General features: G+C 55.5%; 48 protein-coding genes (1 of these 48 running past the window's edge). 5 read left to right on the top strand and 43 right to left on the bottom strand.

From position 1 onward, the window contains the following. The 3 genes from clpB to rluD form a co-directional block, all read right to left on the bottom strand. Positions 1-523, bottom strand: partial view of an ATP-dependent chaperone ClpB gene (gene clpB, locus QT230_RS10970; RefSeq protein ID WP_308321789.1) — the beginning only. 2,075 nt of this gene lie to the left of the window's left edge; 523 of the gene's 2,598 nt are visible here — the first part of the coding sequence; its start codon is at positions 521-523; the stop codon falls past the left edge of the window. A gap of 167 nt (positions 524-690) precedes the next feature. Next, entirely contained in the window at positions 691-1,446 is a 756-nt protein-coding gene (gene pgeF, locus QT230_RS10965) for a peptidoglycan editing factor PgeF (protein ID WP_308321787.1), read from the bottom strand. After that, a complete protein-coding gene (gene rluD, locus QT230_RS10960) occupies positions 1,443-2,402 on the bottom strand; it encodes a 23S rRNA pseudouridine(1911/1915/1917) synthase RluD (protein WP_308321785.1) in 960 nt (319 codons plus the stop codon). The genes pgeF and rluD overlap by 4 nt, the downstream gene beginning before the upstream one ends. Positions 2,403-2,637: 235 nt before the next feature. Between rluD and QT230_RS10955 the strand changes: the two genes are divergently transcribed. After that, on the top strand, positions 2,638-3,453 hold the full coding sequence (locus QT230_RS10955; protein ID WP_308321783.1) for an outer membrane protein assembly factor BamD: 816 nt from the start codon (positions 2,638-2,640) through the stop codon (positions 3,451-3,453). 82 nt (positions 3,454-3,535) lie between these two features. On the opposite strand, the gene QT230_RS10950 is transcribed toward QT230_RS10955, so the two are convergent. Next, entirely contained in the window at positions 3,536-5,170 is a 1,635-nt protein-coding gene (locus tag QT230_RS10950; protein ID WP_308321805.1) for an NAD+ synthase, read from the bottom strand. Between the two features lie 134 nt (positions 5,171-5,304). Between QT230_RS10950 and QT230_RS10945 the strand changes: the two genes are divergently transcribed. Continuing rightward, entirely contained in the window at positions 5,305-5,577 is a 273-nt protein-coding gene (locus tag QT230_RS10945) for a PP0621 family protein (RefSeq protein ID WP_308321781.1), read from the top strand. Here the strand turns inward: QT230_RS10945 and thiO are convergent. After that, the gene (gene thiO / locus QT230_RS10940; RefSeq protein ID WP_308321779.1) at positions 5,574-6,689 is read right to left on the bottom strand and encodes a glycine oxidase ThiO; all 1,116 of its coding nucleotides are present in this window, start codon (positions 6,687-6,689) and stop codon (positions 5,574-5,576) included. The two genes, QT230_RS10945 and thiO, sit on opposite strands and share 4 nt — an antisense overlap. Positions 6,690-6,837: 148 nt before the next feature. Between thiO and QT230_RS10935 the strand changes: the two genes are divergently transcribed. Beyond that, positions 6,838-7,359 carry a GspH/FimT family pseudopilin gene (locus QT230_RS10935; protein ID WP_308321777.1) on the top strand — a complete coding sequence of 174 codons (522 nt, stop codon included), beginning with the start codon at positions 6,838-6,840 and terminating at the stop codon, positions 7,357-7,359. Positions 7,360-7,405: 46 nt separating this feature from the next. Here QT230_RS10935 and trxB read toward each other — a convergent pair whose 3' ends face one another. After that, a complete protein-coding gene (trxB, locus tag QT230_RS10930) occupies positions 7,406-8,359 on the bottom strand; it encodes a thioredoxin-disulfide reductase (RefSeq protein ID WP_308321775.1) in 954 nt (317 codons plus the stop codon). Positions 8,360-8,653: 294 nt separating this feature from the next. On the opposite strand from trxB, the gene acnA reads away from it, so the two are divergent. Then, the gene (acnA, locus tag QT230_RS10925) at positions 8,654-11,386 is read left to right on the top strand and encodes an aconitate hydratase AcnA (RefSeq protein ID WP_308321773.1); all 2,733 of its coding nucleotides are present in this window, start codon (positions 8,654-8,656) and stop codon (positions 11,384-11,386) included. Between the two features lie 64 nt (positions 11,387-11,450). Here the strand turns inward: acnA and QT230_RS10920 are convergent, their stop codons facing one another. The 22 genes from QT230_RS10920 to tssB form a co-directional block, all read right to left on the bottom strand. After that, positions 11,451-13,130 (bottom strand): NAD-dependent malic enzyme, encoded by a 1,680-nt coding sequence (locus QT230_RS10920; RefSeq protein ID WP_308321771.1) that lies wholly within the window; start codon positions 13,128-13,130, stop codon positions 11,451-11,453. Positions 13,131-13,322: 192 nt separating this feature from the next. After that, positions 13,323-14,534 carry a YeeE/YedE family protein gene (locus QT230_RS10915; RefSeq protein WP_308321769.1) on the bottom strand — a complete coding sequence of 404 codons (1,212 nt, stop codon included), beginning with the start codon at positions 14,532-14,534 and terminating at the stop codon, positions 13,323-13,325. 187 nt (positions 14,535-14,721) lie between these two features. Next, positions 14,722-15,855 carry a hypothetical protein gene (locus QT230_RS10910; protein ID WP_308321767.1) on the bottom strand — a complete coding sequence of 378 codons (1,134 nt, stop codon included), beginning with the start codon at positions 15,853-15,855 and terminating at the stop codon, positions 14,722-14,724. A gap of 14 nt (positions 15,856-15,869) precedes the next feature. Next, positions 15,870-19,346, bottom strand: a complete 3,477-nt coding sequence (locus QT230_RS10905; protein WP_308321765.1) for a toxin VasX — start codon at positions 19,344-19,346, stop codon at positions 15,870-15,872. A gap of 12 nt (positions 19,347-19,358) precedes the next feature. Beyond that, entirely contained in the window at positions 19,359-20,264 is a 906-nt protein-coding gene (locus QT230_RS10900) for a DUF4123 domain-containing protein (protein ID WP_308321764.1), read from the bottom strand. Continuing rightward, on the bottom strand, positions 20,261-22,300 hold the full coding sequence (locus tag QT230_RS10895; RefSeq protein WP_308321763.1) for a type VI secretion system tip protein TssI/VgrG: 2,040 nt from the start codon (positions 22,298-22,300) through the stop codon (positions 20,261-20,263). The genes QT230_RS10900 and QT230_RS10895 overlap by 4 nt, the downstream gene beginning before the upstream one ends. Position 22,301: 1 nt before the next feature. Further along, the gene (locus QT230_RS10890) at positions 22,302-22,598 is read right to left on the bottom strand and encodes a type VI secretion system PAAR protein (protein ID WP_374694457.1); all 297 of its coding nucleotides are present in this window, start codon (positions 22,596-22,598) and stop codon (positions 22,302-22,304) included. 40 nt (positions 22,599-22,638) lie between these two features. Next, positions 22,639-23,226, bottom strand: a complete 588-nt coding sequence (locus QT230_RS10885; protein ID WP_308321761.1) for a GNAT family N-acetyltransferase — start codon at positions 23,224-23,226, stop codon at positions 22,639-22,641. Next, positions 23,210-26,860 (bottom strand): type VI secretion system membrane subunit TssM, encoded by a 3,651-nt coding sequence (gene tssM, locus QT230_RS10880; protein ID WP_308321760.1) that lies wholly within the window; start codon positions 26,858-26,860, stop codon positions 23,210-23,212. Before tssM ends, QT230_RS10885 begins: the two co-directional genes overlap by 17 nt. A gap of 34 nt (positions 26,861-26,894) precedes the next feature. Then, on the bottom strand, positions 26,895-28,376 hold the full coding sequence (gene tssA, locus QT230_RS10875; RefSeq protein ID WP_308321759.1) for a type VI secretion system protein TssA: 1,482 nt from the start codon (positions 28,374-28,376) through the stop codon (positions 26,895-26,897). A gap of 11 nt (positions 28,377-28,387) precedes the next feature. After that, positions 28,388-29,041 carry a type VI secretion system-associated protein VasI gene (gene vasI / locus QT230_RS10870; protein ID WP_308321758.1) on the bottom strand — a complete coding sequence of 218 codons (654 nt, stop codon included), beginning with the start codon at positions 29,039-29,041 and terminating at the stop codon, positions 28,388-28,390. After that, on the bottom strand, positions 29,038-30,636 hold the full coding sequence (locus QT230_RS10865) for a sigma-54 dependent transcriptional regulator (RefSeq protein ID WP_308321756.1): 1,599 nt from the start codon (positions 30,634-30,636) through the stop codon (positions 29,038-29,040). The genes vasI and QT230_RS10865 overlap by 4 nt, the downstream gene beginning before the upstream one ends. A gap of 4 nt (positions 30,637-30,640) precedes the next feature. Further along, positions 30,641-33,262: a type VI secretion system ATPase TssH gene (gene tssH / locus QT230_RS10860; protein WP_308321755.1), complete on the bottom strand. Its 2,622-nt coding sequence runs from the start codon at positions 33,260-33,262 to the stop codon at positions 30,641-30,643. 8 nt (positions 33,263-33,270) lie between these two features. Further along, the gene (gene icmH / locus QT230_RS10855) at positions 33,271-34,113 is read right to left on the bottom strand and encodes a type IVB secretion system protein IcmH/DotU (RefSeq protein WP_308321754.1); all 843 of its coding nucleotides are present in this window, start codon (positions 34,111-34,113) and stop codon (positions 33,271-33,273) included. A gap of 3 nt (positions 34,114-34,116) precedes the next feature. Continuing rightward, positions 34,117-35,451 (bottom strand): type VI secretion system baseplate subunit TssK, encoded by a 1,335-nt coding sequence (tssK, locus tag QT230_RS10850; protein ID WP_308321753.1) that lies wholly within the window; start codon positions 35,449-35,451, stop codon positions 34,117-34,119. Then, positions 35,451-36,005 carry a type VI secretion system lipoprotein TssJ gene (gene tssJ, locus QT230_RS10845; RefSeq protein ID WP_308321752.1) on the bottom strand — a complete coding sequence of 185 codons (555 nt, stop codon included), beginning with the start codon at positions 36,003-36,005 and terminating at the stop codon, positions 35,451-35,453. Before tssJ ends, tssK begins: the two co-directional genes overlap by 1 nt. Next, on the bottom strand, positions 36,002-37,438 hold the full coding sequence (gene tagH / locus QT230_RS10840) for a type VI secretion system-associated FHA domain protein TagH (protein WP_308321751.1): 1,437 nt from the start codon (positions 37,436-37,438) through the stop codon (positions 36,002-36,004). The genes tssJ and tagH overlap by 4 nt, the downstream gene beginning before the upstream one ends. Positions 37,439-37,441: 3 nt before the next feature. Beyond that, positions 37,442-38,464 (bottom strand): type VI secretion system baseplate subunit TssG, encoded by a 1,023-nt coding sequence (gene tssG, locus QT230_RS10835; RefSeq protein WP_308321750.1) that lies wholly within the window; start codon positions 38,462-38,464, stop codon positions 37,442-37,444. Then, positions 38,428-40,191, bottom strand: coding sequence for a type VI secretion system baseplate subunit TssF (gene tssF / locus QT230_RS10830; protein ID WP_308321749.1), 1,764 nt, complete (start codon positions 40,189-40,191; stop codon positions 38,428-38,430). Before tssF ends, tssG begins: the two co-directional genes overlap by 37 nt. Before the next feature lie 18 nt (positions 40,192-40,209). Beyond that, positions 40,210-40,656 (bottom strand): type VI secretion system baseplate subunit TssE, encoded by a 447-nt coding sequence (gene tssE / locus QT230_RS10825; RefSeq protein ID WP_308321748.1) that lies wholly within the window; start codon positions 40,654-40,656, stop codon positions 40,210-40,212. Between the two features lie 12 nt (positions 40,657-40,668). Beyond that, entirely contained in the window at positions 40,669-42,150 is a 1,482-nt protein-coding gene (tssC, locus tag QT230_RS10820) for a type VI secretion system contractile sheath large subunit (protein WP_308321747.1), read from the bottom strand. 59 nt (positions 42,151-42,209) lie between these two features. Then, positions 42,210-42,710, bottom strand: coding sequence for a type VI secretion system contractile sheath small subunit (gene tssB, locus QT230_RS10815; RefSeq protein ID WP_308321746.1), 501 nt, complete (start codon positions 42,708-42,710; stop codon positions 42,210-42,212). A gap of 644 nt (positions 42,711-43,354) precedes the next feature. Here tssB and QT230_RS10810 point away from each other — a divergent pair. Continuing rightward, a complete protein-coding gene (locus QT230_RS10810; protein WP_035580474.1) occupies positions 43,355-43,873 on the top strand; it encodes an Hcp family type VI secretion system effector in 519 nt (172 codons plus the stop codon). Between the two features lie 123 nt (positions 43,874-43,996). On the opposite strand, the gene QT230_RS10805 is transcribed toward QT230_RS10810, so the two are convergent. The 15 genes from QT230_RS10805 to QT230_RS10735 all read right to left on the bottom strand — a co-directional run bounded on the left by QT230_RS10805 (position 43,997) and on the right by QT230_RS10735 (position 57,469). After that, positions 43,997-45,019, bottom strand: coding sequence for a tryptophan--tRNA ligase (locus QT230_RS10805; protein ID WP_308321744.1), 1,023 nt, complete (start codon positions 45,017-45,019; stop codon positions 43,997-43,999). A gap of 102 nt (positions 45,020-45,121) precedes the next feature. Beyond that, a complete protein-coding gene (locus QT230_RS10800; protein WP_308321743.1) occupies positions 45,122-45,550 on the bottom strand; it encodes a PilX N-terminal domain-containing pilus assembly protein in 429 nt (142 codons plus the stop codon). Next, entirely contained in the window at positions 45,547-46,032 is a 486-nt protein-coding gene (locus QT230_RS10795; RefSeq protein ID WP_308321741.1) for a prepilin-type N-terminal cleavage/methylation domain-containing protein, read from the bottom strand. Before QT230_RS10795 ends, QT230_RS10800 begins: the two co-directional genes overlap by 4 nt. Positions 46,033-46,034: 2 nt before the next feature. Then, positions 46,035-46,466, bottom strand: coding sequence for a type IV pilus modification protein PilV (gene pilV / locus QT230_RS10790; protein ID WP_308321739.1), 432 nt, complete (start codon positions 46,464-46,466; stop codon positions 46,035-46,037). Continuing rightward, positions 46,453-46,848 carry a type IV pilin protein gene (locus QT230_RS10785; RefSeq protein WP_308321738.1) on the bottom strand — a complete coding sequence of 132 codons (396 nt, stop codon included), beginning with the start codon at positions 46,846-46,848 and terminating at the stop codon, positions 46,453-46,455. Before QT230_RS10785 ends, pilV begins: the two co-directional genes overlap by 14 nt. 80 nt (positions 46,849-46,928) lie before the next feature. Beyond that, on the bottom strand, positions 46,929-47,906 hold the full coding sequence (gene ispH, locus QT230_RS10780) for a 4-hydroxy-3-methylbut-2-enyl diphosphate reductase (RefSeq protein ID WP_308321737.1): 978 nt from the start codon (positions 47,904-47,906) through the stop codon (positions 46,929-46,931). Between the two features lie 37 nt (positions 47,907-47,943). Further along, a complete protein-coding gene (gene fkpB / locus QT230_RS10775; protein ID WP_064235148.1) occupies positions 47,944-48,390 on the bottom strand; it encodes an FKBP-type peptidyl-prolyl cis-trans isomerase in 447 nt (148 codons plus the stop codon). 33 nt (positions 48,391-48,423) lie between these two features. Next, a complete protein-coding gene (lspA, locus tag QT230_RS10770; RefSeq protein WP_308321735.1) occupies positions 48,424-48,972 on the bottom strand; it encodes a signal peptidase II in 549 nt (182 codons plus the stop codon). Beyond that, positions 48,965-51,811: an isoleucine--tRNA ligase gene (gene ileS / locus QT230_RS10765; RefSeq protein ID WP_308321734.1), complete on the bottom strand. Its 2,847-nt coding sequence runs from the start codon at positions 51,809-51,811 to the stop codon at positions 48,965-48,967. The genes lspA and ileS overlap by 8 nt, the downstream gene beginning before the upstream one ends. A gap of 7 nt (positions 51,812-51,818) precedes the next feature. Further along, complete coding sequence (gene ribF, locus QT230_RS10760; protein WP_308321733.1) at positions 51,819-52,856, bottom strand: bifunctional riboflavin kinase/FAD synthetase; 1,038 nt, start codon at positions 52,854-52,856, stop codon at positions 51,819-51,821. 83 nt (positions 52,857-52,939) lie between these two features. Continuing rightward, positions 52,940-54,523: a murein biosynthesis integral membrane protein MurJ gene (gene murJ / locus QT230_RS10755; protein WP_308321732.1), complete on the bottom strand. Its 1,584-nt coding sequence runs from the start codon at positions 54,521-54,523 to the stop codon at positions 52,940-52,942. Between the two features lie 96 nt (positions 54,524-54,619). After that, positions 54,620-54,886 (bottom strand): 30S ribosomal protein S20, encoded by a 267-nt coding sequence (gene rpsT, locus QT230_RS10750; RefSeq protein ID WP_022521977.1) that lies wholly within the window; start codon positions 54,884-54,886, stop codon positions 54,620-54,622. A 323-nt stretch (positions 54,887-55,209) separates the two neighbouring features. Beyond that, a complete protein-coding gene (locus QT230_RS10745; RefSeq protein ID WP_308321729.1) occupies positions 55,210-55,965 on the bottom strand; it encodes an amino acid ABC transporter ATP-binding protein in 756 nt (251 codons plus the stop codon). Further along, positions 55,962-56,630, bottom strand: a complete 669-nt coding sequence (locus QT230_RS10740; RefSeq protein ID WP_308321728.1) for an amino acid ABC transporter permease — start codon at positions 56,628-56,630, stop codon at positions 55,962-55,964. Before QT230_RS10740 ends, QT230_RS10745 begins: the two co-directional genes overlap by 4 nt. A 68-nt stretch (positions 56,631-56,698) precedes the next feature. Further along, on the bottom strand, positions 56,699-57,469 hold the full coding sequence (locus tag QT230_RS10735; protein WP_308321727.1) for an amino acid ABC transporter substrate-binding protein: 771 nt from the start codon (positions 57,467-57,469) through the stop codon (positions 56,699-56,701). Between the last annotated feature and the right edge of the window lie 202 nt (positions 57,470-57,671).

The raw sequence follows: 57,671 nt of genomic DNA, 5'->3' as shown, positions 1-57,671 counted from the left end.
CGTCCAGCGCGCGCTGGGTGAGATCCATGGTGTATTTATTCAGCGCTTCGCGCTGATCTTCGGCGTTGGCATCGTCCACCGCTGCGCCGCCGCGCAAGCTGTCGATGGCCGCCTCAAGGGATTTGCGATTAATCCCCGCTTCTTTAAACAGTTTAGTAATGGCGCTATTCATTTCTAACGCCGCCAGCAATACCAGTTCGCTAGCGATAAACTGGTCGCCGCGCTTTTGTGCTTCTCGATCGGTTAAGTTGAAAAGCTTGATGAAATCACGCGAAGGCTGAACTTCGCCGTCGAACTGCCCCACCTTCGGCAAGTTATCCAATTGCTGCAACAAGCCATCACGCAGGCGCGTTGGGCTGCCCTCAGCTTTTTCAATCAAGGCTTTGATGCCCGTGTCTTTGGTGTCGAGCAGGGCGAGCAGCAAGTGCGCTGGGTCTAGCTGATTATGGCCGCGACCCACGGCAAGCGACTGCGCCTCGGCAATCGCACTCTGGAGCTTGGCGGTAAATTTATCAAAACGCATGGAGTTCCTCCTGGGGTAGCCGTGCGTTTGGACGCACCGCGTGTCCCGATAACGTGTCATTAGACGTGCTAAATCACTCTTAGCTTGACAAGTTAAATGGCGTCAGTTCGACGCTTTTCAAGAGGTGGCGGCGTAAACCGCTGGCTTAAAGGACGCTTTTATTAACGTTAATTGATCCAGATCACGCTGGCCATACGCCCGGTTTTCCCGCCATCACGGCGATAGGAGTAAAAACGCGATTCACAGGCGGTGCAGAAGTGGCCGCCACTGATATGGTTAACACCCAAGGCCTCTAAGCGAAACCGTGCTAAGCGATACAGATCGGCCATGTAATGGCCTAAACGGTAGGGGCTATGATCAAAGGCCTCGGCGGTTTCAGGGTGCACCGCCACAAAGGCGCCGTAAACCTCCGGGCCAACCTCAAACTGGGCGTTAGAAATAGCGGGCCCTAACCACACCAAAATATCATCCGGGGCAGTGTTCATAGCAGCGATGGTCGCTTCCAGCACGCCACCCGCCAAACCGCGCCATCCGGCATGGGCAACGGCCACCTGAGTACCAGCACGGTTGCAAAACATGACCGGCAGGCAGTCGGCGGTAAGCACTACGCAGGCGTACTCATTGGACGTGGCAATAGACGCATCCGCGTCGGCCGCATCAGGCTGATAACCCTGTTGTACTCGCGCGCCATGGGTTTGGTTAAGCCACAACAGAGGCCGCTCATCACCGAGCTCTTTTTGCAAAAGTCGACGGCACAGTGCGACATGGTCAGCATTATCGCCGACATGTAAAGCGGTATTAAAAGCGGCGAAATCACCCTGACTCGGTCCCGATTCACGAGTGGTGACAAAGGCGCGTACGTTAGCCGGCGCAGGCCAGTCAGGCACTAAAAGCGTGGGCTGTAAATTAATGGCGTCGCTCATCGCATCGTCTCATTATCTTCGCGCAGGTAGTCCAGCAACATTAACAAATCATCAGGCAGGTCTGCCTGAAAGGTTAATGTTTCACCACTGATCGGGTGCTTGAAAATCAATTTTCGCGCATGTAAAGCCTGGCGTGGAAATTCTCGCAGGATCTCCTTCAGCGGCTCAGCGGCGCCCGGCGGCAGCTTGGCGCGACCACCGTACATGGGATCACCAATTAAAGGGAGTCGAGCATGCGCCATATGCACACGAATTTGGTGAGTGCGCCCCGTTTCCAACTTACAGCGCACATGGGTATGGGCGCGGAACCGCTCTACAACACGAAAGTGGGTAATGGCAGGCTTGCCTGAAGCAGTCACCGCCTGGCGCTTGCGGTCTTTGGGATGACGGCCAATCGGTGCGTCAATGGTACTGCCTGAGACAGGCTTACCAATGACGACCGCGTCGTACTGACGTGACACGCTGCGTGCCTGCATCTGCTCGACCAGCGCGGTTTGCGCAGGCAGCGTTTTAGCGACCATCATCAAACCGGTGGTGTCTTTATCTAAGCGGTGCACAATGCCCGCTCGGGGCACTTCGGCAATGGCCGGGTGATGATGCAGCAGTGCATTCAGCAGCGTGCCATCCGGATTACCCGCAGCGGGATGAACCACCATGCCGGCGGCTTTATTAATCACCATCAGCGTGTCATCTTCATAAACGATATCCAGCGCAATATCCTGCGCCTCAAAACGGGTATCGTCTTCAATGGTGGCCTGAAGCGCCAACACTTCGTGGCCATGCAGCTTGGCTTTCGGCTTGGCTTGGGCACCATCGACCGTTAGTTCACCGGCGTTAATCCACGCTTTTAGGCGTTCACGGGAGTAATCGCTGAACAACTCAGCCGCCACTTGGTCTAAACGAGCGCCAGCCAGCGTGGCAGGAACGCGCTGCGTGTCTTCAACTATACGAGACATGAAAAACCTATTAGAGACATGAACCCCCCTTTAAAGCACAAAAAGCCCAAGCAAGGTGAAAAAATCAGCCCCGGCATGGAAAAATAAGCATTGGCAACACCTGACGAAACGTCGCTAGGCCTGCGTTTTGTGCCGAGGTGTTTTATAGTGGGCGGACTGAGACCTATTCTACCATTTCTACTTATGGCCATCGCCGCTTTTTGGTGATTGAGGCTTGTTTGCAATGAGGATGATGATGCGCGTTTTTTCAGCTGCCAACCGCTTTGGTGTTCTAGCCCTTAGCCTCGCCCTCTTAGCGGGCTGTGCAAGTAACGACACCAGCGAAGAAGAGGAAGATGAATTTGCTGGGGTGCAGGAGCGTGAGCTCTATGAACTGGCCCGCACAGCTCTAGACAGCAACCGCTATCCGATTGCGATCGAGCGCTTAGAAGCGCTTGATACTCGCTATCCGTTTGGCGCGCACGCAGAGCAGGCCCAGCTTGAGCTGATCTATGCCTACTACGAAAACAGCAATTGGGAAGAAGCCCGCGCGGCGGCCAGCCGCTTTATCCGCCTGCACCCCGACCACCCTCAAGTTGACTACGCCTACTATCTGCGTGGTCTTTCCGCTTGGCAGGCGGGCCGTTTCAGTCTGGAGCGTTTGCGTCTGATCGATATATCCAAGCGCGATCTGGGTGCCTCGCGAGATGCCTATAACGATTTCCGCGAGTTGATTCAACGCTATCCACAAAGTGACTACGCCGCCGATGCACAGCAGCGTATTGTCTATCTGCGCGAATTGATGGCGCGCCATGAGCTACACGTGGCGGATTATTACCTGCGCCGTGGGGCTTATTTGGCGGCGGTTGAGCGTGGCCGCTGGGTGGTCGAAAACTACCCTGAATCCAGCGCTACTCGGGATGCGTTAGCCACCATGGTAGAGGGTTACCAAGGCCTAGAAATGGATGACCGCGCCAGTGAAGTGCTAGCAGTCCTGCGTGAGAACGCGCCAGACCATGAGCAGTTACAGGGCAGTCGCTTTATTCCCAAGCATTTAGGTCGTAGCGACTAAAACACTCCGGTGTTTTGTTTAGATTAAAAACCACGCGGATGCGTGGTTTTTAACATGTCTATTGAGTAGTTGCGGCCCACTGTTAGTCGCCAGGCTGCCAACCGTTGACGATCGGGTAGCGGCGGTCCCGGCCAAAACCGCGCGGTGTAACGCGCACGCCAATAGGCGCCTGGCGGCGCTTATACTCGCAGCGATCAACCAGCTTCACCACTTTATAGACGTCGGCAGCGTCAAAACCACCAGCGATGATCGTTTCAGCGCTCATGTCGCCCTCGATATAGCTCAATAGGATAGCGTCGAGGGTGTCGTAATCAGGCAAAGAGTCGCTATCTTGCTGATCCGGCGCCAACTCAGCACTGGGTGGGCGCTCAATCACCCGCTCAGGAATGGCGGGTGATTGCGTGTTACGCCAGCGCGCTAGGCGGTATACCCAGGTTTTATAGACGTCTTTAATGGCATTAAAACCGCCCACCATATCGCCATACAGCGTGGCATAGCCCACCGCCATTTCGCTCTTGTTACCGGTCGTCAGCACCATCAGGCCTTTTTTATTCGAGATTGCCATCAGCAGCACACCGCGACAGCGCGACTGCAGATTCTCTTCAGTAGTATCCCGCTCGGTCCCGGCAAAGCTCTCCGCCAGTGTGCCCATAAAGGCATCGACCATGGGCTCAATCGGCATGATGTCGTAGTGAACACCCAGCAGTTTTGCCTGCTCGGCGGCGTCCTGTTTGGAGATATCCGCCGTGTAGTGGTAGGGCATCATCACCGCCTGCACCCGCTGAGGGCCCAACGCATCCACCGCAATGGCAAGCGAAAGTGCGGAGTCGATACCGCCGGAAAGCCCCAGCACCACGCCGTCAAAACCACTCTTATTAACGTAATCGCGCAGGCCGGTCACCAACGCGCAGTAGAGGCTCTCTTCTGGTGCCACTTCGGGGTCAATCTCGCCGGGCTGGGGTTCCCAGGTAGTCGCGCTGGTTTGCAAAAACTGAACTGGCATCAGGCCCGCCTGCCAATACGGCGCCAGCACCTGTATCTGTCCGTAGGCGTTAACGCAGCAGGAGCCGCCGTCAAACACCAGTTCGTCCTGACCACCGATGGTATTCACATACACGATGGGTAGCTGCGTGTCCCGGGCGTGTGTCTCCAGCAAACGCAGCCGCTCCGCGGGCTTATCCTGGTGATAGGGTGACGCATGTAAGGTGATCAGCATCTCAGCGCCCGCGTCTGCGGCGGCCTTAACCGGTGCGCCGTCCCACAGGTCTTCGCAGATGACGATGCCCAGTTTGGCGCCTTTGTGCTCATAGACGAGCGTCTCGGTGCCGGGCGTAAAGTAGCGCTGCTCATCAAACACTTGGTAGTTAGGCAGCGCCTGCTTGGCGTATTCGGCTTCCCACTGGCCGTTATAGAGTACGCCCGCCAAGTTATAGCAGCGGCCTTCGCGGACGCCGGGGTAGCCAATAATCACCAGCACATCGCGGGCAACTTTCGATGCCATCAGAGCGCGGGCTTCGCGCAGGCGGGTTTCCATTGAGGGGCGCAGCAGCAGATCTTCCGGTGGGTAGCCCGACAAAAAAAGCTCAGGAAAGACCACAATATCCGCCCCATGCTCAATCCGCGCTTCACGCACGGCTTCAATCGCGCGTGCGGCATTGCCGGGAATATCCCCGACCAGAGGATCAAGTTGGGCCATTACCAGCGTTAAGTCTTGCATGGGCGTCAAAATCTCTTGAGAATCTTTAAATAGGGTTACACCGTCATACATGCATTGTCCCGCAAGGGCCGCCAACTGGCAAAGGCCGTGCGGCACTCACACCGTCTAAATCCCTACTTCGGGGGCCAAAAAGGATGAACCTCTTGATCATTCGGCTGATTATCTTCGCCGTTCTATTTTATGCCGGTTTAAAGCTTTACGGCATCTACCGGCAACGCAAGCTTGAGCATGACGAAAAAAGTAAAACAATCAACCGCCATGAGGGCGGCAAAATGGTGCGCTGCCGCTGGTGCGATGTGCATGTACCTGAAGATGAAGCGCTGCGCGACCAAGAACAGTGGTTCTGCTCTGGCGCCCATCGCGACCGTTTTCTGCAAGAGCAGCAGGATAAAGACGGAACGCCTTAAGCCTGTGTGAGTCGCTCTGGGTTCGGTTGATAAGGTGCTGGGGCAATCAGCGGTTCACGCCCCAACAGTTGATCTACCAGTAAATGGGTCGACGCCGGCGCCAATACCAAGCCGTTACGATAGTGCCCGGCATTAACAAACACGTTGGGCCACTCATGAAGCGCGCCAATAAACGGAATACCTTCAGGGGAGCCTGGCCGCAGCCCGGCCCACTGATTCGCTACCGGGCACCTCTTCAAGGCTGGCAAAATGGCTTCTGCACTCTGCTTTAACGAGGCCAGGGCTGCCTCGTCGGTGGTCTTATCAAACCCCGCCTCCTCTAGCGTAGAGCCAACCAGTAACAAACCATCTGCACGCGGAATAATATAGCGGCCGTCTTTTAGCACCACGCGCTGCAGTAGCCCCTTGGTCGCCTGATAAGCGATCATTTGGCCTTTAACGGGCCTTACCGGCAAGTGCACATCTAATTGCGCTAACAGCTGCGCGGCCCAAGCGCCACCACACACTACGATACGCCCCGCCTTTAGCGCCCCCTGAGACGTCATCACGCCCTCAACGCTGCCCTCTCTCTTACCAGCCTCATGAATAAAACCGCTAACATCGCACTGCTCCCGTAGCGTTACCTGAGGCATCGCGGCTAGCCGTGCCTTCAACGCCTTGGCTAAACGCGGGTTGCGCACGCTGCCAAGGGTCGGCATCCATAGCGCGCTGTCACCTGCCATCGCCACGCCGGGCTCTTTAGCGTGGACAAAGTCTGCCGCTACCCGCTCTAGCGGTTTACCCAACTGGCGCGCCCATTCCAGCGCTTTTCCGGCATCATCCACATTTAGGTAGAGCAGCCCTTTTTGACGATACTCAGGGTCAATGCCGGTCTCTTCTAACAAGCGCAGCGCTAGCGAGGGGTAAACGCCTTCCGACCAGCGGGAAAGCTGCGATATTGCGGCGTCGTAGCGCCAGGGATAGAGCGGCGAAACGATACCACCACCGGCCCATGATGCCTCTTTGCCGCACTCGCCACGTTCGACCAAGGTCACTTGTTGCCCGGCATCGGCTAATTGCAGCGCCGTCATCATGCCGATCACGCCGCCGCCAATAATTAGGAAATCGCTCACAAAATTGTCCGTTTTGGCTTACATAAAAAATAGTCGTCGTCGCCTAGAGTAACTAAATCACCAATCAATCGTGGTCACTGCGACGGACAATGAGCATAGCGTGGGCGATGACAGGGTCAAGTTAGGAGGGGCACATGAGGGCGGCTATATGGCAAGAGACACCACGCCTGAAGGCGGCTTTACGCTGTTTGAACTACTGATTACGCTGCTGCTGGTGGGGATAGTGACGTCGTTGGGGCTGCCCAATTTTCAAGCACTGGGTGAGCGAACCGCGCAAACCAGCGAAATCAATCGCTTCCAGAGCGCGTTTTCGCTCGCGCGCAGCACGGCGATTAGTCAACGTAGCGCGATTACCGTGTGTCCGGCTTCAGAACAGCGCAATGCGTGCCATAACGACTGGGGTGGCGAGCTACTGATTGTGCAAGGCGATAAGACTGAGAGCCTGGATGAGCAAGATATCCTGCGCATTGTACCGACTCAACAGAATACCCGAGTAAATTACAGCCGCGGCTGGTCGCGCATACGCTACAACTCGCTTGGCTATACCAGCGGTTACAACGGCAGTTTCGCCATTTGCTCAGGCAGTGGCGCCGAGGATTCACGGGGGAAAAAACTGGTGCTTAGCCAGTTGGGCCGTTTGCGTGTGGATGAAGCGCCTATCGATTGTTAATCATTAGGCGCTTCAACCCATCCACGGCTTTTAGGCAAACGAGAAATTACCCAGCAATACCGTCTAAATAGCGTTCAGCGTCCAGCGCTGCCATGCAACCGCTGCCCGCTGACGTAATCGCTTGGCGATAAATGTGATCCATCACATCACCGCAGGCAAACACGCCCGGCACGCTAGTCGCGGTGGCGTTGCCTTCCAAGCCAGAAGTGACTTTGATATAGCCACCGTTCATTGCTAATTGGCCTTCAAAGATGCCCGTGTTGGGGCTGTGGCCGATGGCAATAAATAGGCCTGGCGCGTGAATTTCTTTGCTTGAGCCATCCTGGGTGGATTTAACCCGTATCCCTGTCACGCCCGAGTTATCGCCGAGCACTTCTTCGACTTCCTGGAACCACTCAAGCGCAACCTTGCCTGCCTCGGCTTTCTCAAACAGCTTATCTTGGAGAATTTTTTCCGCCCGCAGCGTGTCACGGCGGTGTACCAGGGTCACTTTGGAGGCGATATTGGAAAGATAGAGCGCCTCTTCCACAGCGGTATTGCCGCCACCCACGACAATGACTTCCTGATTGCGATAAAAGAAACCATCGCAGGTGGCACAAGCAGAAACCCCTTGGCCCATAAATTGCTGCTCGGTGGGCAAGCCCAAGTAACGCGCGCTGGCACCGGTCGCCACAATCAAAGCATCGCAGGTATAAACACCGCTATCGCCCTTTAAGGTGAAGGGCTTTTCACCTAGGCTTACCTCATTGATATGGTCAAACAGCACCTCAGTATTGAAGCGCTCCGCGTGCTGTTTCATTCGCTCCATTAATTCAGGACCTTGGACCCCCTCTGCGTCACCCGGCCAATTATCCACGTCGGTTGTGGTGGTCAACTGGCCACCCGCCTGAATACCGGTAATCAGCAGCGGTTTCAGGTTTGCCCGCGCGGCATACACCGCAGCCGTATAGCCTGCAGGGCCGGAGCCAAGAATAATCAAACGCTCATGACGAGTTTCCATGACACCACCTTGTAAAGATTTGACTGATAGCTTTGTCGATAGCTGTGCAATAAGTAGCTATATAAAAAATTAGCCACAGAGTCTGCCTGAAATGGTGTCAAGTACAAGCTATTGCAAGGTTTTGCCTACGCTATTAGGCGAAGAAACCTTGAAAGCGGCCATGCAAAGACGCATGTATTCTTACTAAGGTAAGCCATATAGAACTAAGGTAAGCCATACTAGAAAGGAAGACCGTGACCGTCGCGCCTAGTGGATGTTAAGTCACTAAGTACCCAGCAATAAGAGGAGAATGGCATGAGCAAGATACCCGATACGCAAAGTACCCTAGAGGTTGGCAGTACCACGTATCACTACTACAGCCTACCCCAAGCGGCCGAGACACTCGGCAATATTGACCGGCTCCCCAAAACGCTCAAGATTCTACTCGAAAACCAGCTGCGCTTCGCCGATGACGAAAGCGTAGATCAAAAAGACATGCAGGCCCTGGTCGACTGGCAGGCCGAGGGTAAATCCAGCCGTGAAATCGGCTACCGCCCAGCACGGGTATTAATGCAGGATTTTACGGGCGTACCCGGCGTAGTGGATTTAGCCTCCATGCGCGCCGCAGTAGAAAGCCTCGGCGAAGACCCAGCCAAGATCAATCCGCTCTCCCCCGTCGATCTGGTCATCGACCACTCAGTAATGGTCGATAAGTTTGGCAACCCAGCGGCGTTTCAAGAGAACGTCGATATTGAAATGCAGCGCAACCGCGAGCGCTACGAGTTTCTACGCTGGGGTCAGCAGGCGTTTGATAACTTCAGCGTTGTGCCCCCCGGCACCGGCATTTGCCACCAGGTCAATCTGGAGTACCTGGGCAGAACGGTGTGGATCAAGGACGAAGATGGCAAGACCTTCGCCTACCCTGACACTCTCGTCGGCACCGACTCACACACCACTATGATCAACGGCCTGGGCGTACTTGGCTGGGGCGTTGGCGGTATCGAAGCCGAAGCGGCCATGCTGGGTCAGCCGGTCTCAATGCTGATCCCTGAAGTCATTGGCTTCAAGTTGACCGGTAAACTGCGCGAAGGCATTACTGCGACGGACTTAGTACTCACCGTGACCGAGATGCTGCGTAAAAAAGGCGTGGTGGGCAAGTTCGTTGAGTTCTACGGAGACGGCTTGAAAGACCTGCCGCTGGCGGATCGTGCCACCATCGCCAATATGGCCCCTGAATACGGTGCTACCTGCGGCTTCTTCCCGGTGGATGAAGAGACGCTAAACTATATGCGCCTGACCGGGCGTGAAGATGAGCAAGTCGCGCTGGTGGAAGCCTACAGCAAAGCTCAAGGGCTATGGCGCGAACCCAACGATGAGCCGATCTTCACCGACGCGCTGCAGTTGGACATGACCGAGGTGGAAGCCAGCCTGGCCGGCCCCAAACGTCCGCAGGATCGCGTGGCTCTAAAAGACATGGCGGCGGCCTTTGACAAGTTCATGCAGGAAGACGTCAACGCGGATGCCAGCGCAAAAGGAAAGCTCTCCTCTGAAGGCGGCCAAACCGCTGTGGGCGCTGAACGCAGCTTTAATCATGACACCAGCCAAGCCGTTAAACTGGATGATCAGGACTTCAGCCTTGACCCTGGCGCGGTGGTCATCGCGGCTATTACCTCGTGCACCAATACCTCCAACCCCAGCGTGATGATGGCCGCCGGGCTGCTGGCCCGTAAAGCGCGGGAAAAGGGTTTGACCACTAAGCCCTGGGTGAAGACCTCACTGGCACCGGGCTCCAAAGTGGTGACCGAGTATCTGGAAGCTGCTGAACTAAACGACGACTTGGATGCGCTGGGCTTTAACCTTGTCGGCTACGGCTGCACCACCTGTATTGGCAACTCGGGCCCGCTACCTGCCGAGATCGAGCAAGCCATCAACGATGGCGATCTAGCGGTGGCCTCGGTACTTTCCGGTAACCGTAACTTTGAGGGCCGTGTTCACCCACTGGTCAAAACCAACTGGCTCGCCTCACCGCCCTTGGTAGTCGCTTATGCCCTGGCCGGTAACGTTCAGCTCGATCTAACCAAGGAGCCCCTCGGCAAAGATAGCAACGGCGAGCCGGTCTACCTAAAAGATATCTGGCCTAGCCAAGCGGAAATCGCCAGCGCCGTTGAGCAAGTCAACACCGCGATGTTCCGTAAAGAGTACGGCGCGGTGTTCGAGGGTGACGACGTCTGGAAAGCGATCGACGTTTCAGAAAGCAAAGTGTACCAGTGGCCTGAATCCACCTACATTCAGCACCCGCCCTTCTTTGAAGGCATGGGCCGCGAGCCGGAAGCGATTGAAGACGTACACAGTGCCCGTGTGCTGGCGATGCTGGGCGACTCAGTCACCACCGACCACATTTCCCCAGCCGGTGCCATCAAGCCCGACAGCCCCGCCGGGCGCTACCTGCAAGAGCACGGCGTCAAGCCGGTCGACTTCAACTCCTACGGCTCGCGCCGGGGTAACCACGAAGTCATGATGCGCGGCACCTTTGCCAACGTGCGGATCAAAAATGAGATGCTCGATGGCGTAGTCGGCGGCGAGACACGCCACGTACCCAGCGGCGAGCAGATGGCCATTTACGATGCGGCCATGAAGTACAAAGAGGAAGGCAAACCGCTGGTCGTGATTGCCGGTAAAGAGTACGGCACCGGCTCTTCAAGGGACTGGGCGGCCAAAGGTACTCGCTTGCTTGGCGTCCGCGCGGTAATCGCCGAATCCTTCGAGCGCATCCACCGCTCTAACCTGATCGGCATGGGCGTTGTGCCGCTGCAGTTTGCCGAAGGCGAAAGCCGTCAAACGTTAGGATTAACCGGGGATGAGGAGATTTCGATTGCCGGATTAAGCGACCTAACGCCGGGTGGCACGGTCAAAGTGGTGATCAAAAATGACGATGGGGAGCGTAGCGTTGATGCCAAGTGCCGAATTGATACGGTAAACGAGCTGGCTTACTACCGTCATGGTGGTATCCTTCACTACGTGCTGCGCAAGATGATCGGCGCAGCCTAAAGGGTAAAACCTACCAATGCTTGCATGCCCCCACCTCGGTGGGGGCTTTTTTTTAGCCGAACGCTTAAAAAGCGCGGCGACGATAGGTGCGGTAATCCGGCGACCAGGATGCTTTTTCGATCATCTCGCGCAGCGTTGTTCCACTGGTTTTCAGCGCCACGCCGTTCTGCTGCGCTTGGGCGGCGACTTCAAAGGCAATTGATTTACTAATATCGCGAATACGCGACAGCGGCGGCAGCAGCGCGCCTTTACCCTCTTTTACCAACGGCGCTTCACGGGCCAGTGCGCGCGAGGCGCTCATCAACATCTCATCGGTCACCCGGTTAGCGCTGGCGGCAATCACGCCCAACCCAATACCCGGGAAGATGTAAGCATTGTTGCACTGAGCGATAGGATAAGTGCGACCGTTATGTACCACGGGCGCAAAGGGGCTGCCGGTGGCCACTAATGCCTGTCCATCGGTCCAGCGGATGACGTCTTCCGGCACCGCCTCAGCTTGGGAAGTAGGATTAGACAACGGCATGATCACCGGGTGCTCACAGCCCGCGTGCATGGTGCGTACAACTTGCTCGGTAAAGATACCGCGCTGGCCGCAAACGCCGATCAATACCGTGGGTTTTATCTGCGCAATCGTCTCTTCCAGGCCCTGACCGTTCCACTCCGCCACTAGCGAAGGGTCGTGGGCTAAGCGGCGCTGGAAATCGCGCTGCCAAGCTTGGTCGCTGGTCATCAAGCCATCGCGATCAACAACGAAAATACGCGCTCGGGCCTCGCTTTCGGTTAGGCCTTCCGCCTCCATGGCGACCACTACTTGCTCGGCAATTCCGCAGCCCGCCGAACCGCCACCGACAAATACCACGCGCTGCTGGGCAATGGTTTCTTCACGAGCCTGGCAAGCCGCCATGAGCGTACCTACGACCACAGAAGCGGTACCCTGCACGTCGTCGTTGAAGCAGCAAAGCTCATTGCGGTAGCGCTCAAGCAGTGGGACTGCATTGGCCTGGGCAAAGTCCTCAAACTGCAACAGTACGTTCGGCCAACGGCGTTTAACCGCGGCAATAAACTCGTCCATAAAGGCGTCATACTCTTCCTGCCCTACCCGCTCGTGGCGCCAGCCCATGTACATGGGATCATCCAGCAGCGCTTTGTTGTTGGTGCCCACATCAATCATGATCGGCAGCGTGTAGGCGGGGCTGATACCACCACAGGCGGTATACAGCGCCAGCTTCCCGATCGGAATCCCCATCCCCCCGATGCCCTGGTCGCCTAGACCGAGGATGCGCTCACCGTCCGTCACTACAATCACTTTAACGTTATCTTTGGTGGCGCTGCGCAGGATGTCATCCATGTGTTCGCGGTCGGGGTAACTAATAAACAGACCACGGTGGTTACGATAAATATTGGAGAATTCCTGACACGCCTGACCTACCGTCGGGGTATAGATAATCGGCAGCATCTCTTCCAGATGCTGGGAGACCAAGCGGAAGTAGAGCGTTTCGTTATCATCTTGAATGGCGCGCAGGTGGATATGCTTTTCAAGGTTGCCATGACACTGCTGATACTGGCGATAGACCCGCTCCAACTGATCCTCGATGGTTTCTACCTTTTGCGGCAGCAAGCCAATCAGATTAAACGCCAGGCGCTCCTGCTGAGTAAACGCGCTGCCTTTGTTCAATAGCGGCATTTCGAGCAGAGAAGGACCGGCGTAAGGAAGGTATAGGGGGCGTCTACTCTGGGTAGTCATAAGCACTCTCTTTTTTATGTCAATCACTGCTGCAATGCAGCAACATCGGGCGTTCGCGGCGTTTGAGCGTAATGTAACATGCTACTGCGACAAAGGTGGAAGAGAGAGGCCATGATGATAAAAAAAACGCCTCGATTTAGCAGGGCTAAACCAAAGCGTATTGCGGGTATTAACAAGCGATCTCGCGATCCCCTAGCAAGTTTTAGCGGTGGGCTTGCGCCCCTCTACACCGGCGAAGAAGAACGGCCGCAGCTTAACGCCGGCCATGTTGCCCGCAAACGCGGCCACCAGCCACACCCAACCGTGCAGGCTGCCAGAGGCAATACCGCTAAAGTAAGCACCAATGTTGCAACCGTAAGCCAAGCGCGCCCCATAACCGAGCATTAGGCCGCCGATGATTGCGGCTAAAATAGATTTCAACGGAATTCTGAAGTTAGGTGCAAAGCGCCCAGCCAAGCTTGCCGCGGCCAGCGCGCCAAGCATAATGCCCACGTTCATCACCGTAGTAATATCGCTCCATACGCTAGCTTCAAGGGCTGCCGCATTACCCGGTGCTTGCCAATAGCCCCACTGGCTGACATCACCACCCACCAGCTCAAAGCTTTTAGCGCCCCACAGCGCGAACGCCGAGGTAATTCCCCAAGGGCGGCCCGCCAGCGCCAAAGTGGCAAAGTTCAGTAGCGCCAGCGCTACGGCGCCCGCCACTAACGGCCAAGGCCCCGTCAGCCAACGCTCGTAGCCATGCTTATCGACGATCGGCGCCTGCTCTAGCTGTCCATGGCGACGCTTCTCCATCATCCAGGTAAACGCCGCAATAGCGACAAACAGCACGAGACTAATCGCTATTCCCCCGCTAACCCCGGCGACGTTGACCAGCGATACCGGTTGAAAGGCTGGCAAGCTCTGCCACCAGGCAAAATGCGCGGAGCCTATCACTGAGCCAACAATAAAGAATACCAGTGTAATCAGCATACGAGCGTTACCACCGCCCGCAGTAAACAGCGTGCCCGAGGCACAGCCGCCGCCCAACTGCATGCCCACACCGAACAGGAACGCCCCTACCAGCACAGAGATACCAATCGGCGCCACAAAGCCCGACACCTCGTTACCAAACAGAGTGCCTGCCCCTAAGGCCGGGAAAAACAGCACCACGGCAATCGCCAGCATCACCATCTGCGCACGCAGGCCACGCCCCCGTCGCTCGGTAATAAATACCCGCCACGCCGAGGTAAAACCAAACGCAGCGTGATACAACACCATGCCAAATAGCCCACCAACAATCATCAGCAGGCCAATATTGGCTTCAAACACCACCCCAATAATCAGCGCGCCCAGCACAATCGCCGCAGTGGCTATCAGCGGCACACGATAGCTCTGCGGCGCAGCAACCCTCGTTGTAGACATACATTCACCTTTAGCAGCACCAAAAGCGTCTGTTAACAAACAGGCGCTTTTGGAAGACATGGACAATAGTTATAAGCCTAACGATAGCGGTAGAGCGCGGAAAATTCTTTATTGGGCAGTTCTTATAGCTTTATAGAATATAGCTACTAAAATCCCCCTGACCGTTCCAGCCGTAGAACTCTCTACCTCAGTTCGAAAGTCGTGCTTCTTCTGCATAGACCTCGGCGAAGATGGCGGTGATCGGCCGGTTTGGCTGTTTCGCGTGGCGCTGCCTGACTTCCGCCGAGAGGCGCGTGATCTCTGCGCTGGGCTTAGCCCACTGTTCTTCGGGCAGGGGTTGCGACCACTGATCAAGACTCGCTGGTAGCGTCTTCTGACCGGCTTTTTGGATGGTGCTTATTTCCCATTCGGCAAGATGGAAAGGTATCGTCCACAGGTCGAGAATGTGCCATAGGTACCACATGGTGACCGTAAACAGGCCGATGTCGCCCTCGCGGTAGCGGCGGTGCAACCGGCTCCGGGCATTGTGGAAGGTGTGCACGCCCTCGTAGGGCGGATCACCGGGGCGATGCAGCCCGTGCGGGTCTTGGAGTTCCTCGCGGGTGTTGACCTCGTACTCCATATAAGCCCGCACCGCTTCCCAAAGCCCCAACGCCAAGGGCATGCCGGGCTGTGATAATTCCAGGAAGTGCTGCTGCCCTGTTTCAGGCTCGATAAAGCCTATCCCCAAGCCATACTGACGCTGCACACCGTATTGCGTCATACCCTGCGCCTCAGTCACCCAGGCCGCCACGCTCTCCCAGGGCACGATGATAGGCTGCTTTCCGTCGCCCGGCGCAAAAGCTACCTCGCGGCGCTGGCGGTGGAAGCGAGTCGGCACAGCCTCGCGGAACTTAAAGTGGTAGTGGGCTTTAATCACTAAGGCTAATAGTAATACCAATGTCGAGAACACTACGGCCTGAGCAAATACCTCATTAAAGAGCCCAGCAATCCCTACGTAAAATAGTGCGATATCCTTTCCTGTTATCCACATTAGCCCCCCCCCCAACATTGGGATAACAAAAACCAACATTAAAAAACCTATAAAGGGTATGCCTAACGTGAACTGCCAAGTGAAGGGCGTGGGAAGGCTGCCTCCGAAATCCAAATAGGCATCGTTCACTTCCCCAATCGCCTGGTTGAAATCCAGAGGTGCGGATTTTGTGGGCAAAGGAGACGGCGACAGGTAAATAACCTTGCCACCTGGAAAGGACTCAATATCACCAGCCCGGTGGGGCCGTAGGATATCAGGGCGCGGCGTTGGATTTTGTTTGGCCGACATAGGGGAGCCTTAAATCAAGTAAAAAGAAGGGGATCAATGTATCGCCAGGGGGCTTCCTCGCCACGAATAGCAACATCCGATGGTGTGTAGTCCCCTCCGCCGCCAGCAGGCGACACGTAAATATGATAATCATTAGCCTGATACTGGCCATCGCTGCCCAGCACTTCCAGCCGAACGGCAAAAACATTATGGGTGGGGCGCGCCGATATTGAGCTCAATGGCTCGGGCCGAGGCAGGGCAAACGCGAGTGGCGCTTTATCAGCAAGCGTCAAGCTTTCCACGATTTTATCGGTAGCCGTCACCCAGCGCTCAGGCCGATAATCTCGCCCACCATCTTCAGGTTGCACCTGGTAGCCGCCCAGGGAAAGACGCACCGGCGCTTTGCCGCCAAACGGTGCCGTGAGGTCCTGCAGGCTGATAGGTAAGACAAGTTTAAAATCGACCGATTCTGGTCCGTTTATTTGCCTCCGCCACCAGCTATCAGCTTCTTCAATACTGACATTGACTTTGGGCGCCTGGGCAATCTCTTGTAACCTCGCCTGATACCTTTCAAGCGTATCATTGCCGGCCTTAGAGGCATCCTGGCTCCAAGGCGTTGACAGTAGCCATTCGTCATGACGGCTGATGCTGTAGTGGTTATAGAGCCAGCTACCGCCTAACTCGAGTACGCTAAACAAGCCCCCAGCAAGGTTAAAACGCCAAAATACCGCTCCCAGGCGAGTGCCGGCAGCGGCCCATTCAACACCCCGGAACGCTACAGAAAAGCCTGTATGCAGGGTGTTGACTAGCCCATAAGCATTGGCGCCCAACATGCCTCCTGCACCGACCAAACTGCCCATGGCAGCACTCTGAGCACTACGGTTACCGCTACGCACAGCTTCCTGCCATGTTCCGTGGCGGTTAGAAAAACTTGAATACGCTGCAAAAGCGCCAAAGAAGTATGTAAAACCACCAAGAAAAACATGCAGCCTTCCAAGGGAGGCACTCACCCCTTGAGCACCAGGAACGTCCAAGGCAGTAGCAAGCACGTTTGACCTAGCACTGAGTGCAGTATCCATAATTCCCTGAGCAGCTAGAAATCCAGCACTGCCTGTCGCGACAGAACTCTTTAAAACAGGAGTCCAATCACGTTCTCCACCATTAAGATAATTTTCTACCAACATTTTTACGGAGCTGTTCAAGACTGAAAACTGAGCCGCAAACACCAAAAGCCCCAGCCCATCTCCAGCCAGATTTACCCTAGGCGCTGCCGCAACGCCTTGGCGTAAATTGCGAATCAGCCCGCCCACCTCGGTCTGCTGGGCTGCGGGCAGCACCAAGGTAAGGGCCGCACGTCCAGGGGCCGCACCTGCGATACGTACACTATTTTCAGGAAGTTCCTCTATCGGGCTGAGAGCTCGCGCGAGAGCGGGTTCATGCACCGTTTGTAGTTCCTGGCGAAGGCGCTTGAATTCATTAAGCAGGCGTTGAGCCTCTGGGGAGCGGTGCCCGGCGGTTGCTTTCACTTGATTGCGGCGCCTACGGGTAGTATCGAGCTCCTCACGCAGCGCCAAGACACGCTGCATAGTGCGACGGAAACTCTCTAGCTCCTGACGAGACGCCACCACAAAACTGGCCCCTGTACGCTGGGCGGCATCCAGAATCCTCGCCGGTAGAGCCTTGGGCAGTCGCCGGAACAGCTCCTCAATATCAGGCATCGAGTGACGGTCGATACTCTGATAAAACTCATCCATAACGTGGGCGATTCCCCGCGAGATAGCGGGCCCCAAGGTTTGATGGGCACTATCGGCAATAACCTGAGTATTCTCGGGCAGTGTATCAACTGCGGGTAACTGCCCCGACTCAAGGGACATCAGCTCACTGCGTAAATCATCCAGCTTGAGCAAGGTGCCGTAGCCAGCATTCGCAATGGTAGAGTACTGGCCGATGAAATCATTCTGTTCAGCAAGCGGCAGCGTATGGAACAGCGGTCTATCATAGTACGGTGCGCCCTCCAACCAATCGGCTATCCGCTCCGTTACCTCGTCGTTGCGGCAGATGTCTTTCAAGCAGCCGTACTGGGCCTTGAAGCCTACAAGTACCTGGTCGTCAACCTGGGCATCAAAATACCAGGCAGCGTTATGGAAGCGTGTATTGCATAGCATATCGGCGCGATCATCCGAGATAGCATCCAGCAAGGTATTCCAGCGCTGCAAGCGGGAGCGTTGCTTAGCGAGAAAATCATCCATAGCCTCCCGTTCAATCAGGTCATTAATGCCTCGCTCTCCAATTTTACTGCCTTTTAGCAGGGCCTTGAGTCGCTCGTTGTGCCCCTGCTTCATCGAGAGCAACGCCTCGCCATGGCGATCTAGAAAGTCGCTCCCTAGGCTATCGCCAAGACTCTCTTTGAGGTAGTAGCCATGCACTTCGCTATTTAATTGATCGACGATTGTACGCGAATTAGTGAGACTCGAATCGTCACGGATGTCGTCAAGGCGATCTTTAAGATCCTCGGGTAAGTCCGGGTCGTAGGACTGTGGCAACCTACCGGTATTACTCTCCTGATTGAGAAAATCAAGCAGCTCCTGCCGAACCTCACTTTTCCGTGGCTCCTCCATCGCGCCAACTTCGTCCAACATCGCCTGAACGGTAAGGTCATCAGACACCTGGCGCATATCATCTAACGAAGCTTCGTTCAGTTGAGAGAGCGACTCTATATAGCAGGCCAGCATGTAATCCCGCTCGGTACGCCCCTCATTCTCAGTGGCCCACTGCTCTATCCACCCCACCACGTTATCCTGAAACTGCGCCAAATCACGCATCACGCCAAGATCATCGCGGACTATCAGGCAGAGACACTCGTCGCGGTCCTCGACCTCATGCTGATCTAGCAGCTTGCCTAAACGCGTTTTGTGGTAATAGTGGTCATTTTCCCAGTGATAGGCTTCGCTTTCCTGTTCATAGCCTTCTTCTGGCACCTCTAGCGCGGCATCCTCTGCAAACTCGGCTACCCATGCTTCTGCCTGGGCGGTGGTGATCAGATGCTCACCACCGCCGGAAACAGGGTTGGCTCCTTCAAGATTAACCGCCTGCATAAAGGCATCGCGATCTTCTTCGCTTTCCTGCACCTGGGCGCGTTTGGCGTCCGTCCACTGGATCTCCGAAAAGCAGACGTAGAGCGTTCGGTCGGTTTCGTAGTCGAGCTTGCCACCTTTGATCGTGTCACCCTGGTCACGAAACTCGTACTCGGCGAGTTCCTTCGTCTCTCCGTCGAGTATGTAGAGATAGCCATTGCGCAGCAAACGAAGGCCCAGCGGCCGGGCGCTCAGGGCATAGGGCGTGGGACATCCCGGTTCGAGTTCCTCAACCAGGCCATAGCGTAGTGGCAGCAGTTGAACCTTGCCTTGAAGAAGTGGGCAGGTGGCGCCATCTTCGCTATCCCGGCAGGGGAGTTCGTGGGCGGCAAGTGCACCGTCGTCCCGGTCATCAGTGGGGCGCTCAAACGCAGACATATGACAAACTCCCTATGTCGTCTCAGAGTAAGAAGAAATGGTGAAGGCGGTTTTAAGTCGTTCAGAGGGCGACGCTTCTGCAGTCGTTAAGCAGGCGTGGAGCTCGGGAGCCTGCTCGCTTAATGCTGACCAGCTAGTGCAACGCTCGCGCGAAAAGAGCGTGCACAGCAGCCCCCACTGGCGCGGATTGGTAAAGCCATACCCACGTGCAGATTGCGTCAGCGCTGCCAGCAGGTCGTATCGTTCACGTTGCTCCACCGGTAGCAGCCACTCTGGACAGTGCTTTTCAACAAAATGCAGCAGCGTACGCAAGTCGCGACGTTTATCGCATGCTTGTAAGCGACTCACCTGCGTTTCATTGAGTAGATAGCCATTCGAGGAAATCGCGACGGGTAATTCGTCGACACTTTTGGGAGTGCTTTTAACCCATTCGCTGGCTACCGCATCTGGGTACACCAGGCCTTCAATAGGCCCCCACGGCACCATGGCCGGAGTGCTTTGGTCGGGCAAAAGCGCTGCGATCACGGCGGGGTCGGCTAAACGCAGCCACATGGCGACGCCGGAGGGGTGGCGCACTTGCAACAGTTGGCGCAGGTGATTGCCAACATCTTCAAGCGATGCCTGACTTTCAATAAGATACCCCCACTCTTTATCCGCACCTTGCGTTAAAAAGGCCTGCAAGACGGGATGGTGAGTATTCGGCAACGCGATAAGCCACGGGGATACGTCACTGACCTCTGCCAACGGAGTGCCCGCATAAATCAAATCTGCATCGAGTCGATACTCTGCCGACCATTCATAAAGCCGCCTCGCCAATTGCTCGACGCGTACGCCGTCCAGGAGTAGGTAGACCCGCTGGTCTAAAGGCCAGTGCCATGCACCGCTCTGTAAACCAGCGCTTAGAGGCCAGCTACTCATTCACTTGCCGCCTCACAGACGGGGCATAGCGCCTGTTGCTGCAAGAGTGCCGCCTGCTGCGGTGCTTTTACCGGCGTAAATTTAGGCGGAGCCTCCACCTCCACCGGCAACTGCGGTGGCTGCGCGGCCTGCCCACTGCCCGAACCCGGGCTACCCCCAGAGTTGATCTTGACCTGCGGGCCAACAATGGTGACGCCACTGGGGTCAATTTTCAGGAAGCTGCCACCGGCCTTGAGGGTGATTTCCGCACCGGCTTCGATGACGACTTTCATGCCCGCCTTGTGATGAATCTCCTGCCCGGCTTCCATTAACTGCGCTTGGCCGACCTTTTCATGGCGGGTGCCGTCGACCATCAGGTGGTCGTCACCGTCTACCTTCGTGTGGCGGTTGTTGTGCACCGTGTGGTGATCGTCGTTGTCGATCTCGCTGATGCGGTCGTTGTGCACCTTGAGATGGCTGTCGTTGCGGATCTCTTCGGTGCGGTCGTTAAGGGTGAGCAGTTCCAGGTCTTTCTGGGCGTGGAGCCAGATCTGCTCTTCGCCCGCTTCGTCTTCAAAGCGCAGTTCGTTAAAGCCGTCGGCCTTGTGGCTTTGGGTACGGATGACGGTGCGAGTTTTGTGTTCCGGCAGTGGGTACGGCGCGGTATTCACGGCGTGGTAGGTCCGCCCGGTGATCAGCGGCTGGTCGGGGTCGCCCTCTAAGAACGACAAAATTACCTCATGGCCGATCCGGGGGATAGCGATGCTGCCGTAGCCGCCGCCCGCCCAACCTTGGGCAACCCGCACCCAGCAGCTCGCCGTGTCATTGGGCTCGGCGTAGCGGTCCCAGGGGAACTGCACTTTGACCCGGCCGTGCTCGTCGCAGTGGATCTCTTCGCCTTCCGGGCCGACCACAAAGGCGACCTGGGGGCCATCGACCCGAGGTTTGGGGTTAGGGGTCGCTCGCCAGGGGGCGTCGCCGGGGATCAACGTGACCTGGTTGTGGTAGCGGGTCATCCCGTTGGCGTCACCCTGAGACTCTTTACCGACAATCATCCCATCCTCTTCCAGCGCCTGGGGTTGCTCACCGAAGTGGCTGACTTCAATGGCCTGCCAATCGCGGTTGAGGCTATCGATGTCATGATCCATCAACGTAAAACGCAGGCCGGGGGCCAGTTCGGGAAGATCGCTTTCGGCGCTGGCGGTGATGGCTTCGCGGCGTAGCTGTTCCAGGCGGATGCGGGTAAAGGGTTTGCCAGAGGCGTCCTGCTTGTAGCGGCCGGGGTAGTCGTAGTGTTCGTAGTCGGTCTGCTGGCCATGAGCGTCTACATCGCGGCCCAGGTGGTCATGCAGTTGCGCATAAGCGGGGTTTTTAAAGCTGTAGTCTTTCAGCGTGGCGGAGGCGGTGGCAACGCGGGCGGTGTGGCTCAGTTTGCGCACATGGCGGCTGGGCGCGGTGCCGCCTGCACGGCTGTGGTAAGTGCGTTCGCCGAGGTTGGTCAGTACCTGAGGATCATCGGCGAAGATCAGCCGATGGCTACCCTCTGCAAATTCATGGAAGTAAAACAGGCCTTCTTCGGCGGCCAGGCGTTCAATAAAGGCGAGGTCGGTTTCACGGTACTGTACGCAGTACTCACGCTCGGCAAGCTCGCGAGTGACCGCAAATCCCACATCGGTAATACCCCGCTCATCGCACAGGGTATTAATGATGGTGAGCGGATCGACTTTCTGGAAAATCCGCGAGTTGTGACGCAGTGATAGCCGCCATAGCGCGGGGCGCAGCACTAGAGAATAGAAGGTGCGCCGATGTCCCCGGTCGCCCCGGCCAAACTCGCAAACGATACCGTGCACCCGGCGCAGCGGTTCGCCATCCTGCCAGATCGTCAGTTCAGCCTCACGATCCAGCAGCTCTGCCGCGTTCAGGCTGCCATCTCGACTGGCCAGATTGAGCACCAGCTCAAAGGGTTCGGAAAGCGCTTCGCGATGGGTGAAGTCAATCACCGCGATATCATCAACGCCGGGAAGTGTTAGGGTGAATTGCAGGCCTGTGCTTGTCATCTCAGCCCCCCTCCCCTGAACCAGAGCCAATCACAACACCGCCGCAATCCACCGCGTGGCCCGTCAGTGCAGCCGGTTTGCCGTCGATTAAAATAGCGCTTGAACCCTGCGCGATGGCTCGCGGGTGGGGCGGATGCTTGGGTTTATCATGCGGTGCCAGGGGGTCGCCCACGCGGGCGACTGGCTTGCCGTCCATCATCACGGTGCCGCTGCCTGCAGTAACTGGCGTCGGTGGAAAGCCATCGTGGTCAGTGCCCATATCACCCACGAGTACAAATTTCTGGCCCATTGCTATCACTCCTTTATTGCGGCTGACTCATCTCACTTATTCATCCCACTTATTCATCCCACTTGGCGGGCGCTTCATAACTGGCAACATCAAAAGCGTCTACGAATTGACGACTAAAGCCTGCCGCTTCGAGGCTATCGATCGCCGAGTGGCAGGCCAGCGGAAGGCGTGTTTCCAGAGGAACACCATTGAGGCTACGACGCACTGCCATCAGCAGCCGTGTGCCGTGGCCACTGCCTTTCCATTCCTGGCCGATGTAGAAAAAACGCAGTTGCCAGGCCGCTTCATCGTCTGGTCGGCAGGCGAGCACCATGCCGAGTGGCGGCCCTTCCCCATGGCGTAGGGCCAGCAAGCGGCCCTGCCAGTGGGCTACCTGCCCCTCTTCCCGCTGCAACCACAGGCCGCGATGAACGGTGAACTCCAGCGCCCGGCGCAGGGTTTCCAGTACGCTGCTGTCGCGGAGCACCCAAGGAGAGTGCCCCTTAGCGTCGGCGCGGTAGACGGCCTCGATAAAACTATCGATATCCTCTTCGCGGGCATCATCTAATGGGCGAGAGCGTTTTGCGCCGTGTCGCCGCTGACGCACCGTGGGTTGAGGCGACCCCGGACTGAACAAGTGCTTAAGTTTGGTCAGCATTGCCACCTCGCTCCGCGTAGAGGGCCGACGGTAGCTGGAAGCCGGACGCCAGTGGCCGCGTAAAGGGATTGGGCGCGCCATTGGCAAATAGGCGATAGCGCATCGTGCCGCCGTCTACGTTGAAGCGCAGCTCCAGTTCCCGTTCGCTAATACTGGTGATATCGGCCTGCTCCAATAACCGGAACCACGCCCAGGAGCCCTCTTGGCTGACGCTGCGTGGGGAGCGATTAATCTCACTTGGCACCATAGTGATACGGCTTTCCGTACCGCCACGCAGCGCGTTTGGCCAAATCATCGAAACACGCTGACTCGCACTATGGGCGTATTCGATCAGTTGGCCATCCACGCTGATGACACTGCGCCGCTTGTCGGGACTTAGGCTCACCGGCTCAAGGGCAAACTCCACATCCAACGCGCCGTCACGGCTAAAGTAGGCACGACGGATCTGCTCGGCCTGCTGTATGGCTGTATGCAGGCTATCGCGCAGCAGTGAATTACCCTCGGCATCCACTAAGTATTCGGGAGCGCCTTCAATAAAGGGTTTTAAACTCTCTTCATAAAAGGCGTCTAACGTACCCTCTGGGGCAAAGAAGTCTTCGAAGTCGCTAAGCGCCACTTCACGGCTGGCACCGGGGGCGATCGGATAACGCCCTGCCAAGCGTTCTTGATAAGGCGCTACGACGTCGTCCAGCCAGCGGTGCTCCAAGTGGCGCGTTGCACTCACCATCATCAGTTGCCAGCTCTGATCGGCTAGGTCATGCAGCATGCTGCCTACCGGCTCGGGGGTGTTATCGGCAATTCGCTGTAGGTTAAGAATGGGGTCGTTACCGCGCAGCGAGAGCCGGTCCCGCACATTGATGAAAGCAGCACGCCCGGCGTCGCTCGACTCTTCAATCTCTAGCAAGTAGTCGCGCAACGCCGTTATCGCAGTCTTGATCTCCTCCAGCGATGAGGGATTGTCGTTACGCTCCTGGCTGAGCTGATTAAGCGGCGTGAAGGGCTGCTCAATGTTTAGCGCCAGTTGGTAACGCTGAGACTGTTGCAGCGCTTCCCGCGCCTGCTCATCATCAACGGGGAGCTCAGGGTAGAGGCTAGTATTGCGCTCAACGGCGGCCAATAGCCGATCAAGCGGACGTTGTGCTCCCACCAAGGCGTCGGCCACCACGATGGCTTGATGGATATCCGGCAGCGGGACCAGCTGGGTATCGCGCAGGGCATCACGCCAGCTGACATGGTAATCACTGACATAGTGCTCGCGCAGCGCCGTTTGCAACTGCTCCTTATCAGCCTCACTAAAGTTGATATTATCGCGCTGCCCAAGTACCCATACATCAACTAATGCCAGCTCTGTGGCCCGCTCCAGCTCTTGTAAAAAGTAGTTTTCAAAGCCATCTCGGGTAACCAAGTGGGGCAAGCGAACATGCTCGGGGTCATCATTACGCGCCATAAACACCGTATCGAACAGCGTTCCCACACTACGGCGCAGATCAAGCGGATCGCCTTGGCGGCTACCCGCCGCTTTGAGGGCGGCATAAACACGCTCATCAATCGGTTGGCGCGAAAGCTCTTCTTGCGCAGCGTTCAAACTGCCGCGCAGTGGCGCCATTGCCTGGGCGGGAAGCTGTTGCCCTTCGGCAATATGTCCCTCTATATCGCTGTGCGCCAAGGCATAGTCCAAATGGGTTAAGAGGCGCTCCTGAACCTCGCCCCGCTGGGGAAAGTAGCCTTGCCAACGCTGAGCCATAAAGCGCTCTACTCGTTCCGGTTGACGACCGTTGGCGTCCGACATCATGCGCAGCACTCGCAGCAGCGCCAGTTTCGCGTTGCTGCCCTCTTCGGCGCGGTTCATATCGTCCATGATGCCAATCATCAAGGCGGGCAGGAATTGATGCTCGAGCATGGCGAGGTAAGCACGCTCAATCTGAGCACCAATGATATGGCCCTGATATAACCCCATATCCGCAAGGTATGGCGTATGCGTGCGGTATTCGGAGAACGTTTCCAGCGCATAACGCAGCCTATCTAACGGCTCTAAAAACTCGTAGCCACTGGGGTCATCGCTTTGGAACGCCTCTGGCTGGGTCGCGAGAAAAGTTTCTGCACGCTCTTCGACGGCGGCTAGGGATACGCTGTTCTTTTGATAGAAGTGTGCCCAGCCCCCCACCAGGCCTATGCCCATAATCAAGCATGCGGCTAGGCTGATATTGCGGGCACGTCGGCGGCGCTGGGTAACCCTGGCGTTATCCCCCGCCAAGCCCGCTTCGGGATAAATGACTTTCTCGAACAGCTCTTCAGTGAAGTAGAGCGCGCTGCGAGTAGCGCGATGAGCAGGCTGAACGCTGTCATCCATGCCATAACGGCGGGCCGCGGCATCAACAAAGGGGTCTTCAGGAACGCCTTGCTGATACACGGAGGTAAAGTAAGCACCGCGAACCATCGCAGCAGTCGAGAAGCGGTCACTCGATAATGCCTCGGTCAAGAAGCCGAACAGCACATCGCGTAGCCCTGCCAACTGACGCACAAAGCGGAATACAGATTCACGCTCTTCGCGGTCACGGCATTCTGACAGCATCGTCGGCAATAGCTGATTCAAACGCGCCAGCATGGCGTCATAATCAGCTTCAAACTCGGACTCCCACTTGCCTGGGGTCTCCATCGAGGCTGGGGTAAAAGTAAACCCAAGCGGCGCACGGCGGGCCTCGCGGGAGTAGTGGCGAAAGAAGTCATCAAAGCCGTGCAGCAAATCCATTTTGCTAAATGTCACGTAAACCGGTAGCCGGGTGCCGTGGCGCTCCATAAGCTCTCGCAAGCGGCTGCGTAGCAGCGCAGCATAGCCCTTACGTACTGCTACCTGGGCATGGCTCAACCGGGCGAGATCCAGCACCAGCACCACGCCATCCAGCGGGCGCTGGGCGCGATTGCGCTCCAGCCAATCGACAAAGTGATCCCATAGCCTACTCTGCAGCGCCTGGGGCTCGCCCCCCTCCATCGCGCCTTGTGTCAGCAGTTCTCCATCAGGATCGATCAACACCGCTTTATCGCCAATCCACCAGTCAAAGCCGAGCTGTCCTTGCTTGCTGCTTTGGCCAGAGGCTTTCATCACGTGGGTAAGTGCAAAATTTTGACCCGAGCGATTGATCAGGCTGGTTTTGCCGGCGTTTTCCACCCCCATCACCAAGTACCAGGGCAGGCGGTAGCGGCTGCTATGACCGCCTCCCAAGCTATCGGTAAGTTCGCTCAAGACACTGTTGAGAGATGCTTCCTGACGCTCGACTTGCGATATAATCGGGTCTTGTTGGCGCGCGTCCTCTTGCTGTCGCTCTTCATCCAACGCCCGTAAGCGCCGTGCCAAGCGTACCCCCCATACCACGGCGATCACGGTAACCACCACCAGCGTGGCCAACAGACGATTGGTTAAAGGCGCAAGAGGCATGACACCGCGCACCTCCCAGCCGGGCCCCAGCCACCAGATCGCAACCAGTAACACTAACAGCAGGACTATCCATAGCAGTGTCGAGAGCCGCAATAGCCCTTTGGCTTTATTACCGTGAGCATTGGCCCGGTTGTGAGCTGATTGTGCCCGCGACATGCCTGGTACCCAGCGGCTTAGCTTCGATTTTAATGTTGACCACATTAGCCTTTGTCCCTCGTCCCTTTAATGATGAACACTATGAGTGTGTCTCTTTAACCGCTGCTTTGAGGCGAGATACCAACGCAGGCTCCCACTGCTCTAATGCCAGCTCGGTCACGCTCTGATGCAAGGTTTGATAGTGCTGCTGCGCGAGGCTTTCCAGCCCGGTGTCGTGTAATAGGTCAGCACTGGCTAAACGCCAATAAGCGCTTTCACGGGGTGAGCGTGCGGAGTTCAAACCTTGATCAAGCACTTTAAGCGCGCTGCCAATATCGCCACTCTCTGCCGCGTCGCGAGCCTCTTCGAGGCCCATCTGCCATGCATCGCTGCCATTACCATCTCCCCCACTGCTGCCTGATGCGCTGCTATATAGCCAACGCTGCGTTTCATCGTCGACAAACCTTGCCCCGTTGTTGAATGTCAGGGTTTCGATACCGGGCAGTCGTTCGACAAAACGCTGTGCTTCATCACGAATTGCCTCCGCACAACGTGGGTGGCCGAGCTGTTTGGCCAGGCCCGCACTAAGCCGATGGCCTTCTATCCAATAGGGGCTTACCGCCAAGCTGTTTTCAATTCGCTGCCAAAGGTCACTGTCGCCCCCCCGTGCGAGAGCTTCGCGATAATCGGCAATACGGTCGGCAGAAACAGGAGCCAGCTCGGTTTTTCCTTCTGCCCTGGCCGCTGGTAGCGCCTGTATGGCGCTCCAGACGGCGTAACGACGAAGCCGATAAGCAAGCGGCTCACCCGGTGATTGCTCGCTCAAAAAATCGGCCATTTTGAGCAGTGCCTGACGGTTAGAGCGTTCGTTGCCCGCCTCTAAACGCAGCTCTGGCGCTTTGGCCGGAGCCTGGGTATCAGCAGTTGTCGAGGCCACTTGATGAGCCTGGTGGCTTTCCACTGCTCCACTACGCTCGCCCTGCTGGGCAGGCTTCTCGCTAGCGGAAGATGAGGACGACTGAGTCGGCCGCTGAGCCGATAATTGACGGCTCAGTTCATTCAGCGCGCCTGCTGGTAGTGAGTCCTGCTCTACTCGCGCCTGTAGCTCGGTGAGCGCGGTTTGGCAGGCCTCAAACTCATCTTCTGCATTATGAAAATCAAGCCCGGCGGCGAGCTTTACACTACGCTGAGTAAATTGCAGAAATAGCCGCGGTCGCAGCTTGGCACCACGCGGGCCATTAAATGGATAGGCATGCTCCCACCAAGGCTGCTCCAGCGCGCGGGTTAGCAAACGCAGCGAAAGAGCAAAGCGCACCCCGTTACCATCATGCTGCAAGCAGTGCAGTAGATGACCTAACACCTTCAAGTCTTTTCCACGTTGGCTAAGCATTTGAATAGCCAGTGTTTCAGCGGTCTCCCAGGCAACGCTAGCGTGCTGCAACGAGCCCACTTTCATCATTTCAGCATCGAGTGCTAGGTAGTCGTTCGACTCTTCGAGCGGTTCACCCACCGGCTGGCCTTTTTCGTTACCGGCCAGTGGTGCCAGTAATGGGTCAAGGTGAGTTTCAGCTGTAATGCGCATAGTGTTTTCCCTTACCAACGGCACGCTTCGCGTAGCGGCTGAATGAGTTGGCGGAGATCAGTCATATCAAAACGCAGCCCATCTAAACTCGTTACATCGCTACTCAGAGCGACTTCATTGGCGCTGAGAAGTTGACGCAGCGTCTCAATGGCTGGCAGACCGCGACCACCGCTGATGACATGCCCACTATCACGTACTCGCCATTGCTGATTGATGCTGGCGCTATCACCGCTTAGCTGTAGCTCAACACGGGCATTGTCGATGGGCTCAGGCAAATGCAGTTGGAAGCGGGTGATCTGTTTTTCACACGCCATCACCATAATGGGGCGTGGCGGTGTGGTGCCCAAAGCAGGCACACTCATCAACACATCGCCGCCAGAGCGGTTGACGGTAATGCCCACGTCATCTGTATCGCGCGCCCCCTCTTGGCGCTCAATGGCGTACCATAAGTCGGTCAACTCTCTCTCATCAGCCGATGCGTCCACTGTCTGAAACACGTCGTCATAACAGCTCAAACGCTCTAATCGAGAGGTCTCATCAGCACATGCCAAAGCGTTTTCAAGCATTGCTTGGTGCTCGTCTGCTAGCGCATCCGAACTCCCCAAAACAGCGATGATAAGCAGTCCCCAGCATGACCACTGGCGGATTAGTAACGTCACTCTCATTTGGTATCCAGTTCTAGCAGTTGGCATTTATGCGCCAGTGTTCGCTTAGGTAAGCCAAGGCTTGCAGCGACTTGGGCGCGATTGCCGCCAAAATGCATTAACCGCTGGCGAATGATGGCGGTTTCAACGTCGCGAAGCGCTTGGCGTAAGTCATCGATGTCGTTCGGTACGGAGAACGTCGCATTAGCTTCCGTCGACACTGCTGCCGTTTGCGCTTCGCTCTCTTGCTCTCCCGGTATGACATAGGCATCGATATCCGCGCCCTGAGGTGTCATGGCGCAGGCATAGTCGATCAGGTTTTTTAATTCGCGAACGTTGCCGGGATAGTCACGCTGCTTTAGTAAGCGCAGAGCTGCGGGTGTAATGCCCATATCGTCCCGCTCTTCACGCGCGCAGAAATCGGCAATAAACGATTGTGCTAACAGGGCAATATCATCACGCCGTTCGGCAAGTGGTGGCAGCGTGAGTGGGAATTGACCTAGCCGGTAGTAAAGGTCGGCACGAAAATGCTGCGCGCGGATATGCTCACGAAGGGGCTGATGAGTAGCGGCTACCAGCCGTAAATCGGCACAGCGCTCGTCACTGGCACCCAGTGGACGGTAGCGGCCACTTTCAAGCACCCGCAGTAATTTGGCTTGCAGTGCCAGCGGCATATCACCAATCTCATCCAGAAACAGCGTGCCACCGTCGGCTTGGCTGATGAGCCCCTCCTGGGCCTGATTTGCGCCGGAAAATGCCCCTTTGGCATGGCCAAACAGCTCTGACTCAAGCAGGGTTTCAGGAATAGCGGCGCAGTTAATCGCCATAAAAGGGCCTTTTGCGCGCCCAGAGAGCTGGTGGAGAGCACGCGCCACCCGATCTTTACCGGTTCCTGTTTCCCCTTGCAACAACACCGCCAAGTTGGTTTCCGCCGCCCGTACCACTTGGCGTCGCAGTGCTTGCATGGCGCTTGAGTGTCCCAGTAGTTCCTGCGCCAACTGGTCGGCCAGCGCTTGTCGGCGCGCACCGTCGTTAAGTTTGACTAAAGAGTCTCGCAGCGCCCGGGAACGGTGACGCTCTCCTTGCTCCCGGGTCAAACTCGCCCATAGCCTGCATAACAACCCCTCAAATGCCGCCATCCCTGGATCGGCATTGAGGTCTTTTAAGGCGTCTTCATCGCCCACCATCAGCAGCGCACCCAGCCACTCTTGCTCACCATCCTTGGCGCGTAGCGGCCTCACTTGTAGGCGCTTTTTTGCCCCCAAATGGGCCACCTGGGCTTGAAACCCCGGATGGTCCAGGCGCGTACGAGCATCACCCACGCTTAACGTGAGCGCTTTACCCGTGCGGACAACATGTGCATACGGATGGCTAAAGTCACTGCAATCAAACTGTGCCGTATCACCATCACGCCCAAGCCAACGACCGCTCCCTTCTAAATAGAGGCATTCAGTGCAATCAAGACCTAATCCTTTACACAGCACCTGGGCTGCCCGTTTGCGCAATGCTTCTGAGCTATTGCTCTCCACCAGCGTTAACGCGATAGGCATGGCTGCTAAAGGCGAAGGTGAACACGCTTTTTTTGCGGCAAGGACGTCGAGGGCCTGAAGAGTCATGGTGTCACGCGACCTCCGCGGTAAAGATGCCTTGCTCTACATCCACACCCAACGCGACCCGACTTACCTGCTCACGCCGTGCCATCCGCTCTAGCAATGCACGGGAAAGCGGTGGCAGTAATTCACCGTCAATGACTGATTCCAGCATCCGCGCGCCGTTCTCGCTTCGCGTAGCACGCTTGCAAATCGCCTCGGCAAGGCTGTCATCAAGCACTACCTCGGCATGGCGATGGCGTTCGCGGATGCGTGCTGCCAAGGTATCCAGCTTGGCCTTCACGATGTCGCGCAGGGTCTCGCCATCCAGCGGCAAGTAGGGCACCACTTCCATCCGCGCTAGTAGCGCCGGCTTGAAGAACTCTGCCAGCACTGGATAGAGCGCGGTATCCAGCGCTACGGGGTCATCGCCGTAGCTGACAATCGCCTCGTAGCCAAGGTTGGAGGTCAGGAAGAACAGTACGTTTTTGCAATCAATCACGCGCCCTTCCCCGTCCGCCAACTCGCCCTTATCAAACGCTTGGTAGAAGAGGTTCAACACATCGGGATGGGCTTTTTCGACTTCATCCAGCAGCACCACTGAATAGGGACGCTGACGGATCGCTTCGGTCAGTAGCCCACCTTCACCAAACCCGACATACCCCGGCGGCGAGCCAATCAGGCGTGATACCGTGTGCTTTTCCTGGTATTCCGACATATTGATCGTGGTAAGGAATTGACGGCCGCCGTAGAGCTGGTCGGCAATCTGCACCACGGTTTCGGTTTTACCGACCCCGCTGGGGCCCACCAATAGAAACGCGCCCAATGGGCGCCCTGGGCGACGGAGATCCGCACGCGCCGTTAATAAATGACGATGGATACGCTCAATCGCACTGCCCTGCCCCTGGATTAAAGCATCCAGATGCGTGGGCAGCTCGGTGAGCCGCGTTAGCTCGTCGCTGGTCATGCGCTCGACCGGTACGCCGGTCCAGTCGCCTATCACCTGAGCGATCTGGGCTTCCTCAACGCTGGGATTGACCAGGGCAAATGTCTCTTGCAGTTGAGCCAACTGCTGCTCCCGTTCGGCGAGCGCTTGATGAATGCCCTCGGGAAGTTGATCCTCTGCACCGCCCTCCGTTGCTTCCAGCAGTTGACGATGGAGCGCCACAATGGCATCGACGCACTCCCGCTGCGCTTGCCAAGCGGCTTCCAGGCTTGCCAGCTCCTCTTCCAGCTTGGCTAAGCGCTCGGTTAAGTCGTGGTGGCGTTCGCTGTCGGGTTCACGCCCCAATAGTCGTTCACGTTCAACCTGATCGCGCTCGCGCAGTGCGGCGATATGTTCACTCTGCAGATGACTGAGCTTACGCGGCGGGGTATCCAGGGCTTGCGCTAGCCGGGTACAGGCGGTATCCAGCACGTCAATGGCTTTATCGGGCAACTGCCGACCGGCTAGATAACGGGCCGAAAGTGCGGCGGCGGCACGCAGGCCGCTATCGCCAATCAGCACACCATGGGCGCGCTCATACACATCCCGCAAGCCGCGCAAAATGACCAGGGCCTGCTCCACGCTTGGCTCGGAGAGCGCAATTGGCTGGAAGCGCCGCGACAGCGCCGGGTCTTTTTCGAAGTACTTTTTGTACTCCCGCCAGGTGGTAGCGGCGATGGTACGCAGCTCGCCCCGTGCCAGGGCAGGCTTGAGTAAGTTGGCCGCATCGCCGCCCCCCTCCTGATTGCCTGCACCGATCAGCGTATGCGCTTCATCAATAAACAGCAGCGTAGGGCGTGGGGCGTTTTTGACTTCGTCGATCACCGCCTTCAGACGCTTCTCAAACTCGCCTTTAACGGCAGCCCCGGCTTGTAGCGCGCCTAAATCAAGCGTCAGTAGCTCAACATCGGCCAGCGCTGCGGGCACCTGACCAGCCACAATCCGCGCTGCCAAACCTTCTACTACGGCACTTTTACCCACCCCCGCATCGCCAATCACAATGGGGTTGTTTTTGCGCCGACGCCCCAGGATATCGAGCATTTGGTCGATTTCCGGGTCACGCCCCAGCACCGGGTCTAGCTCACCTTGGCGAGCTTGTTCGGTCAGCGAGGTAGCGAAACGCGCCAGCGCACTGTCATCGCCAGCAGGACGGCCAGCTTGGCGCTGTTGTGCGTTGGCACTGTCCCGAGAAGCTTCGGCTGACTCGGCCGTGAGCCGTTCAAAATGGCGGCGTAAATTTTCGCGATTGATGTCTGCCAGCCGTCGAGCAGAGCCCGCCCCTAAATAGCGGTCGGCGTTATGCAGTAAGGCGGTTAGCACCGCCCCGCTGCGCAGTTCACTATGCTGATACTCGGTGGTCGCCAGCAGCCACGCATCTTGCAGTAACTCGATTAGCAGCGGCGAAAAGCTGGGAGTCGTTACGTCTAGATCCTGGGGTGGGCGCGTCTCCTCAGCGAGTTGAGCACGTAACTCAGCAACGTCAATATCGAATGTTTCGCACAAACAACGAACGTCACATAGCGGTTGGTCAAGCAACGCTTGCAACAGATGAGCAGCGGTGACTTCAGGCGCCTGCTGCTGTGCGCAAAGCACGGCGGCCTGTTCAAGTCCTTGGCGAGCGATCGTATTTAGGCGGCCAATCAGCGCTGGTAGCTCTACCCTGAGCATGGGATCTCCTACCGGTAAATTTGGTTAAGAAGCGAGGTAATCTGTTCAGCTTGCTGATCAAGTGACCAGGAAAGGCCCAGGTACACCGCCACCATGGCGATCCCAAACAGGGTAAATATCCCCCAGATAGGAAATCCGCTGCGCAGACCTTGGCGACCTTTCACGACATTGCGCAGCGGTTGGGTAAGAGTTTCCTCAGGCGGCTGATCAAGCGTGGCCAATTGGTCACCTAGCGCCCGGACAATTTGCTCGTACTCATCGCGCCCGTGGGACATCACCCGGTAACGGCCTTCAAAACCAAGGCACAGGCAGAGATAAATAAACGCCAGCATGTCGCGGTAACGCTGAGGCTCTTGCTGAAGACGCGAAAGGATGGAGAACACTTTTTCGCCACCCCAGGTCTCATTATGAAAACGTGTCAACAGCGAGTGCTCTGCCCACTTGCTCTGTCGCCCCCAGTGCATTCCCATCACGGCTTCATCAATGAAGGAGCAGAGTACGTAGCGGTAAGCGAGTAGCGTGGCCCTGTCATAGCCTTGCTCAGTCAGCTCTATTTCAATAGCGGCGATCTCATCGACTACCTGACGATAGAGGCGCTCGACATCGCCTGCGCTATCGAGCTGACGTACGCGTACCACCATGCCTAACAGGCTGCTGGCAGCATCCACCAGGGGATTAAGATTGTGTCCGCGTAGCCGAAACCAGTAGTCTTCATCGGCATCCAACTGCTCGGCATGGCTATGGATGAGGTGCTCCAGGCCACGCTCATTAATCAGATCTTCATGGCGCACTTTGTCGCTTGCGCCACGTGGTCGTACAAAGCGTTGATCATCGGTTGCAAGATGCTGCATGGTTTAACTCCTGATGGCCCAGAACTGCATTTCCAGCCCTGGAAATTCACCGGCGACGTGGAAGGCAAACCCGCTAGCGCCGTTAAGCATTCCCCACGCTTCACTCTGGCGGTCCAGTTGGAAGTAGGTATAGCCAGCGTGATAAGGCAACTCGCGGGGAGCGACCGGCAAGGGTTCAAGCGGCACACCGGGGAGCTGCAGACTAATGAGGTCGCGGATGCGCTCGACGCTGGCCACTTTGGTTTGTTGCAAAAACAGCTTGCGCAAGCGTTCGTTAGGCATATCGGCACGCACCGCCAGGATGAACTCCGCCGACTCAATCAGGCTAACGTCAGACAGAGGGGCCACCAGCAGGCCAAAACGGCGCGTTTGTATCTGAATGGCGATCGCCCGAGGCTCAAGTACGGTGGAGAGCGCTTGGCGTAGCATCTTCATCAGTGGACGAAAAGCGCGCTCGGGATGATCGTGATCATAAGCCGGACACTCTGGGGGTAACCGCGACTCATCGGTAAAAGTCACCAATTCACAGGCCACTTCGTGCATGGTGTCGTAAAGCCGCTCGGGATGGAGCTGTCCCAGCCGAGCAAGGTGTTGAAAGCGCGGTTGAGCACGGTTAAGCAGCTGTAGCAGCATGAAGTCAGCGACGTCGGCAACGCCGGCCTGCTGTGGCGTAGAGAGCCGTTGGGCGATATTGCGCGCGCGCTCTCGCATCAAGCCGGCCATCTCGCCCACAAATCGCTGTAATCCAGGCGCAGCCTGAACATTGAGCAGGGTGGGTAAGAATTGCTCGTCAAGTACTAAACTGCCATCTGGTCGCCGCTCAATAATGCGTGCGACGGAAAGGCAGGCATAACCGCTACGATCATCGCTCTCTAGTAGCAAACGCGGAGAAACTCGCGCGACTTCCAACTCTGCCGTATCACCATCGCGAGAGTGAAGGTCACGGACACTTCGAGAAGCGAGTCGATAGCGCGTAGGCAGTTCGTCGCCCGGCCAGCGCACTTCACCGACACCGTCAGTGGCTAGCGGCAGTCCTAGGTAAACCACCTGATTAGTGACGCTGGCGTCGCTAATTTCTAGTGGGCTCGGCTCGATGTCATCAGTCGGCAGGTGGAAAGCAACGCCATCGGGCATGACGCCGCTAGCGCGACTGATGGCGATACGCCCAAAGCTTAGAAACTCACTGTTCAGTTCCAGCGTATGGAAGCCATATAAATAGTGGCTAATGCCTTTTAGCCGGGTATCTATCAGGTTCTCCAAGCTGCGTTGCTGCTGCTGGAAATGCTGGGGCTTAATAAATAGCCCTTCGCTCCATACCACACGATTTCGGCTAGCCATTACTCTTCCTTCCTTAGTTCTACTTCGCTATCCCGGAGATGAACCAGTAAGTGGTAATGCTCGCTAAGGCTCTTTACTTTGACGACCTTCTTCCACTCGGCTTCGTTAGGAGTGGCGTAGAACGCAATCAGCCCGATGTAGCGCGTCTCTTCATCGATTTCGAACGGTTCATAAAACTTCCACTGTCCGGGCAGCAGCGTAAAGTCATCATGGGTGAGGTAATTAGTGCCTAGCGCCTCCTCCAAATCACTACTCAGTTGGCCCAGATCGGCCGCCATCAACATGGAGTCATCTTTTAACTGCAGCACTTGAAAGCGAAGCGGTGTTCCCTCCCCATCTACGTTAGGATTGACGTTTGGCTCAGCAATCATGCTTAAATCAACTGTCGTGGGCCGATCCTCGGGGTAGCCAACGGGAATCGATGGATCCCGGATGACCTGCCACGTTTTGCTCGTGGCTTCACGGGTTGAGGCGCAGCCTGCTAGCAGCAGAATGATGCAAAGCAGCCCAGCAAGCCGTGCAGTGTTCCGCACGCGGATGCTCTGCACGTTCATGCTTCCTCCCGCTGCTGGCGACGTACCGACTGGTCGTAGGCTTGCTCAAAAACTTCCCAAAACAGTTTTTGAAAACCTTGTTGGCGGCCAGAGTTAAGCTCGCGGTAGTAGTAGTGGTACATCTCCCACGCCCATCCGCCTTCGTCTTCAATGCGATTACCCGCACCACGGTAGGCATGAAAACGCTTGAGCAACGCTTCCGGCGAAAATGCATCAAGTATGGCGCCCAGCGCATGACCGATTGCTTCTTCAACCGCCGCTTGATGCTGGCCCTGATGGCGTAAGCACTCCGCTACGGCCTCGGGCGGTGATAAGTGGACCGGACTACGCTGAGCAGAAAATAGGGTTGCAGCCGTCTCGTCATAGGACTGCCCAAGGCGCAGAGGGTTATCTTCAATCGGTTGTAAACGGCGGTCACGGAGCGGGTACTTGCTATCGTTTTGAGACTGCTGCAGCACGCGCAGGCCATCAATTGTCGCGCGCAGGGTTTGACCCGCTTCTTCTAGAAACGCTTGCTGCTCCTCGCTATCGCGAAAGGGTAAATCTAAGCCCAGACCCCTAAGCAATGGATCTGCACCAACATGGCCGAGCGATTGCGTTGTCGGCTTTTGCCAGCGATCCTCTAATTGCTCACCAACAGAGCGCTCCAAATCGTTTATCTGCCGCTCATCCATACCACTGCTCCTCTGCGTTGTTGTGCCTTTCGGTGTTCTGATATCGGGAAGGCTTAAAGCCTCATCATGGCGCTCCTGATGCTGCCATTGCCCCCGGCCTTTAGGATGTGCTGGTTCTTGATACTCATACCCTTGATAGGCATGCACTTGATACGCTTGCTTGTGATGTGAGAGCGACATCGCCTCGAGCGGCTCCATGGCGTCTGTCGAGGTATCCTCGTGGTCTAACGCCACCATCGGGTCATGTGCGATAGAGCCCGGCATCGCGCCACCCAATGCCTCCATCGGGTCACCTTTACTGGCGTCATGGCTATACGTCTCACCGCCACTGGTCACCCAAACAGCGCCCTGGGTGGTCACCTCGTCATGGTCTTCGTCAATCAGTGTGGCTAGCGAGTGCACGCCGGGTTGCCACGCGTGACGATCACCGAAATGAACCTTCAGTCGATATTCGCCAATCAAAAGCTCATCACCATCGCGTAACGCGACTTTCCGGTGGCGCCCTATTGGCAGTGTGGTGCGATTGATGAAGGTATGACCGCTTAGGTCTACTAGGCAAAACTTGCCATCGATTTTGATAATTTCGGCATGGCTCGCTCTAATTCGTCCGCTATGATCTTGCAGTAACCAGTCGTCGTGCAGGCTGCTACCCAGCGTTCCCCCACTGCTGTGGAAGACAAAACTACTGGTAGAGCGCCCTTCGAGCTGCTCGCTGTTGGTGACGACCAACGTAATGGCATCAAGCTGATTGGAGTGCATGAGTTAACTCGTCATTTGAATTCGTACACAACGGGGCGTAGTGCGGTTATCGCTCTCGGGATCAACAAAAGTGGTCCATCCAAGCTGGCATGACCCGGCATCGCCCAAACGCATAGGCTTTACCTCGCTCTCCAACAATTCGAGCTCAAGGTCATAAGCCAACGGCTCTCTCAACACAAAGCTGACCAGTGTTTTAAGCGGGCTATGCTCTTCTCCATCGGGAAGAAAATCTCTAAACCTCACTAGACTTAAGCCACGCAAGCGAAGCGCAAATTTGCCGTTCACATCAGCAACTCGCTCACCAGAAACCATGTCCCCCCCCAGCGTCATTCCCGAGATGCCCGTGCAACTGCGCTGATCTGGGGGTATTTCCACCCACCGCTGTACCCACTCTTCTATCTCTACACCCGCCAAGTCGAAACAGTGTCCGACAATGCCGCTAACCACATCAGGCGAGCGCGAGCGCCCAGCTAGTAGGCCTGCATAAGCCAGCATCTTGCTCCAGTTGATCGGCGTTTCTCCGCGAAGATCACTGTCAGCAAGTCCTACTAAAGCGAAGATGGCCGCCGAAAAACCATCTTTCGCATCATCCTGGTAACGAACGTAATGGCGGTATTTACGCCAGCTACGGTGAACGAGCGTTAGCAGCCGATGATTAAAGAAGTCGAGGAAATCACCAGCAGCCCCTTCCTGGTGAGCAGCGTTATGCGCCAAGGTTTCCAAGTAGTAACCAGGCAACGGCGACTGCGCTCCTTGTAGCCCTAGAAAACTGACCTCCATTGCGTACTGGCCAGGCTGACGCTCACTTAGGGTTAGCACATCGCTACCCGGGAACCCCAAAGACGCCGAAGCGGTATAGCGCACGCGCTGAAATACGGGCACGCTACCGCTATGCCGCTGCTCTAAATCATCGCCGTGATGACGGTGCAGAAGCTCTACCAACTGATAAAACTCGTATCGACGCGCTCCCCGAATAACCGGAGCCAGCGCTACATCAGAGGCTGCTGCCCCACCTGTAAGATCCATTGATAGCGCTCTTGGTTATGGCGGTTAATGACATGCAACTCATGAAAAGAGTTGATGCTTGCGTACAACGAAAAGAAACGCGCCAGCACGCTGCCAAACAAATAGAGGCTGCCCTCATCGCCAAATGCCTCTTGATCCAATGTCATCACCGAACGCAGCCCACGCACAGGCAATCCTTTGCGCAATCGGTCAACAGACTGAGTGTCAATCTCAAGAATGCCAGCCAGCCTCTTCTGCGCGATCCGTTCTGCCTGCCTGTCCACCAAGGCACGGAAATCATAAGCACGCAGCACTGAGCACAGCGCATCACGCTCTAACAAAGAGAGGTAGTTGAGCGACAAATTGGAGATTAATATCCACAGCAGTCCATCATCGAGTGCAGGTCTTAGCACCGGGGTCGGCCGGGTAATATTACGGAAGGTGGCATAAGCGGGGCTCTCCTCCGTAGCGACGCACAAATCGCCTATAGTCAATCGCTCGGGCAACTCACGGTTGCTGCACGTTAGCTGCAATGAAACCGTTTCACGGCGATCCAGGCAGTTACGTTCATCGCCACGAATAAAGGCAATATCATGATCGAAGCCATCGCTACGTAGGCTGTCGCGCACTCGAACGCGGTAATAGAGCGCCTCTCTCCCACGATCACGATCAATTTGGTGCTGAAAACTTTCAAAAGGGACATAGCGACGCGGCTTCTCGCGCGTCCCCGTCCGCTCACCTCCTAAATGGCCCTGGACATCATCAACACTAAAAATCTCGTAGTGAGACGGTGCGCGGCTATTGGGCCGTATACGGTACTCGCTGCGCTCACCACTTAGATCAATGGGCTCAGCGTCATGCTCGAAAAGGTTAATAGCCGGTGTGCAATAAAGCGCCAGATGCTCATTCTGTACGCGGGCATCAGTGGGCAGAGTGCGCGAAAACACAAAGCGCAACGTGACATTGTTAGCCGTCCCAACAGGCAGATAATCGGCGAGCCCTAGTACATCAAAAAAATGAAAAGCTTCCGGGAAGCAGAGGTACTCCTGGAGAATGCGATACCCCTGATGAACATTTTGCGGATAAGGGAGTAGCGCATGGTGGCGCTCGAATCCAACTGCCTTGAGCGCGCTAGCGGGTAGTCGCTGCGTCTGACCATCCACCTCTAGCTCCAAGCGTTCCAAGTAGTGGCTCATCCATAAATAGAGCGTGCGCGCCGTGTAGCTATCACCGCCTAAATGCAACCGCAACGCGTCGATACCCATAGCGTTCATTGGTTGATCGCTGCGTACTTCCATCGCTAGCTCAACGATCGAGGATTCTCGCGTATGGCGCGCATCAACACCTGTCGGCGCCAACGGGTATAGCGTTACATCATGGCAAGTTCTAAACAGGCATGGCGTGCCCTCTATCGGCTCACTGGCAAGTTCCGTCCCGCGTTCAACCCGCTGCTGCTGACTCAAGGCGTACCAGCTAGGGGTGAACTGCACCACCGTCATGCTAGGCACTGGCCGAAGGTAATTCGGCCATAGCATACTGATGAGAGAGTGAGTGAGCTCTGGAAACTCATCCTCAACTTTTTCGCGCATACGTCCCGTTAGAAAGGCAAACCCTTCTAATAACCGCTCCACATCAGGATCGGTGCTGCGCTCAGACAAAAAGCGGCTTAAGCCAGGATTTGCTTCAGCAAATTCCCGCCCCTGTCGCTTTAAAAAATTGAGTTCGTCACGATAGTAGCGATTCAGCATTCGTGCCTCTCAGGCCTATCAGTTGAGACACTGATAACGCTTGTTGTTAAGCAACAAATCGATAGTCGCTTGCGTGTTTTCTCTACCTAATGCGACGGTGGCATGCACCTGAAAGCGCAACTGCAGCGGGTCGCTATGATTAGGCAACGACTCAACGTCCACACGCTTGACTCGAGGCTCATAGCGCTCAATGCACTGACAAATGGCCTGCTGAATATTACGCTCCAAATCCAGCACACCGACGGTTGCGTCATTAAAGTCGAGCAAGCCAAGTTCTGGCGCGCAGGCGCTATTCCCCGGATGGCTGTTAAGCAAGTCAACCAAGTGGCGCTTAATAGACTCGACAACCCCTATTAAATCGTCTGCTTCCCTTTGCAATACAGGCTGATGGGCAGTGGCCAGCCGCTCAAACAAGCGGCTGCCCAATAACTCACTCTCCAACAACCCACCACTATCAGCTGCCATGGTTGCCGTCCTTTACTCTTTATCGAGACGGCCAACTAGCGAGAGCTCGAAGCTGGCACCCATATATTTAAAGTGTGGGCGAACCGACATAGAAACCTGGTACCAACCTGGCTCGCCCGCAACATCCGACACCTGGATAGAGGCGGCGCGCAGCGGCCTGCGGCTGCGTACATCGGCGGGGGGATTTTCTTGATCGGCAACGTACTGACGAATCCACGCGTTGAGCTCACGCTCGAGATCCTGACGCTCTTTCCATGAGCCGACTTGCTCACGCTGAAGCACTTTTACGTAGTGCGCCAGGCGATTAATGATGAACATGTAAGGAAGCTGAGTGCCCAGTTTGAAATTGGTCTCGGCCGCCTTACCTTCAGCAGTGTTGGGAAACACCTTGGGTTTTTGCACAGAGTTAGCTGAGAAGAAAGCTGCGTTATCACTTCCTTTACGCATGGTTAACGAAATGAACCCTTCCTCGGCCATTTCAAATTCACGCCGGTCTGTGATTAACACCTCAGTAGGAATTTTCGCCTGTAATTGACCAAATGCTTCGTAGTTGTGCACAGGTAAATTTTCGACCGCACCGCCGCTTTGCGGCCCAATAATATTGGGGCACCAGCGGTACTTGGCAAAGCTATCCGTTAGGCGTTCCGCTAACAAGTAAGCGGTATTGCCCCACAAATAGTGCTCGTGATCTTCACTTACGTTTTCGCGATAGTTGAACGTTTTGACCGGATTTTCTACCGGATCATAGGGCGTACGCAGCAAGAACCGCGGGGCTGTTAAGCCAAGGTAGCGGGCATCTTCTGACTCACGAAGACTACGCCAGCGGGCATATTTTGGCCCTTCAAAAATAGCCTTAAAATCTTTGATGTTTGGCAGTTCTTCAAAACTTTCGATGCCAAAAAAGGAGGGATCAACCGACGACATAAAGGGCGCATGCGCCATTGCACCAACGGCGGCAGAGTGCTGCAGCAGTTTCATATCAGGCGTGGAGGGCGAAAAATCATAGTGGCCAATAATTCCAGCAACCGGCTCTCCACCAAACTGCCCATAGCCCGCGTTATAAACATGGTGATAAAGGCCGCTTTGACTAATTTCAGGTGCAAACTCAAAATCTTCCAGCAGCTCCTGCTTGGTCGCGTGAAGCACATCAAGTTTGATGTTTTCACGAAAATCAGTCCGATCAACCAGCAGTTTCAAACCTCGCCAAGCTGACTCTAACTGCTGAAAATTGGTTTCATGCAGAACCTCATCCACTTGATGACTGATTTTACGATCGATCTCGACAATCATGTTATCAACAAGTGCTTTGTTGACTTTGGGAGCCGCTTCGTCACCATTAAGCAGCTCTGAGATGAAGGCCGCCACTCCCTGCTTAGCAACATCATAGCCTTCATCGGCTGGCGCCATCCGCGTCTGCGCCATTACTTGGTCGAGCAATGAGACGTCAGCCTCAGTCTCTGTCGTTGCATTCTGTTGCTTTGCCGTCTTGCTCATAGCCGTGCCTCGAATTTGCTGATCTAGATTAAAAAAACGCTGCTGATAGTGGGTAACTCCTAGCCTTTATCAGCATCCAGCAATGCCAGTTCATTCAATAACTGCTGGCGGGCTTCATCGTTTTCTAATAGCTTCTGCAACCGATCACGAAAAGCAGGCACATTGCCCAACGGGCCCTTCAGCGCAACCAATGCTTCTCGCAATTCAACAAGCTTGCGCAACTCGGGAACCTGCTTTGCAACAGCATCTGGAGAGAAGTCTTCCAAGGACTTGAAGGCTAAATCGACAGCGATGTCTGCCGGCTTATCGCTCTCATCTAAGCGATTGGGTACCGTTGCTTGAAGCCTCAAGCCCGCCTCGCGCATGACCGACTGGAAATTATTCTTATCAACAGAAACAGACTGGCGCTCTTCGATAGGGGCTTCTTCCTCTCCCCCTTTAAAATCACCTACCACCAATAGTTTCAACGGCAGCTCTGTGTCAGCCTGCTGATCACCGGTAGCCGGCACATATTTAATGTTGATGCGCTCTTTCGGCGCAACGGTACCCTGTTTAGCCATGGTATTTAGCCCTGAAGAGAGAGGTGTATCAATGTAACCGCTAATGGTTCTCAATCGAGGGAAGGTAACGAATTATAAAAAGTAATGCCAAGCGTGGGTTTCTAGTCAAAACAGCTCAACAAGGATCCATTACGAGATCAATAATCCAGATTGGCTCTTTTGCGAGCTTTTTAGGCGAAATTCACTGAAAATAGAGAATAAAAAAATCAACCCATATGGCTAATTTAAATTTGTAAGATATTTCTTACAAATACTATCGTCAATCTCTTAAGGTTATTGTCAGAAATAACGCACAAACAATTTTAATAAGCTAAAAAACTGTTAAAAAAGGGAACTATAGAATATGTTAATTAAACACCAGAAATGACATTTAGCATAAAATAATTACAAAATGAAACTTAAAAGAAAATCATCTTACTGAATTAACTTCTGAAAAATCATTGCCGGATTGCATAAAGCAACTCATTGCTCAACAAGCAAGGAGTTGCTTAAAACAGGCAATTTTTTGCCTAATAAAAATTAATATATTTTTAATTAATATTTAACTATATGAAATAAAAAACAAAAAAAATACTGGCATGCCGATTGCCTTATTTAAATGGTCCATCCGACATTTATCGACAATTACTCTCAAGGAGCAGACCATGCCAACACCATGTTATATCAGCATTGAAGGCCAAACTCAGGGCAACATCACATCAGGTGCTTTCACTCCTGACTCCGTAGGCAACATCTACGTTGAAGGTCACGAAGACCAGATGCTGGTACAAGAATTCAAGCATGTCGTTACCGTACCTACTGATCCGCAGTCGGGTCAGCCGTCCGGCCAACGTGCTCACAAGCCCTTTATCTTTACTGTTGCTCTGAACAAAGCAGTACCGCTGATGTACAACGCACTAGCGTCTGGTGAAATGCTGCCCAATGTTGAGCTGAAGTGGTACCGCACTTCTGTAGAAGGTAAGCAGGAGCACTTTTTCACCACCACGCTGACCGATGCCACCATCGTTGACATCAACCTGCGCATGCCCCATGCCCAAGACATCCAGAAATCTGAATTCACTCAGTTGATGGACGTGTCACTGGCTTACCGTAAGATTGATTGGGAACACACTGTTGCCGGCACCTCTGGTTCCGACGACTGGCGCGCCCCGATTGAAGGCTAAGCTATCGCTACTAGCCTGAAGCAGGCTTGAAAAACACGGCCTGAAACAAGCGAAGCCCCTTCCAACTGGAAGGGGCTTCGTCGTTTCTACGGCCTTGTTACAATGGGCATATTGCGATTGGAATTACACAAACCGCCCCAGGCCAACGGCTGTACGAAGACGATCCATCGTTACAGCAGCTTCTTCCCGTGCCCGCTCAGCGCCTTTTTGGAGTACTGCTTCAATATGAGCTGGGTCTTCCATCAGCGCGTTGTAACGTTCACGAGGAGCGCTCAAGTGGGCATTCAAATATTCAAACACCTTATCCTTAGCCTCGCCCCAACCAATACCGTTCTCGTACTGTTCACGCAGGCTGGCGGTCTCTTCTGCCGTTGCGAACGCTGAGTAAATCTGGAACAGCGTGCAGGTATCAGGGTCTTTCGGCTCACCGGGCTCCAGCGAGTTGGTCTTAATCTTGCGCACCAGCTTCTGCAGTTTTTTCTCTGGGGCAAACAGCGGAATGGTATTGTCGTAGCTTTTGGACATCTTGCGCCCATCCAAGCCATTCAGTAGCTGTATTTTGTCGTCTACCACAGCCTCAGGGAGAGTGAAGTGCTGGCCTTTGTAAAGGTGGTTAAAGCGTCCGGCGATATCGCGGGCCATTTCGATATGCTGAATCTGATCCCTGCCTACCGGCACTTTATTGGCGTTAAACATTAAAATGTCCGCCGCCATTAGCACGGGGTAGCTAAACAGCCCCATGGTGATGCCTTTATCAGGGTCTTGGTTCTCCGCCTCTTCGTTCTCAGCCACCGCTGCTTTGTAGGCATGCGCACGGTTCATCAAGCCCTTGGCGCACACGCAAGAAAGCATCCAAGCGAGTTCGGGGATTTCTGCAATATCCGACTGGCGATAGAAAATCGCATTATCGGTATCCAGCCCTAGCGCCAGCCAAGTGGCGGCAATTTCCAAGCGGGATGCCTGCACCCGCTTTGGATCTGGGCACTTGATCAGCGCGTGGTAATCGGCCAAAAAATAGAACGACTGCACGCTGGGGTCTTGACTGGCTTCGATGGCGGGCTTGATCGCTCCCACATAGTTGCCTAAATGGGGGATGCCGGAGGTGGTGATACCGGTGAGAACGCGGGTTTTAGCGGTTTGACTCATGTTTTCAGACTCTTAGCTTTCAGGCTCTTAGGCAAATAGGACTATCATAACGCGCAGCATGCCGTGTGGCGAATGGCATCCCAGGCATTTACACAACGCCCCTCACAACCGCTTAGTCGCCTGCTCCACTGGTTCGCTGGCCCGTTGATAAACGGCAACTGATGTGCCCTCAATGCTGCTATTCGTGCCCATATAACGCGTTGTAATAGTCACTTCATCACCGCTCACATCAAACGTGACGCCCAACTGATCAAAGGATTCGAATCCCTCGACGCCAGTTACATCATTTAAAAAATCACTTTCGGTATAAGTAGCGTTAAAGATGCCTTCTAATAACTGACGCCGAGAAGCCATGTTTCTAAACACCGACAACATGCTTTCTGCGGTCATTTGAGCCTGTACAGAGGCTCGATAATTACCCGCTAACCGCTCATCAATCAACGCGCTCTGCATGCCTGACATGCCTAGCATCAACGCCCCGGAGAGCAGAACCATAACAATCACTAACGCCGCACCTTGCTGCTGTTTCATGAAGTAGGCTCTCGTGATGAGATTACTCTATTTCGCTCACTGATAGTGAAGGTGATTTCATCGCATGTCATATTCACGCTTTCGCGGCAATCGCCAATGGGCAGCGTGATTAAATGAGACACGTCACCGCCATTGGATTCGGAAAGCGTTGGGCAATCGGCCTCATCATCGACCTGAGCAAGATCTAAGACAGGCTGATTTTGAACCTCGTCTTGCAGCACACAATAATAGTCCGTCCCGCTGTCAGAGCGGCGTCCATCGGACACAATAGCGTAGTCACCAACATTCCCTTTGCGTCCTGCAGCAGTCAGAGTACTTACCGCAAAAATTAATGCCTCTTGTTTACGACTGACCTTGTCAACGGTTTGAAACATTTGAAAAGAGGTTAAAAAAAGCTGTCCAGCCCCTAAGATAATCACTGTACCTATCGCCATCGCGACCATCAGCTCAACGAGGGTAAAACCCTTTTGCCTATCTGGCATCATTAGCCTCCCTCTAGCTCAGGAAGGCGAAGCGTATAGGTAAACACACCTGATTCTATATCGTCTGCTCGGCTACCCAGGCCTATCTCAATGGTAAACTCACAACCGTTTGATACGATTTTGCTCTCTTGCGCATTCACACTCCGCAAAGGATTTGAATCACTATCGGCAAACCACTGGGTCTTCCAAGCAGCCTCTATATCAATATCTGCACAGCTATCTACGTCATCTCTTGCCAGCTCCGCCCAGAGCCGCTCTTGCGCATCCACGGCTGCAACACTTGCTACTGAACGCTGGTAGCCAGCATTTGCGCTTTGCAGCGCTTTAAGCTGCATGGCGGCAACGCCGATCAAGCCGATGGAAAGCACCACCAGTGCGATCAAAGCCTCTATTAAACTAAAGCCTCGCTGTTTTTCCTGTTTACCAGCAAGCATCGGGCAACCTTTCGCCACTCGAATTTAGCGTAATATTATCGTCGCAGCCGTCATTTTGATGGCTACTGGCGGTTAATAGATAGCCGTTACCGCTAACATTTACCGCAATCGTATAGTTGTTTTCGGGAGAAGCATTACTGATAGGACAAGCACTATAGGAGTAAGTCCGCGTATAGCAGCGCTCAAGTTCGGAAGCAGCCTGCATAAGGCCTGCATGGGCATCGGTTCGCACTGATTTTTGCACGTAGCGGGTATAGCTGGGGTAGGCAATGGCGGAGACGATACCGACGATCACCAGCACAATCATCAATTCAATTAGGGTAAAGCCGCGCTGGCCCTTCAGCAAAGAACGGCCAGAGAAAGAGTGAGAAACATAAGACACGCGGCTCTGCTCCTGTATTAGCTAGCTCATACTGTTTCAGTATGTCGCAAACCAATACCCATTGCATTACGCGGCCTAGATCAACTGCTGGCGATTACCTTCTCACGCAGCTCTTTCGGCATAGAGAAGGTAATGGTCTCTTCGCGACCCTGCAGCTCTTCAGGTAGTGCAGCGCCCATGGTTTGAAGCTTGGCAATCACGCCTTTGACCAGTACTTCAGGGGCACTGGCGCCGGCGGTTACGCCGATACGTGAAACATTTTCAAGCCACTGCGGGTCGATCTGGTCAGCGTTGTCGATCAAATAGGCGGGCGTGCCCATACGCTCCGAAAGTTCACGTAAGCGGTTGGAATTTGAGCTATTGGGGCTGCCCACCACCAGCAGTAGATCACTTTGAGCGGCTAGTTCGCGTACTGCATCCTGACGGTTCTGCGTGGCGTAGCAGATATCGTCATTGCGCGGCCCCTGAATATCGGCAAACTTCTCGCGCAGCGCATCGATTACCTTGGCGGTGTCATCCATAGACAGCGTAGTCTGGGTCACAAAAGCCAGCTTGGCGGGATCACTCACCTCCAACTTGGCGACGTCTTTTTCGTCCTCGACCAGGTAGATCCGGCCGCCATGGGAGGTATCGTAACGCCCCATGGTGCCTTCGACTTCCGGGTGGCCTTCATGGCCGATCAGGATGCACTCCTGGCCGCGCTTGGCATAGCGCAGCACTTCAAGGTGTACCTTGGTCACTAGCGGGCAGGTGGCGTCGAACACCTTCAAACCCCGCCGTTCCGCATCGGCCTGTACCGCCCGGGAAACGCCGTGGGCAGAGAAAATGACGATAACGTCGTCCGGCACTTCATCCAGCTCTTCGACAAACACGGCCCCACGGGCGCGCAGGGTTTCGACCACAAAGCGGTTGTGGACAACCTCGTGGCGCACATAGATAGGCGGGCCAAACACATCCAGTGCGCGGTTGACGATATCGATCGCCCGATCCACACCGGCGCAAAAGCCACGCGGATTGGCTAATTTAATTTGGATGGGCTGTGGTTGCGTCGGTTGCATAGTAGCGCCTTGATGCGTAAGCGCATCGCTTAGTGAATTAATGCGTTGTCACCGGTTTGACGTCGAGTACTTCTACCTCAAACACCAGGGTACGCCCTGCCAGTGGATGATTGAAGTCCACTTCAATACGCTCGCCGTCAATGGTTTTGACCACACCGGGCAATTCCGTTCCCGCTTTATCGGCAAACGACATCACCATACCAATTTCCGGGACTTCATCGCCAAAATCAGCCCGCTTAAGGGTCTGAATATTTTGCGGGTTGTGCTGGCCGAACGCATGCTCAGGGGTTATCTGAAAGGTAGCCTCTTGGCCTGCGGACATGCCTTTAATAGGGTGTTCAAAACCGGGCGGCAAGTTACCGTCACCAAACTCGAAGGTAGCCGGCGCTTTGTCTTTAGTGGAGTCCACCAAGGTGCCGTCTTCGAGCTTCAAGGTGAAGTGCAGCGTCACTTCCATACCGTCATCGATCAAATAGTCGCTCATTTCAGCCCTCAATGTACCATTCTCAACGTTCGATTAATGGGAAGCCCCGTGCGCTTTTTTGCGCCGCCGCTCACCCATAATGGATTCCCAGATTAAGGCAACCGCCCCCAGCACAATGCCCATATCGGCCACGTTAAATGCCGGGTAGTACCACCCGGCGACGTGAAACGATAAAAAGTCGACCACATAACCATGCACCAAGCGATCATAAAGATTCCCCAGCGCACCACCGATAATCAGCGGCAGTGCTATCGCCAACAACTTTTCGTCGTTTTTGATCCGCGAAAGCCACACCGTCAACGCCACGCTGGCACCCACGGCAACCAAGGCGAAGAACCAGCGCTGCCAGCCGGGATGGGTAGCTAAAAAGCTGAATGCAGCCCCCGTATTGTGCAGCAGGGTCAGGTTAAAGAACGGCAGCACCTCTACCGGCTGTGCATAACCCAACTGGCTACTGGCCACGTACTTGGTGGCCAGATCCAAGACAATGACCGCCACTGCTAGCCACAGCCAGCGCAGTGGCCGCTGCATCTTCGGCCGCGCGTTTGTATCGGTATCACTAGGCGTGTTTTTATCAAGCATAGTAACGAATCTCACCGCTTCCCTCGGGGAGGTTACTGATACAGCGCCCACATAGATCCGGATAATCCGCATGGGTGCCTACGTCGGGGCGATGATGCCAGCAGCGCTCGCACTTGGTGTTACCGCTTACTTTAACCGCGACTTTCAAGCCTTCAAGTTCCGTTGCTTCTGCATCACCGGCCTCCGCCTCACTCGCATCAGATAAGGGTTTCAGCGTGACTTCGCTGGTTAGCATCACAAAGCGCAGCTCATCGCCTAGCTTGGCCAACGTCGCCTGCAGCTCATCGCTCACATACAGCGTCACTTCGGCGGCTAGGCTACCCTTGATCACTTTAGCGTTACGCGCGTCTTCCAGGCACTTGTTGACCGAGTGCTTGACCTCTAGCACCTGCTCCCAAAAAGCACGGCCTAGCTCGGCGTTGTCGTCCAGGCTACCCAAACCAGTGTAGTAGGTCTCCAAGAGCACGCTGTCACCGCGCTTACCGGGGATATTCTCGTGAATCTCCTCAGCGGTGAAGGAGAGGATCGGTGCGATCCAGCGGCTCAGCGCTTCCACCACATGATAGAGCGCGGTTTGCGCACTACGCCGGGCCAGGGAATCGGCCTGCGTGGTGTATTGGCGGTCTTTGATGACATCCAGATAGAAGCCACCCAGCTCCCGGGCGCAGAAGCCGTGCACCTGCTGGTACACATCCAGGAAGCGGTACTCCTCGTAGGCTTTTTCGATCCGCGCCTGCAGCTGGTAAGCACGATCCACCACCCACTGATCCAGTGCCAGCATATCGCCAAATGCTACTTGGTTTTTCTCTGGATCAAACCCGTTAAGGTTGGAAAGCAGGAAGCGGGCGGTGTTACGAATCCGGCGATAGACGTCGGAGGTACGCTTCAAAATCTCGTCAGATACCGCCATTTCGCCGGAGTAATCGGTAGACGCCACCCACAAGCGCAGAATATCGCCGCCCAGTTTATCCATCACTTCCTGAGGCGCAACCACATTGCCCAGCGATTTAGACTGCTTACGGCCCTGGGAGTCGACGGTAAAACCGTGGGTCAGCAACTGCCGGTACGGCGGATGCCCGTCAATAGCCGAACCCGTCAGCAGCGACGAGTGGAACCAGCCGCGGTGCTGGTCGGAGCCTTCCAGGTACAGATCAGCCCGCGGACCGCTCTCGTGGCCGTGGGGATGCGAGCCGCGCAGCACGTGGCGGTGGGTCGTACCGGAGTCGAACCAGACATCCAGCGTGTCGGTGACTTTATCGTACTCCGCCGCTTCGGCGCCCAGCAGCTCTGCCGGGTCGAGTTTGAACCAGGCGTCGATGCCCTCCTGCTCTACGCGCTTGGCCGCCTCTTCCATCAGCCCAACGGTACGCGGGTGCAGCTCGCCGGTTTGCTTATGGAGGAAGAACGGGATCGGCACGCCCCAGTTCCGCTGGCGGGAGATACACCAGTCTGGGCGGTTGGCGATCATGCTATGCAGACGCGCTTGGCCCCAAGCGGGGGTAAACGCAGTGGCTTCGATACCTTCCAAAGCGCGCTCACGCAAGGTTTTACCGTCCTTGCCTTTGATGTCCATGCCCACAAACCATTGAGCCGTAGCACGGTAGATCACCGGCGTTTTGTGGCGCCAGCAGTGCATGTAGCTGTGCTTGATGGGGATATGCGCCATCAGTGCATTTACTTCGCGTAGTTTTTCGACGATCTGGGGGTTAGCTTTCCAGATCATCTGGCCGCCGAAGAACGGCAGGTCATCAACGTAAACGCCGTTGCCCTGCACCGGGTTGAGCATGTCATCGAACTCCATGCCATGCTCGCGGCAGGTGATAAAGTCATCCATGCCATAAGAAGGCGCGGAGTGAACAATACCTGTACTGCCCACCTCCGACTCGACGTACTCGGCCAGGTACATGGGCGACAGACGGTCGTAGAACGGGTGACAGAAATTGATCAGGTCGAGATTTTTGCCTTGAGTCGTCGCGATCACCTCACCTTGCAGCTCAAAGCGTTCCAGGCAGCTCTCGACCAGCTCTTCGGCCAACAGCAGCAGGCGCTCACCGGTATCAACGAGCGCGTAGGTAAACTCAGGGTGAACGTTAAGCGCCTGGTTGGCCGGAATGGTCCAAGGGGTCGTCGTCCAGATGACTACGGCTGCAGGCTTGGGTAATTCACTCAGGCCAAATGCGGCGGCAAGCTTGTCGGCATCCTCCACAGGGAAGGCTACATCGATGGCATCGGACTTCTTGTCAGCGTACTCAACTTCCGCTTCCGCCAGCGCCGAGCCGCAGTCAAAGCACCAGTTAACCGGCTTCAGGCCTTTAAATACATAGCCCGCATCGACCATCTCGGCCAGCGCGCGGATCTCACCCGCTTCATTGGCGAAATCCATGGTGCGGTAGGGGTGATCCCAATCACCAATAATACCCAAGCGCACAAAGTCGGCTAGCTGGGTTTCAACTTGGGCACCAGCGTATTCACGGCATAACTCACGAGCGTTGCTCGCCTCAAGGTGCTTACCATGGGTGGTTTCTACCTTGTGCTCGATAGGCAGACCGTGGCAGTCCCAGCCCGGTACATAAGGGGCATCGAAACCGGCTAAATTCTTCGATTTAACAATAATATCTTTGAGGATTTTATTAACGGCGTGACCGATATGAATACTGCCGTTGGCGTAGGGAGGGCCATCGTGCAGCACAAACAGCGGCGCACCAGCGCGTGTTTCGCGCAGGCGCTGGTAAATGTTCATATCCTGCCACTGGGAAACCCGCCCCGGCTCTTGCTTCGGCAACATGCCGCGCATGGGGAAGTCAGTTTCAGGCAAATTCAGCGTGTGCTTATAATCCATGATCTGGTCAGCCGTTGTTAGCATCGGCGGCGTCATCCGCCGAAGAATAATCAGAAGAAATCGCCTCACGCCCTAGCGGGGCCGAGGCCAGCGGAAGAGAGTAGTCTTGATCGACCTCAACTGCCGCTAAATAGTGGCGAGCGCGGGCCTGGTCACGTTCAATTTGTGCTTTCAGTGCCTCAAGGCCGTCAAACTTCACCTCGCCGCGCAGACGCACACAGGGGAATACGGTCATACGTTGGCCGTAGAGATCACCGGCAAAATCCAGCAGGTGCACTTCGAGCGTTGGCCGGTCTGAGCCTACGGTAGGACGGAAGCCGACATTCGCTACTGCCGGGTGGCGTTCACCATTTTCAAGCTCCGCCACTACCGCAAATACGCCACGCAGCGTTAACGGCTGCGGCAGTAGCGGTAAGTTGGCGGTGGGCACGCCAATGGTGCGTCCCAACTGCTGGTCGCGCACCACGCGGCCATGTAACGAATAGGGGCGTCCTAACAAACGTGCGGCGGCGGAGAAATTGCCGCAGGCGAGCAACGTACGCACCCGCGTGCTGGAAACCCGCTCGTCATCCACGGTAAAGGTGCGGGTGTGCTCGACACCAAACCCCTGCTCACGCCCAACGTCCGCCAGCAGCGCGAAATCGCCGCGTCGGTCACAGCCAAAGCGGAAGTCATCACCCACGACCAAGTGCTTCACGTCCAGCCCGTCAATTAATACCTGATCGATAAACTCGCGCCCGGTGAGGCTGCGCAGTGCATCGTTAAACGGCAGAACCAGCACTTGCTCGGCACCAAAATCACGCAGTAGCCGTACTTTCTCACGCAGCCGGGTTAAGCGCGGCGGCGCTTGATCGCCGGCAAAAAACTCCCGCGGCTGGGGTTCGAACACCACGACGGTTAGCGGCACACTCCAGCGTGCGGCATGTTCACGGCACTGCTGAAGAATGGCCTGGTGGCCGCGATGCACCCCATCGAAGTTACCGATAGTCGCAACGCAGCCACGATGAGCCGCTCTAAAGTTGTGCAGACCTCGAATGACGCGCATGGCACCTCAGCCGTTGGGAGGATATAAAGCCTCTGATTATAACGAACACGCCTGATAACAAATACACCCGCTAGGATGTAACGTTACGAGTGCATTTTAAAATGACGCATGCGTAGGCCAAACGCTGCAAGCCACGCAAAGTAGAGCGAGCCACCGAGTACCACCAACCCTGAGACCCAGCTCACTCGCTGCCAAAGGCCAAAGCTAAGCCACGCCTGCCAATCCGGGGCGACAAAATAGAGTGCCGCGCACATTAAAGCGCTACCCCCCAGCAACTGCACCGAGTAACGCTTCCAGCCTGGCTGGAAGATCAGCACGCCTCGCTTATGCAGCAAGTAGCCTAGCAAGCCCGCGTTTAAAAACGCCGACAGCGCGGTAGCCAACGCCAACCCAGCATGGGCCAGCGGCCAAATCAGCAGAAGGTTAAACACCATATTGGCGACCATGGCCAGAATGCCCACTTTTACCGGTGTTTTGGTGTCTTGACGGGCAAAAAAGCCCGGTGCCAATACTTTGATCAGCATAAAGGCCACCAAACCGAACGCATAAGCACGCAGACTCATGGCCGCCATTTGAATATCGTTGTCGGTCATTGCGCCATAATGAAATAGCGTGATCAACAGCGGCTCGGCCAACACCGCCAGCGCCAGCGCGGCTGGCAAGCCTAGCAGCAGCACAATGCGAATCGCCCAGTCGAGCATGGCTGCAAAGTGCTCCTTAGACTGCTCCGCATGGCGCTTAGAGAGCGCGGGCAAAATCACCGTACCAATCGCCACCCCGAAAACTCCCAGAGGCAGCTCTACTAAACGATCCGAGTAATAGAGCCACGACACGCTACCCGCCGCTAGTAACGAGGCCAGAATGGTATCCAACAGCAGGTTAATCTGCGATACCGAGACCCCAAACAGCGCAGGCCCCATCAGTTTCAGAATACGCCGCACGCCCTCGTGGGCAAAGTTTGGCCACGGCGTCGGCATCAGCCCCAGCCGCAGTAAAAACGGTACCTGAAAAACCAACTGAGCGGCCCCGGCGATCAACACGCCCCACGCCAGCGCCATGGCGGGCTTTTCCATTAACGGCATCAAAAACAGCGCCGCGCCAATCAGCGAAAGATTCAGCAGTACCGGAGTAAACGCGGGCACCGCAAAGCGATTCCAGGTATTCAACACGCTGCCGGAAAACGCGGTCAGCGAAATCAGCAGCAAGTAGGGAAACGTTAAGCGCAGCATATCCGCGGTCAGCGTCAGTTTCTCTGGGTCACTGCCAAAACCGGGGGCAAACACCCAGATCAGCCACGGCGCGCAGAGCATCGCTAACGCCGTAATCAGCGCCAGCACCGCCGTCAAGCTACCGGCAGTGGCATTCAGTAGCGCGCGTATCTCCTCCCGGCTGCGCTGGGCGGAGTACTCTGAAAGCACTGGCACAAAGGCTTGATTGAACGCGCCTTCGGCAAACAGACGGCGTAGAAAGTTAGGGATCTTAAACGCCACAAAAAACGCATCGGCGCCATCCCCCGCCCCTAGCAAGGTTGCAACGACAACATCTCGCGCCAGCCCCATCACCCTCGACAGCATCGTCATGGCGCTGACCACAAGACCTGAGCGCATTAGCCCACGGCGAACTACTGCAGTATCAGGGGACGCATTGGCTGCTTTCTTCGCCGTCATAAGCTATCCAGAAAAGACCATCCAAAGGAACCACAAAGAGAACATTCAGACACAAAAAAACCGGCCGCAGCCGGTTTTTTTATGGCGCCTGCCGGCTTACGCCGCCAGTGCCTTAATACGCTTGTTCAAACGGCTCTTCAGGCGAGCTGCTTTTTTCTTGGACAGCACGTCTTTGTCGGCAATACGGTCAACGACCGGCTGCATCGCCTTGAACTCTTCCATTGCCTTGGCGTGGTCGCCGGTGCCGATCGCTTTCACTACACGCTTGATGTAGGTGCGGACCATGCTGCGCTGGCTGGATTTCAGGACGCGACGGTTCTCGGCCTGGCGGGCGCGCTTGCGTGCTTGCTTGCTGTTCGCCACAGGGTATCTCCTTGGAGAATAAAGGTTGCCGATAAAACGGCAACGAAATTAAATATGTGTTCGTCGACTGCGCTGTCACAGCACGACGTTTCCGCAACGATTTATTTCTAACAACCCATTTCCAACAATCCATTTCCGAAACAACCTGTTTCCGAAATAACTAATTGTTTTGGCTGGATTATCACCCTACCAAAGTGTGTAACAGGCAGTTGAAATAAGCTGCCCATTCACGGGACTTGTCTGAGAGGATGGCATAGTCTATCACGCGCTAGGCGCGCTTGCTAGCGGTTGTCAATGCTGGGCAGGGCTCGGCGACACTCAAGCTAAGGCACATCCTGCCCCGTAGGCGCCAGAATTTTGCGCAAAAAATGCCGCGTTCGCTCATCTTTCGGTGCGGTGAAAAGCTCCTCGGGCGGAGCCTGCTCGACAATACCGCCGTCATCCATAAAGACCACTTGATCAGCTACGTCTCGGGCGAACTGCATTTCGTGGGTGACAACGATCATCGTCTGGCGCTCTTCCGCCAATTGCTTCATCAGACTCAGCACTTCCTCTACCCACTGGGGATCTAACGAAGAAGTCGGCTCATCAAACAGAATCACATCGGCATTTGCGGCCATCGCCCGGCCGATTCCCACCCGCTGCTGTTGGCCGCCTGAAAGCGAGGCCGGATAAGCATCGGCTTTATCTGCCAAGCCGATACGCTCCAGAATTTCCCTGGCCCGCGCATGGGCCTTCGCTTTCGGCAGCTTATCCACCACCATCATGCCCTCGCTGATATTCTCCAGCGCGGTTTTATTGGCAAACAGCCCGTAGTTTTGAAACACAAACGCCGTACGCCGACGCAGCGCCAAAATATCCGCCCGGCTGGCGCGCTGGGTGTCGATGCTCAAATCGCCTACCGTTAAACGCCCCGCATCCGGTCGCTCTAAAAAGTTAATACAGCGCAGCAGCGTGGATTTACCGGTACCGGAAGGACCAATGATCACGATGATTTCGCCCTGGGAAAGGCTCAAATCGATATCATGAAACACCGTGTGGGCGCCAAAGCGCTTGGTAATGCCTTGCAGCGAAATCATCGTTGATAGGCCTTATTCAGATAAACCTCTAATCGGCGCTGCCCCCAGGAAAGCACCTCTACGATTGCCCAATAAATCAGCGCTACTAGCAAGAACGCCTCTAAATAGAGAAAGCTTCCCGCCGCCTCTTTTTGGGTAGCGCCCATTAACTCGGTCACTCCCAGCGTAAAGGCCAACGAGGTCGCTTTAATCATATCGATGAAATAGTTCATCAGCGTCGGGGTAGCCACACGGGTGGCCTGAGGCAGAATAATGCGCCGCATCAGCTGCGACTGGGTCATACCTATCGAGAGCGCGGCTTCCGTCTGGCTGCGGTCTATCCCCACAATCGCGGCACGAATCGACTCAGCCATATACGCAGAAAAGTGCAGCGTCAGCCCCAGCACCGCCGCCTGCACGCCGGTAATCGAGATCAGCGCGCTAATCAGTTGTGGCAAGCCATAATAGAAAAGAAACAGCTGAACCAGCAGGGGCGTACCGCGAAAAAACGAGATAAACAGCATCGCCAAACCGTTAAGCAGCGGCACCTTAGAGACACGAATGACCGCCATCAAACACGCCAGTATCAAGGCAAACACCATCGCAATGGTCGCCATCTGCAGCGTGAGCGGCAAATAGCGCAGCAGGACCGGCAGTAGCCCCCACATATATTCAAGGTTAAGCATCGCAATATCGCTTATAAGCAAACGGCCGTGGCAATGCCACGGCCGCGTTAAACAGATGAGTTCAGCGGTTACGGCTGAGTAATATCGGTATCAAACCACTTTTCTGATATCTCGCCCAGCTCGCCACTGTCACGAAGCTCAGCAAGGGCAGCATCAACACGGTCACGCTGTACACGGCCCGTCTCGTCATCGCGGAACGGTAGCGCGTTCTCAATCGTCGAGAACGGCTGACCCGCCAGTTCTAACGGCAGGCCCTTCTCTTTAATGACCTGCGTGGCACTCACGCGGTCCATCACGAAGGCCTCGACACGGCCCAACGCAACGTCCTGCTCAATATTGGACTCATAAGTGCGAATGTCGATTTCATCCGCATTCGGCTGTTCGCGCAGCAACTGCTCGTAGTTCGAGCCCAGGTTGACCGCCACGCTTTTGCCGGACAAATCCTCAACGCCCTGAACGGCGTCGTTACCTGCGCGTACCACAACCTGAGCGCCGTCATACACATAAGGAGCGGTGAACACATATTTGGCTTCACGCTCGGGTGTAATGGTGATCTGGTTAGCGATAGTGTCGATACGCCCAGACTCCAGCATCCCCGCTAAGCCCGAGAAGCTCGCGGTGACAAACTCAATGTCATCGCCGGTGATCTCACCCACCGCATTCATCACATCGACCTCAAAGCCTTTCAGCTCATCTTGCTCGACAAAAGTAAACGGAAAATAGCCGCCAGACATACCTACGCGCAGCGTATCGGCCTGGGCAGCGGCAGCGAAAACTCCACTGGCAACGCTCACTGAGAGCGCTGCCAGGGTGACACTGGCCTTACGAATTAGTGACATAATAGGGCTTCCCTTTTGATGTAGCAGGTTAGGCAGCAAATATTAATGGCAAGTATCCTACTCTTTCGCCACAAAACAGTAAAAGAATATTAAACGTGATTTTTATTCCATTAAAGAATATATAAGCAAGCTTCTATTCCCAGTGCCCAGCCATCCACCCCAAGGCCTCATAAAAAGCTCGCTCGCTTTTGACGAGCTCTTA

Origin of the sequence: Halomonas sp. SpR8, assembly GCF_031010195.1 — a bacterium.
Taxonomy (GTDB): Bacteria; Pseudomonadota; Gammaproteobacteria; order Pseudomonadales; family Halomonadaceae; genus Vreelandella.
Note: the sequence above shows the minus strand (reverse complement) of the source record. Positions and strands in the feature narration are given on the sequence as shown.

Excerpts from the sequence above, each read along its gene's own strand:
- QT230_RS10865 (WP_308321756.1), bottom strand. The coding sequence starts at position 30,636 with ATGACTCTTCAGGCCCTCGACGTCCTTGCCGCAAAAAAAGCGTGTTCA.
- QT230_RS10895 (WP_308321763.1), bottom strand. The coding sequence starts at position 22,300 with ATGACAAGCACAGGCCTGCAATTCACCCTAACACTTCCCGGCGTTGAT.
- pgeF (WP_308321787.1), bottom strand. The coding sequence starts at position 1,446 with ATGAGCGACGCCATTAATTTACAGCCCACGCTTTTAGTGCCTGACTGG.
- fkpB (WP_064235148.1), bottom strand. The coding sequence starts at position 48,390 with ATGAGCGACTATTTGATCGATGACGGTATGGAAGTGACGCTGCACTTC.
- QT230_RS10955 (WP_308321783.1), top strand. The coding sequence starts at position 2,638 with ATGCGCGTTTTTTCAGCTGCCAACCGCTTTGGTGTTCTAGCCCTTAGC.
- QT230_RS10910 (WP_308321767.1), bottom strand. The coding sequence starts at position 15,855 with ATGTCGGCCAAACAAAATCCAACGCCGCGCCCTGATATCCTACGGCCC.
- QT230_RS10735 (WP_308321727.1), bottom strand. The coding sequence starts at position 57,469 with ATGTCACTAATTCGTAAGGCCAGTGTCACCCTGGCAGCGCTCTCAGTG.
- vasI (WP_308321758.1), bottom strand. The coding sequence starts at position 29,041 with ATGAGAGTGACGTTACTAATCCGCCAGTGGTCATGCTGGGGACTGCTT.
- tssJ (WP_308321752.1), bottom strand. The coding sequence starts at position 36,005 with ATGAACGTGCAGAGCATCCGCGTGCGGAACACTGCACGGCTTGCTGGG.
- QT230_RS10915 (WP_308321769.1), bottom strand. The coding sequence starts at position 14,534 with ATGTCTACAACGAGGGTTGCTGCGCCGCAGAGCTATCGTGTGCCGCTG.
- tssF (WP_308321749.1), bottom strand. The coding sequence starts at position 40,191 with ATGCTGAATCGCTACTATCGTGACGAACTCAATTTTTTAAAGCGACAG.
- QT230_RS10905 (WP_308321765.1), bottom strand. The coding sequence starts at position 19,346 with ATGTCTGCGTTTGAGCGCCCCACTGATGACCGGGACGACGGTGCACTT.
- tssA (WP_308321759.1), bottom strand. The coding sequence starts at position 28,376 with ATGCGCATTACAGCTGAAACTCACCTTGACCCATTACTGGCACCACTG.
- QT230_RS10740 (WP_308321728.1), bottom strand. The coding sequence starts at position 56,630 with ATGCTTAACCTTGAATATATGTGGGGGCTACTGCCGGTCCTGCTGCGC.
- trxB (WP_308321775.1), bottom strand. The coding sequence starts at position 8,359 with ATGGAAACTCGTCATGAGCGTTTGATTATTCTTGGCTCCGGCCCTGCA.
- tssM (WP_308321760.1), bottom strand. The coding sequence starts at position 26,860 with ATGTGGTCAACATTAAAATCGAAGCTAAGCCGCTGGGTACCAGGCATG.
- QT230_RS10945 (WP_308321781.1), top strand. The coding sequence starts at position 5,305 with ATGAACCTCTTGATCATTCGGCTGATTATCTTCGCCGTTCTATTTTAT.
- tssB (WP_308321746.1), bottom strand. The coding sequence starts at position 42,710 with ATGGCTAAACAGGGTACCGTTGCGCCGAAAGAGCGCATCAACATTAAA.
- QT230_RS10950 (WP_308321805.1), bottom strand. The coding sequence starts at position 5,170 with ATGCAAGACTTAACGCTGGTAATGGCCCAACTTGATCCTCTGGTCGGG.
- QT230_RS10885 (WP_308321761.1), bottom strand. The coding sequence starts at position 23,226 with ATGCTGACCAAACTTAAGCACTTGTTCAGTCCGGGGTCGCCTCAACCC.
- tssG (WP_308321750.1), bottom strand. The coding sequence starts at position 38,464 with ATGGATCTTACAGGTGGGGCAGCAGCCTCTGATGTAGCGCTGGCTCCG.
- tssK (WP_308321753.1), bottom strand. The coding sequence starts at position 35,451 with ATGGCTAGCCGAAATCGTGTGGTATGGAGCGAAGGGCTATTTATTAAG.
- pilV (WP_308321739.1), bottom strand. The coding sequence starts at position 46,466 with ATGCTTGCTGGTAAACAGGAAAAACAGCGAGGCTTTAGTTTAATAGAG.
- QT230_RS10745 (WP_308321729.1), bottom strand. The coding sequence starts at position 55,965 with ATGATTTCGCTGCAAGGCATTACCAAGCGCTTTGGCGCCCACACGGTG.
- lspA (WP_308321735.1), bottom strand. The coding sequence starts at position 48,972 with ATGCTTGATAAAAACACGCCTAGTGATACCGATACAAACGCGCGGCCG.
- QT230_RS10935 (WP_308321777.1), top strand. The coding sequence starts at position 6,838 with ATGGCAAGAGACACCACGCCTGAAGGCGGCTTTACGCTGTTTGAACTA.
- tagH (WP_308321751.1), bottom strand. The coding sequence starts at position 37,438 with ATGCACTCCAATCAGCTTGATGCCATTACGTTGGTCGTCACCAACAGC.
- QT230_RS10795 (WP_308321741.1), bottom strand. The coding sequence starts at position 46,032 with ATGCCAGATAGGCAAAAGGGTTTTACCCTCGTTGAGCTGATGGTCGCG.
- icmH (WP_308321754.1), bottom strand. The coding sequence starts at position 34,113 with ATGCAGCATCTTGCAACCGATGATCAACGCTTTGTACGACCACGTGGC.
- QT230_RS10805 (WP_308321744.1), bottom strand. The coding sequence starts at position 45,019 with ATGAGTCAAACCGCTAAAACCCGCGTTCTCACCGGTATCACCACCTCC.
- QT230_RS10920 (WP_308321771.1), bottom strand. The coding sequence starts at position 13,130 with ATGACTACCCAGAGTAGACGCCCCCTATACCTTCCTTACGCCGGTCCT.
- ispH (WP_308321737.1), bottom strand. The coding sequence starts at position 47,906 with ATGCAACCGACGCAACCACAGCCCATCCAAATTAAATTAGCCAATCCG.
- rluD (WP_308321785.1), bottom strand. The coding sequence starts at position 2,402 with ATGTCTCGTATAGTTGAAGACACGCAGCGCGTTCCTGCCACGCTGGCT.
- ileS (WP_308321734.1), bottom strand. The coding sequence starts at position 51,811 with ATGGATTATAAGCACACGCTGAATTTGCCTGAAACTGACTTCCCCATG.
- tssH (WP_308321755.1), bottom strand. The coding sequence starts at position 33,262 with ATGCTCAGGGTAGAGCTACCAGCGCTGATTGGCCGCCTAAATACGATC.
- acnA (WP_308321773.1), top strand. The coding sequence starts at position 8,654 with ATGAGCAAGATACCCGATACGCAAAGTACCCTAGAGGTTGGCAGTACC.
- QT230_RS10800 (WP_308321743.1), bottom strand. The coding sequence starts at position 45,550 with ATGAAACAGCAGCAAGGTGCGGCGTTAGTGATTGTTATGGTTCTGCTC.
- tssC (WP_308321747.1), bottom strand. The coding sequence starts at position 42,150 with ATGAGCAAGACGGCAAAGCAACAGAATGCAACGACAGAGACTGAGGCT.
- murJ (WP_308321732.1), bottom strand. The coding sequence starts at position 54,523 with ATGACGGCGAAGAAAGCAGCCAATGCGTCCCCTGATACTGCAGTAGTT.
- ribF (WP_308321733.1), bottom strand. The coding sequence starts at position 52,856 with ATGCGCGTCATTCGAGGTCTGCACAACTTTAGAGCGGCTCATCGTGGC.
- QT230_RS10810 (WP_035580474.1), top strand. The coding sequence starts at position 43,355 with ATGCCAACACCATGTTATATCAGCATTGAAGGCCAAACTCAGGGCAAC.
- QT230_RS10900 (WP_308321764.1), bottom strand. The coding sequence starts at position 20,264 with ATGAGTAGCTGGCCTCTAAGCGCTGGTTTACAGAGCGGTGCATGGCAC.
- tssE (WP_308321748.1), bottom strand. The coding sequence starts at position 40,656 with ATGGCAGCTGATAGTGGTGGGTTGTTGGAGAGTGAGTTATTGGGCAGC.